Below are 57,383 nucleotides of genomic sequence, written 5' to 3'. Positions count from 1 at the left end.
GTCGGCGGACTCGGGCAACCCGGCCTCGGCGATCTCCTCCCAGAGCGGCACATCCCAGTCGAGTTGCAGGCCCAGCAGCACGCCGAACCCACCCTGCGCCAGCGCCTCGGGAGCGGCCGGCGGCAGCGCGGCCGGCGCCTCGCCCGCCACCAGGGCCAGCAGCGTCTGGCGGGCCTCGACGGGGGTCAGCGCGGCAATGGCCTCCGGCACGTACCAGTGCGGCAGCAGGTGCAGGGAGACCGCCTCCGGCAGCGCGCCGCAGGCCAGGAAGCTCTCCGCCAGCGCCGCCGGGTCGAGCAGCGCGTCGGGCGGGAGGGCCACGGGCAGCGACACCAGCCCGGCCCAGCCGGACGGGCCCACCGGCGCCGCCTCGGCCAGCGCCAGAAGCTCCAGCGAGAGATCCTCGGCCGCCTCCTCGCCATGGCGCTGCGCCACCTTGCGCACCGCCTGCTCCAGCACGCCGTCGCGCCCCTGGGCAATCAGCGCTTCGGCGCAGGCCTCGAAGGCGGCGCCATCCTCGCTGGCGAAGAGCCGCACCAGCCGGTCGGCCGGGGTGCCGGCACCCTTCTCCGGGCGCGATGGAGCCGGAGCCTCCACGCCGATCCGCCGCAGGGCCTCGGTGCCGTGCAGCAGTCGGCTGCGGTCGCGCCAGGCGGCAGGGCCACCGGCGCCGTCCTGCCACGCATCCCGCCAGCGCCGGGCGGCGGCCCGGTCGGCCTGCTGCACCAGCACCACCACGCCCTGCCGCAGCATCTCGGCGGCCACGGCGCGGTTGGCCTCCTGCAGCACCGCCAGCGGCACCTCGCCGCCGGGCCGCATCAGGTCCAGCGTCTCGGCATCCGGGTAGTGGGTCAGCACCACGGACCGCAGCTCCGGCGCCAGGTCGCGGGCCCTGGAGCGGGCCGTGGTCACGACCTCCCGCCAGGAATCATCGGCTGGTGCCATATTGCGGTCTCCGGAAATCTTCTTGTGGGTTGGCAGCCTTAACGCCGACAGCCCAGGCACACCATGGCTGCTGCGAATCATGGAGCCTGGGGAATCAGGGGGCCTGGGGTGGATCGTCATCCGGGTACCAAGGAATGCAGGCCGCGGCGCGGACCATCGCCTGCGAGACCTCCAGCCGTACAAGGCTGCCTCAATGCCAGGCTCGCTCCCAGGCAGACGATCCTCCATCCCCGCTCTGGGAAGCGCTCCTGGTCAGTGAGACGCTGGCGGGACAGTTCCATCTTCCGGCCATAGGCCTCTCGCCAAAGGAAGCCCAGTTCCGCCCGCTGCAGGGTTTCCGGTACGCCGGTGGACCGAGCGCGTGGCTGCCCTGCCGTGGCGTCCCCGTTCCAGCGGCAGCCGCGCGCCTTGAGGCGGTCCTTGGCCTCTCAAAAGGTGCCTCCACCGCCCAGATGCGCCAGGAGGTCTGGCGGGCGGCCCTCAGCAGGCGCGCAGCTCCGTCACGCCGGAAGTGGGGCAGCGGCCTTCAGGATCGCCAGCGTCGCGCGCAGTCATGCAGCGCCCTGTGCCCGCCGAAGAACAGCCGCAGCGCATGGCGAGATAGCCGAGCCGCGTACCCTCGAGCCTCCTGGCCGCCCAGCCCTCGGCGACAGAGCCGCTCGTACGGGATGCCGCTCCTGCTGCGGCTCCGGGGCGCGGTGCTGCCGTTGCTGCGCCATTCCCAGGGCGGCACCGGCGCGCTGGCGGTCAGGACCGACTGCCGCGCGACTTCAGCATGCGCCGTGCGATCGCCATGCGATGCACCTCCGTCGGGCCTTCATAGATCCGCATCAGCCGGACCTGCTGGTAGAAAAGCTGCAACGGCAGCTCACGGGTCATTCCCATGGCGCCGTGGCACTGCATGGCCTGGTCCAGCACCTCCTGCGCCGTCTCCGTGGCGAAGACCTTGATCATGGAGGCCTCGTGGCGCACATCCCCGCCGGCATCCAGTGTCCTCGCAGCGGCCTGCACCATCAGCCGCAGGGCGTGCACGCGGATTCCCGCATCGGCGATCCACCACTGGATGGCCTGGCGGTCCGCCAGCTTCACGCCGAAGGTCGCGCGGTTGTTGGCCTGGTCGATCATCATCTCCAGCGCGCGGCCGATGATGCCCACGCAGCGCGCGCCCACCTGCAGGCGGCGGATGTTCAGCCGCAGCTGCATCGGCGCGTAGCCGCGCCCGAGCTCGCCCAGCACCTGGCTCTCCGGCACACGGCAATCCTCGAAGACCAGCTCATAGGTCTTCTTGCCGCCGATCATCGCGATCTCGCGCTCGATGATGAAGCCCGGCGTGTCCTTCTCCACGATGAAGGCGGTGACGCCCTCCTCGCGCTTCCCCTCGCCGGTGCGCGCCATCAGGATGATGAAGTCGCAATAGGGCACGCGGCTGACCCAGATCTTGCGGCCGTTGATCACCCAGTCCGAGCCGTCCTTCACCGCGCGGGTGATCATGCCCGCCGGGTCGCCGCCCGCCCCGGGCTCGGAGATGGCGATGCAGGACTTCATGCGCCCCTCGGCATAGGGGACCATGTACTTCTCGCGCTGCTCCGGCGTCGCCACGGCCTTGAGCATGTGCAGGTTCGGGCTGTCCGGCGGGAACTCGAAGGGCGTGATGGTGCGGGAGACCTCCTCCTCCACCATCAGCCGGTCCAGCGCGGAGAGGTTCACGCCGCCCATCTCCTCCGGCACGTCGAGGCCCCAGAGACCGAGCTCCCGGCACTTCTCCAGCAGCGGCGCCTCCTCCTCCGGCAGCAGCCGGTAGCTGCCGGTCTCCGCCTCGCGCTTCAGCACGGCGGCTTCCAGCGGCATCAGCTCGCGCTCGACGAAGCGCTGGACGAGATCCTGCAGCATGCGGCTCTCGTCGTTCATCATCATGTCCATGGGCGTTCCTCGTTTCCCTGCGGCGCGCTCAGCCCGGCACGACCAGGCCATCGACGGCGACGGCGCCCTGGCCCTCAGAGCGCACGATGAGCGGGTTGATCTCCGCCTCGGCCACCATCTCCCGCGGCAGCGCGGCCAGCAGCGAGAGGGCGCGGATCGCCGCCGCCAGGGCCGGTACGTCGCCGCGCGGCAGGTTGCGGTAGCCCTCGATGGCGCGCAGCTCGGGGATGGCCGCGATCATCTCCTGTGCCGTCTCCAGCGAGACGGGCGCCAGCCGCACGGCGGTGCGGCGCGACAGCTCGGCGGTGACGCCGCCGAGGCCCAGCACCACCACGGGCCCCACCTCCGGGTCGTGCCGGTAGCCCAGGATCACCTCGGCGAGGCCCTGCTGCATCGGCGCCACCAGCACCCCCTCCAGCTTGGCAGCGGGAAAGGCCGCGCGGGCGCGTGCCAGGATCTCCGTCACGGCCGCCGCGATCTCCGGCCCGCGCAGGCCGAGCCGCACCAGCCCCGCATCGGTCTTGTGGGCGATGTCGGGCGAGACGATCTTCACCGCGGCCGGCCCCTCGATGCCGCGGGCCTCCGCCGCATCCGCCACGATCCGGCTGCCGGGGCCCTCGATGCCCAGCGCCGCGAAGACGGCGCAGGCCTCCGCCTCGTTCAGCCGGCGCGGGCCATAGCCCTGCAGCAGCGCCCGCGCGCCCGCCGCCGCCGGGTCCGGCGCCTCCAGGCCGCGCGGCGCGCGCCAGGAGAGGTAGGCGTTCAGCGCATCGGCGCAGGTCTCCGGCGTGCGGAAGCCGGCGACCCCGGCCGCGTCGCAGATCGCCAGCGCCGCATCGGCCTGCGGCGCGCAGAAGACGGCAAGCGGCTTGCTGCCGTCATAGACGGAGAGGATGTTCTCCTCCACCTGGGTGGGGCGCAGCCGCGCGGTGGAGCCGAGCACCGCCACCACGGCGTCGCAATGCTCGCCCGCCACGATCTCCTTCAGCACGGTGGTGTACTGCCCCTTGCCGCCGCCCATCGGCAGGTCGATCAGCGGCGAGTCCGACACCTCGATCCCCTGCCCCGCCAGCCGCGCCCGCATTGCCTCCGGCGGCGGCGCCACCTCGATGCCGAGAGAGCCCAGCCGGTCCACCACCATCGCGGCGCCGCCGCCCGTGCCGGTGAGCACGGCCACCCGGCGGCCCTTCGGCGGGCGCCGGCCCATCACCAGGCGCGGCAGCTCCACCAGCCCCTCCAGCGTGTCGACGCGCAGGATGCCGTTCTCGCGGAAGAAGGTGTCGGCCAGCTCGTCGCCGCCCACCATGGCGCCGGTGTGCGAGACGGCGATGCGCCGCCCGACCTCCGAGCGGCCGAGCTTGTAGGCGATCACCGGCTTGCCCAGCGCATGGGCGCGCCGCGCGGCGCGGGCCAGCGCCTCGGCGTCCCGCAGCGTCTCGAGGAACAGCAGCACCGCCTCGGTCGCCGCGTCCTCCACCATCAGCGATGCGATCTCGCCCACGCCAAGGTCGCATTCATTGCCGACAGAGACGAGCTTGGAGAAGGACAGGCCGCGCGTGCGGCAGCGCGAGAGCAGGGCGCCCATCATGCTGCCGCTCTGCGAGATCAGGCCGAGCGGCCCCGGCTCCAGCGGCTCCGCCTCGACGGCGGCGTTGTTGGTGATGGGCACGCCATCGGTGACATTGACGAGGCCGAGGCAGTTGGGCCCGACCAGCCGCACGCCGCCCTTGCGGGCCAGCGCCACCAGCCGCTCCTGACGTTGCCGCCCGGCCTCCCCCATCTCGGCGAAGCCGGCGCTGTAGATGGTGGCCACCCGCACGCCGCGCTCCGCGCAGCCGGCGATGGCCTGCTCCACCGCCGGCGGCGGCACCATGAGGAAGGCATGGTCCACCGGCCCCGGCACGTCCCGGATGTCCGGATAGGCCGTCTCGCCGAAGATCTCGCGCCGGCCGGGGTTCACCGGCAGGATGCGGCCGCGGTAGCCGGCCTTCTGCAGCACGCGCTGGGCGCGCGAGGTGTTCTTCGCCGGGTCCGCCGAGGCGCCGATCAGCGCGATGCTGCGCGGGCGGAACAGGGCATCGGCCAGCGTCTGGCCGGGGGCGTGCGGTGGGGCATCCGCCGCGAGAGTCTGGTCCATCATCGGGTTTCCCTCAGCGTCCCTGGAAATCCGGCAGGCGGCGCTCGGCCATGGCGCGGCGGCCCTCGGCGAAATCCTCCATCCGGCGCTGCCACACCTGCTGCTCGAACTCGCGCTCGATGGCCTGGTCGAACAGGTCGGGCAGGCCGCGGCGCAGCGTGGCGCGCACGCTCTGCACCGCCTGCGGCTGCGAGTGGCCGATCTCCTCGGCCAGCGCCTGCGCCGCGCCCAGCACCTCGGCCTGCGGCACCAGCTCGTCCAGCAGCCCGATCCGCAGCGCCTCGGCGCCGTCGATGCGGCGGCCGGTGTAGAACAGCAGCGCCGCCTTCTGCGCGCCGATCAGCCGCGGCAGGGTGGCCGAGAGGCCAAAGCCCGGGTGGAAGCCGAGCCGGGTGAAATTGGCGGCGAAGCGCGCCTCGGCGCAGCCGATGCGGAAATCCGCCACCACCGCGAGGCCAAGCCCGGCGCCGATGGCCGCGCCCTGGATGGCGGCGACGACCGGCTTGCGGCCGCGCAGCAGCCGCGCCGCCTGACGGTAGAGCGTCTCGCCCGGCGCGTCGCGCGGCGTGTCGAGGCCGCCGGAATCGCCGCCCGAGAAATCGGCGCCGGCGCAGAAATGCCGGCCGGCGCCCGCCAGCACCACGGCCCGCACGCCGTCATCGGCATCGAGGGCCGCCATCGCCTCGGCTAGGAGCACGACCAGCGCGCGGTCGATGTGGTTGTTGGGCGGGCGGCTGAAGGTGAGCGTCGCCACACGGCCCTGACGTTCGATGGCCAGCGGCGGGGCGTCGCCCGCCCTCCGCGGCATATCCCGCTCCATGCTTCTCTCCCTCGCCGGCCGTCGGGGCGCCCGGCGGGGCGCTTGCGGCGGGCTTTGGGTTCTTATAGTGTTGTACGTACAACATGACAATGGCCCATCGGGGCCGGATGGGAGACGCCCGCATGGACCTCGACACCCCCCTCGCCCCCGCCACAGCCAGCCGGCCCGGCACCGCCGGCCCTACGGCGCGCCTCGCCGGCTTCGCCGCCGGGCTGCGCTACGCCGCGATCGACGAGGCCGCGCGCCAGGCCGCGCGGCGCCACCTCATCGACACGCTCGGCGCCATGATCGCCGGCGCCGGGCAGGAGGCCACCACATCCGGACGCAACGCCATGCGGGCAGCGGGCGTGGGTGCCGGCATGGTGCCGGTGCCGGGCTTCGGCGAGTGCTACGACGCCCTCAGCGCCGCCTGGCTGGGCGGCACCAGCGCGCATGGGCTGGAGCTGGATGACGGCCACCGGCCGGGCTCGGTGCATCCCGGCGCGGTGGTGGTGCCGGCCTCGGTCAGCCTCGCCTTCCTGCGCCACTCGACCGGTGAAGAACTGCTGACCGCCATTGTCGCGGGCTACGAGGCCTGCTGCCGCATCGCCGCCGCCAGCCATCCGCGCGCCCGCTGGCGCGGCTTCCACAACACCGGCACCGCCGGCGTCTTCGGCGCGGCGGTCGCCGGCGCCTCCCTCATGCGGATGGACGCCGCGGCGGTGGAGAACGCCATCGGCACCGCCGCCTCCTATGCCGCCGGCCTGTTCACCTTCCTCGGCGGCGGCGACGTCAAGCGCACCCATCCCGGCCATGCGGCGCGCGAGGGGCTGATGGCGGCGCTGCTCACCGAGGCCGGGCTGCCCGCCCCGCGCGGCGCGCTGGAGATGAAGGAAGGCTTCTTCCACGCCTATGCGGGCGGTGACACCGGCGCCTTCGACGGCGCGGCGATCGACCTGATGAGCGCTGGCGGCCACCATCCGGACAGCCCCCTCGCGGTCGCCAACTGCTACATCAAGCCCTATGCCTGCTGCCGCCACATCCATCCCGGCATCGATGCCGTGCTCGCCATCCTGCGGGAGGAAGGGGTGACGGCGGAGGCGGTGGAGCGGGTCGAGATCGGCACCTACGCCATCGCCGCCACGCATGGCGCGGTGGGGTGGTCGGAGATGACCACGGCGCAGATGAGCTTCCCCTTCGTCATCGCCACGGCGCTGCGCGCGGGCCGCGTCAGCCTCGCCGATTTCAGCACCGCGCACCGGGCCGACCCGGAGACGCTGGCCCTCGCCGGGCGCGTCTCGGTGGTCGTCGACCCGTGCTGCGAGGCCGACTATCCGTCTAAGCGCAGCGCCCATGTGACCGTGACCACCCGGGACGGCCGCCGGCTGCACCGCTACGTGCCCGAGCCCTTCGGCGGCGCCCGCAACCGCCTCTCCGACGATGGGATCAGCGCGAAGTTCCTGGACCTCGCCGCCCCCGTGCTCGGCGCCGCGGCGGCGGAGGCCGTGCTCGGCCGGCTCTGGCGGATCGACCAGGCCGATGATGTCGCGCCCATCCTCGAGGCCGCCGCGCTGGCCGGGGGCGGCGGCCGCAGCGTCTAGCGCCCCGTTCGCGCGAAGGCGACGGCCGGGCGGAGGAGGCCGCCCTAGCCTTCGCCCTCCGGCGCGCCGAGGCGGAGCGCATAGGCGAAGCGGTCCGCGGCGGCGTGGTGGTTCTCGGTGGCCTCCAGCAGCCGGCCATCCGCCGCCAGGAAGCGCCGCCGGATATGCAGGCCGGGCGAGCCGGCCGGCACCGCCAGCAGCTCCGCCACAGGGGCCGGCAGGCTGATGGCGGTGATCTCCTGCAGCACCTCGGCCACCGCCACGCCCATCCGCTGCCCGATCAGCCGGTAGGCGGGTGTCGTCACCAGCTCGGGCAGCGTCGTCACGGCGGCGAACTCGGCCGCCACGTGCAGGTCCACCACGGAGATCGGCGGGCGGCTCCGGTCCTCCGGCCAGCGCAGGCCGCGCAGGTGCACCCAGCGGCTGCCAGCCTCGGCGCCGATCCGTGCGGCGTGGGCGGCATCCGCCGTCACCGTCTCGCGCGAGAGCAGTTCCAGCCGGGTGGGCGTCGCATAGCCCATCACGTCCGTGACGGAGCGCACCGCCAGCACGTAGTCGCTGCGCGGCTGGTCGGCGATGACGCGCGTGCCCACGCCCTGGGCGCCGGCGACAAGGCCCAGCTCGCGCAGCCGCCGCAGCGCCTGCCGGATGGTGGAGCGGCTGACGGCGAAGTGCTCGGCGAGTTCCTGCTCGGTCGGCAGCAGCGAGCCGACGGGCCGCCCCTTGTCCAGGATCTCCCCCGCCAGGGTGGCGGCCACGCTCGCATAGCGCGGCTGGGCGCTGGACAGCAGCTGGCTGACCGCGGGCGAGAGCGGGGCGGAGCGCGCCTCCCGGGCGGGAAGCGAGGGACGGATCGGGAGCTTGCTTCTCGACATGCTTGGTTGACTTGTCTCTCTAAGCCTAGATACGGTTGTTCGTACAAGAGCACAACAGGCCAGCATTGCCTGTTGAAGTGCCCTCAGCGGAGGATCTCCATGACAGTCTCCATCAGCCGCCGTGGCCTCGTCGGCGGCCTCTCCGGCCTCGCCCTTCCTGCCCTGTGGGTCCGGCCCGCCCAGGCGAAATGGCCGGACCGGCCGATCCGCCTGGTGGTTCCCTACACGCCGGGCGGCAGCAATGACGCGCTGGCCCGGCCGCTGGCCGAGGCGCTGCAGGGCACGCTGGGCAAGCCGGTCATCGTCGAGAACCGCCCGGGCGCCGGCAGCACGCTCGGCGCCGGCTTCGTCGCAAATTCGCCGCCCGACGGCTACACGTTTCTCCTCGCCTCGACCTCTTTCGCGACCAGTTCCACCTATCTCAAGACCCCCTACGACGCGCTGGAGAGCTTCGATCCCGTGGCGCGCATCTGCCTGGCCCCCATGCTGATCGTGACCAAGCCGAACGGCTTCCCGGACATGCGCACCCTGGTGGGGGCGGCGCGGGAGGGTGCCGGGCGGGTGCAATACGCCATGGCCGGCATGGGGGCGGTGGGCCACTTCACCATGGAGGCGTTCAACGCCGCCGCCGGGCTGAGCATGGAGCCGGTGCCCTATTCCGGGATCTCGCCCGCGCAGGCGGACCTGCTGGCGGGGCGGGTGGATATCATGGTGACGACGCTGGCCTCCATCAGCAACCTCGTCACCAGCAACCAGGTCCCCGTGCTCGCCTATACCAGCAGCGAGAGGATGAGCTACGCGCCGCAGATCCCGACGGTGAAGGAGGCGACCGGCATCGACTTCGCCGTGGATGTCTGGTGGGGCGTGCTGGCGCCGAAGGGGACCCCGGCTCCCATCCGGGAGGAGTTGCACGGTGCCATCAACCAGATCATCGGGACCGAGCGCTACACGAAGTTCCTGGCGCTCGAAGGAGCGAAGCCCATGCCGCAGAGCATGGCGGAGTTCGGCTCCTTCGTCGCGGCTGATATCGCCCGCTGGCGGAAGCTGGCGCAGGATGCGCGCATAAAGGCCAGTTGACGCAACTCAACATTTACGGCGCCTTGCAAAACCTGGACAGATGGCAGGGCCGCACAGATCTGAGTGGCAGGGCGAAGCCCCTGATCTCAGATGAACTCTGGCCGGTGATCGAGCCGCTGCTGCCGCCGGAGGGATTCCAAGCCACGAAGGGCGGACGACCGGCGGTACCCCCCCCGAGCCGCCTTGAGCGGCATCCTCTTTGTTCCCCGCTCGGCATATCGCGGGAGAGGGGCTGCGGATCTGGCATCACCTGCTGGCGGCGGCTGGCGGGGCTGGCAGGAGACTGGTGTGTGGGACCGGCTGCACCATGAGTTGCTGCTGCGGCGCTTGCGCCATGCGGACCGCATCGGCTGGAGCCGCGCAGCGCGTCCATTGCAGCCAAGAGGGAGCGCCGGAACAGGCCGCGAACCCGGTGGATCGCGGCCAGGCAGGCATCAAGCGCCACCTCGTCACCGGCCGGCGCCTGCCTGCTGCAGGAAACCCGGGCAACCCCCTCGCAGACCAGACAAGCTATACGCCACGAGCGCAGGATTGACATCGACCATGCCTTCGCCGCGCTCGCCTGCTTCCTTATCTGCTCCAAGGTACTGCAGGGCAGGTTTCGAAAAGCGATGTATGCCGCTGCGCAAGACAGTCAGTTTAAAATATGGCTGTCAGGCTAGAAATCGAAGGAAGCGGATACAATGAAAGTACGCGGGGACCCTACGGTGACGAAGTTACCGGTAGTGAGCCAGTAATTTTCTCCGAAGGCATTCTCCAGGTTGGCACGCAGCGTAACCGGCTTGTTGGAGATCTCCGTCGTATAGCGGGCGCCGAAATCCACGCGTGTCCAGCTGTCGAAGCGCAGCGTATTGGCGGTGTTCAGGTAGGCGCCCGAGGTGTAGATCAGGCGGCTGTTCAGGGCGAGGCCGGTCACCCCCGGCACGTCCCAGTCCAGGGCACCCGAGAAGGTCTTGTCCGGCACGCCTGCGGCGTCGTTGCCACGCTCGGCAGGGTTGGTGGGGTTGGTCAGCTCGGGCTTGAGGAAGGTCGCGCTGGCCAGGGCGCGCAACCCCGGCACGACCTCGCCATAGGCGGAGAGTTCCACGCCCCTGTTCCGCTGCTCGCCGTCATAGGCGAGATTGTTCTCGGGCGTGCGGATCGAGTTTGGCCGGGCGATCTGGAACACCGAGGCGACGGTGGTGATACGGCCCCAATCCACCTTCACGCCGGCCTCGTACTGCTCGGACTTGTAGGGGGCGAGGACCTCGCCGGTGTTATCGTAGCCAGCCCCGACGATGGTTCCGCGCGTCAGGCCCTGCGCGTAGTTCGCGTAGAGGGAGACGTTCTGCCAGGGCTTCACCACCAGCCCGAAGAGCGGTGTCGTCGCATCCGCGTCGTACCGGCTTGTCCGCGCCTGGGTTGCGGTGTTGTAGCTGTTGACCTCCACGTTCTGGAAGCGGACGCCGCCGGTCAGCAGCACCCGGTCGTTCAGGAAGGACAGGGTGTCGGCCACCGCGAGGCTCGAGAATTCCGTCAGTGACGCCCGCCGCGGATCGGTGCGCCGGGCGGTGATGGGCGGCAGCGGCGCCGGGTTGTAGATGTTGGAGGGATAGCCGGTGGAGGAGGGGATGTAGGCGTTGCCCGCCTCCTGCCGCAGGCCCGAATAGCCGATGTTGAGGGTGTGGCCGATGCCCAGCGTATTGAAGCGGACATTGGCGCCCACGGTGCCGCTCACGGTCTTGCTGTAGGAATCGTAGTAGGAATTGGTGAGCGGGAAGTTGCCGAGCGCATTGGCACCGCCGGGGCGGGAGTCGGGGAAGGTCTGCTCATTCCACCCGTCGCGGTAGCCGATAGCGGCATAGGCGGTCACCGAGTCCGTCACATCGTACTCGACCCGGGTGGCTATGGTGCTGTCCTGCTGGCGCAGGCTGGTGCCGGGATACCAATTGCTGCGCGCGTCCGGCGGAGACGGGATGTAGGCGATGGTGGGCAGCAGGGTGAGCTGCGGGCGGAAGTTCTTCGTGTCGTCACGCTGGAAGATGCCGTCGACAGACCAACGCAGCCGGTCGCCGCGGTAGTCCAGCCCCAACGCGGCGAGGCCGCTGCGCAGGTTGCCATCGTCGATCGAAGCCTCGCCATCGCGATACAGGCCGTTGAAGCGCACGCCCCACTCGTTGTTCGCCCCGTAGCGGCGGGCCACATCGGCCTGGATGCCGAAATTGCCGTCGCTCATGAAGGTCGGCGTCAGGCGGGTCAGGGGCTGATCGCCGGCACGCTTGGTGATGATGTTGATGCCGCCGCCGATGCTGCCGCCCGGCGAGATGCCGTTGATGAACGCGCCAGGCCCTCTGAGGAGCTCGATCCGCTCGATATACGCCGCCTGGGCGCGGTTGGAGGAGATCAGGCCGTACAGGCCGTTCAGGCCGACGTCCTGGCTGCCGACCTGGAAGCCGCGGATCGAGAAGGTATCGTCGAAGCCGTTGCTGCCGGTCGTGAGGCGGACGGAGGAATCATTGATCAGCGTATCGGCCGCGGTCCGGCCTTGCTGGTTCTCGATCAGTTCGGATGTGTAGCTGGTGGTGCTGAAGGGTGAGTCCAGCACGCTCCTGGCACCCAGCAGGCCCAGCGATCCACCTTGCGCGACCTGGCCACCCGCATATGGCGGCGGCAACGCCGCCGGTGCAGCGTCAGTCGTGACATTCAAGGTTGGCAGCGTGATCACGCCAGGTGTAGAGCCGGTCTCCGCTGCCGGTGACGCTACATCAGGATTTGCTGCCTGTTGCGCATAGGCAGCCGGGACAACGGAAAGGCCAAGGAGCACCACGGCTCCGGCTGCCTGCCTGATGAGCGCATCAGGGCGGGTTCCAAACGATACTCCAGCCAGATCGTTAGCCACATCGCTTTGGCGGCTGCCATGACGGACAACCAGCCATGTGCTGGTCTGGTGGTTGGTTGGACTCATCGAGGCAGCCTCATGGCAACGCATTCAAATGTTGATAATGATTATCATTAGCATGGTTGGGTTACATTGGACAAGCTTCTCAGGCGCAGTCCTTGCTGTTGGATTTCGACATTCGATGCGCTTTCCAAGCCGTCCTCGAAACGCGTTGAGGCAGATGAAGGAGCGGGCGCAGGCGGTGGAGGCATGATGGATGTCGAGCCTGCGCTCGCAGCGGATGACGAGGCGGCGGAGGCGGTTCGTCCAGGCAAAAGCCGCGCTCGTCTCCTGAACCAGGCGCCGTACAGCCGGGATCGGCGGCTAGAGGCTGTTATGGATCTGCGGGTGGGTCACGATCAGGCTGCGGGGCATGAGTGCCCGCAAGCCCTACCCCTCTGACGTTTCCGACGACGAATGGGCGTTGGTGGCGCCCTACCTGACATTGCTGTCTGAGGATGCCCAACAGCGTGAGCACAGCTTGCGCGAGGTGTTCAACGGCCTGCGCTACGTGGTGAAGACCGGCGCATCCCGGCGCTGGATGCCGAACGACCTGCCGCCCTGGGCTGCGGTGTACCAGCAGGCCCAGCGCTGATTGGCGGCAGATTGCTTCGAGGCTCTGGCCGAGGATCTGCGGACGGTGCTGCGCCTGGCGGCCGGGCGAAAGGCGCAGCCCAGCGCTGTCATTCTGGATAGTCGGACGCTGCGCTCCTCTCCCGAGAGCGGCGAGCGGGCGGGGTATGACGGCGCCAAACGCAAGAAGGGTTCCAAGCTGCGCCTGGCGGTCGGCACGCTGGGCCATCTGTTGGCTCTCCATGTCACGCCCACCAGCGCGGATGACCGCGCTGAGGTCGGGCGGCTGGCCCGGGCGGTGCAGGCCTCCACCGGGCAGAGCGTCGTGAAGTTGCCGGAGGCCAGGCGCGGCTTCGTGCTTCTGCCGCGGCGCTGGGTGGTCGAGCGGTCGTTTGCCTGGGCCAGCCGCTTTCGGCGGCTGGTAAAGGACTACGAGCGCTATGCCACCACTCTTGCCGATCTCCGCCTCGTCGCCTTCGCCTGCATCATCCTCAAGCAAGCCGCTCGACTGGCCGCAGGTCCATGACAGCCTCTATGTCGGTCAAGATAGGCAGGCAGAGTATGCTGAAGCTTCAGCGAGTAGTGTTGCTCCCGCAGCCGAACCGGACCGCACAACTTCAGCCAGGGCCGCGAAGCGGCCGGCATCCATGCTGAGCGTGGTAGCGATCCATACCACCCGGCCATCAGCCTGCTCCACGGTCTCAGTGCGCCAGCCGTCGTTGCCACTCACGGGAGCGCCGCCACGAGGTCCGAGCCAGAGGCCGAGGCGGCAGCCGCGGGGGCCAACATAGCCCGCATAGGTTCCGCCGCCAGTTGGCTCGATCCAGCTCAGCCGCAGTCCAGCGGCGGATAAATCGGGCAGGCCGGGAGCAGCACTGGCTGTATCCGCGGTTGCGGCTAAGAAGCGGCGATGGGCAGCCAGGGAGGATGTTTCCCGCCCCGGGAGCAGGACGAGACCAGCCGCAGCCAGCGAGAGGGCGATCAAGGTTCCGCCCACCAGCGCCGGCCTTCGCCAGAGCGGCTGCGCCGGTTCAACCGGCATGCCGGGCATCGGCAGGTTGGCGTCGATCGCCGTGGTCAATGCCCTCAGTCGCGCCAGATCCGCTAATCGGACGGTCAGTGATGGGTCATCGCGCAGGGCACGGGCCGTGTCCGAAGCCTCCGCCGGCGACAACTCGCCGTCCAGCAGGCCGTTCAGGCGCTCGTCCATGCCACTCAACCCGACTTCCTCCGCAGTGGCGCCGCCCTGTTCTCGCTCAGCGCCTCCAGCATGGCAGCGCGGCCCCTGGCCAGCCGGCTCATGACCGTGCCCTTGGGCAATCCGAGCGTCGCCGCGACTTCCAGATAGGAGAAGCCCGCGAGATCCACCAGGGCTACCACCTCGCGTTGCGCTTCTGGCAACCGGGCCAGCATCTGGGCAACCGCAACTTGCGCGAAGGCAGCGTCACCGCCGGTCCAGCCCTGGCCAGCCAGCGCCTCTTCCTCCACCCGGTGATCCTGTGCCACCCGGTTGCGCCGGACAACGTCCAGGAAGGCATTGCGCAGGATGCGGAACAGCCACACCCGCGCTTCCGCCTCCGTGCCGCGTGGTGGGCGGGCCGCGAGGGCGCGCGCCGCGGCCTCCTGCCACAGATCGCGGGCAAGGTCGGGGTCACCCGCCAGCGCCCGGGCGTATCGGTGCAGCGCCGTGCCATGGCGTGCGAGCAGGTCGCGCTGCTTGGACACGGCCGCAGGGTATCTGCAGCAGGCAGGGAATAAAACACCCTCCTCGCGCGTCCCTCTCTCAAGAGGCCGCCGCTTCGCGGCCCGGGGGAGGACAAGCGACCATGAAGACCGAGCGCAGCCTTGTGGAACTTTTTGCCAGCGATCCAGAACGTGCCGAGGCGCTGGCCTGGGGCCGGCGGGGCGCCCTGAAGGGCGTGTCCCTTGCCGCAGTGGGCATGGCCCTAGGCGCGGCAATGCCCTTCGGGACCCGGATGCCCAGCGGGCTGTTGCCCGCCGCCCTGGCACAGTCGGCCGGCGATACGCCGATCCTGCGGATGGACGGCAAGGCGGCGCTGATCCTGCTCGGCGAGCGGCCGCTGGTGGCCGAAACGCCCGAGATCATGCTCGACGACGATGTGACGCCGGCGGACAAGATGTTCATCCGCAACAACGGCCAGATTCCGGACCGCTTCGCCGCCGACCCGAAGACGTGGCGCTTCAGGCTCGATGGCGAGGTGAACAACCCCCTCGACCTCAGCCTCGGCGACCTTGAGTCCCGCTTCGAGGCGGTGACGATGCGGCTGCAGATGGAATGCGGTGGCAATGGCCGCGCCGCCTTCGTGCCGGAAACCCGCGGCAACCAGTGGAACAACGGCGCCATCAGCAATTGCGAGTGGACCGGTGTGCGGCTGCGCGACGTGATCCGCGCCGCAGGCCCCAAGGAGAGCGCCCGCTTCACCGGCCACTTCGGCGCCGACCCGCACCTGTCCGGTGCCACCGATCGTGCGGCCATCTCGCGCGGCATGCCGGTTGCCAAGGCGATGGAGGAGCACACGATCATCGCCACCCGCATGAACGGGCAGCCGATCCCGCAGATCCATGGCTATCCGCTGCGGCTGGTCGTGCCGGGCTGGCCGGGCTCTCTGTCCCAGAAGTGGCTGACACGGATTACCCTGCTGGCCGAGCCGCACCGGGGGCAGGGCATGGGCGGCACCTCCTACCGCCTGCCGGTGCGGCCGATCGTGCCGGGGTCGCAGAACGACGGCGCCACCTTCGCCGACATGACCTCGATGCCGGTACGCTCGGTGCTGACGAACCTGGCGCATGGAACGCGGCTTCCGGCCAACACCCGGCGTGTCGACCTGCGCGGCCATGCCTGGGCCGGCGATGACGAGGCGCGGGCGGTGCATGTGTCCGTCGATTTCGGCGCCACCTGGCACGAGATGGCGCTGTCGCCGCCGCCGAACCGCTACAGCTGGCAGCGCTGGGCCGGCGCGGTGGAGTTGCCCTCCGACGGCTATTTCGAGGTGTGGCACCGCGCCACGGATACCAAAGGCCGGATGCAGCCTCATGTGGCACCCAACTGGAACCCGCAGGGCTACGGCGCCAATGCCATCGGCCGTGCCGCCATCCTGGTGGGCTGAGACGCCGCCGTGACGATGAGCCGAATGGTTGCGGGCCTGCTGGTGCTGGTGGTGCTCGTCCTGGGCGGGCAGAAGGCCGGCTGGTGGGCCCAGCCCGAGACCCGTGCCCCCTATCCACCGACGCCGGCTGCCCTGGCCTTTGCCGAAATGCAGCGGGCAGAACAGGCGCGCGCGGCGGCGGCGGAGGCCGAGAACGCCCGTCTGGCGGCCGTGCAGACGCCCGCTGAAACCGAGGAGGTGCTGCCGGCCGGCCACGGCCGTGCCGAAACCTTCGCCAACTGCACCGCCTGCCATTCCACCGCGATCATCCGCCGCTCGGGGCTGACGCGGGAGCGGTGGGATGCGCTGATGGACTGGATGGTGGAGAAACAGAACATGACCCCGCTGGAGCCGGACATGCGGGTGCTGATTGTGGACTACCTCGCCAGCGCCTTTCCGGCCCGGCAATCCAATCCCCGGGCACGCAATCCGTTTCTGAGCAACTGACGACGCCTGGCTGTTCTGGCAGGCCGGATACCTTGCAAAGCCTCTCGCTGGCCTTAAACCGTGAGCCGGCTGACGAAAAGGGTAGGGGCATAAGGAGATCGCCCGGCAGCGGTCTCCTCACGGTCCTTCATCAAAGGCAACGCTTCGGAACGTCTCCAGCAGGGAGCCCACTGCTGGCAGTTCGACGTACTCGCGGCGGGCGACGAGCACGAGGTTCCGCCGGACCGGCGGATCGAGCGACAGCTCGTTGAGGCGATGATCTCGCCAACGTGCCATGGAGTGCTCGGGCAGGATCGCGATGCCGAGCCCGAGGTTGACCATGCCGAGGATCGCCTCGATGGAATCCAGCTCGAGGATGGCGTTTACCTTGACGTTTCTGGAATGGAGCGCCTCGTTCACGATCCGTCCTACGCCCATTGCCCCGCTGAACCGGATGAAGGGACGCTTCGCCAGCATGTCATCGACATCCGGCAGGACCAAATCGTCATGCGCGAAGAGCTTCAGCTCCTCCTGCCGGATCAGCTCGGTGGCCAAGCCGATATCCAGGCGATCCGGGGCGGTCACGACGGCGGCGTCGAGGCGTCCCTGGCCGACCTTGAACATGAGCTCAGCTGAAAGGCCGCTCTCCGCATGAATTGTCAGCCCCGGATGAACGTCCCGCAGCCGGAGCAGAACCCGGGGGAGGAGGTTCGCCGCGGCCGAGGGAACGACGCCGATGCGCAATGATCCGATCAGCTCTGAGGGTGCCGCGTGAACGGACGCCCTGAGCGCGTCGTACTGGTCGATCAGTGCCCTCGCGCGGTGGACCAGTGTCCAGCCGTGCCGGTTCAGCACCGGCGGTCGGGTGGTCCGGTCAAAGAGCGTGATCCGCCACTCCTCCTCCAAGGCCTTCATCTGCAGGCTCACTGCCGATTGCGTGATGAAGAGCCGCTCGGCCGCCGCGCTGAAGCCCCCGCTGTCGGCGATCATGGCAAGGGTTCTCAGATGCCGGATTCCCATAGCCTATCATGAGTTTAATTTATCTTAAGTGCAAAACCTTATCGCTTTACCTTGTGGTCGTGTGTGCCAATCTGGCCGAAATCCGCGATAACAAGGAAACGCTCCGATGCTGCTCAACCTGACGCCTGAGCAGGCACGCCTTCAGGGATTGGCCAGGGAAATTGCCGAGACCGTCGTGCGTGGCCGCGCTGCTGAGACCGATCGCGCCGAAGCTTATCCCTGGGACAATGTCCGGGCTCTCAACGAGGCCGGGCTGATCGGCTACACCATCCCCAAGGAATATGGCGGAGCAGGAGGCAGCTTCCTGGACGCCGTCCTCATCGTCGCGGAAATGGCGCGGGTCTGCGGCGTCACGGGCCGTATCGCCGTCGAGGCCAACATGGGCGCCATCTCCGCCGTGATGCGCTATGGCACGGAGGAGCAGAAGAGGCTGGCCGCCCGGATCGTGCTGGCCGGGGACAAGCCCGCGATCTGCATCACCGAGCCGGATGCCGGCTCCGCCGCGACGGAGATGACGACCTCCGCTGTTCAGCGTGGCAATGTCTACGTGCTGAACGGCAAGAAGCACTGGATCACCGGTGCGGGCGTCTCGAAGCTGCACCTCGTTTTCGCGCGCGTCTTCGACGAGGCCGGCCAGGAACAGGGTATCGGCGGCTTCCTGATCGTCCACGGCGACCCTGAGGTGCCGGACACCAGAGGCTTTCGGATCGGCAGGCGGGAGCCCACCATGGGCTTGCGCGGTATTCCCGAGAGCGAGGTGATCATGGAGGACGCCGAGGTCCCCGTGAGCATGGCATTGCAGCCACCCGGAGGTTGGCGCCGAGGCTTCGCCGAACTGATGAACGCCTATAACAGCCAGCGCGTCGGCGCCGGGACCGTGGCGCTCGGCCTCGCGCAAGGGGCCTTCGAACACGCCCTGGACTACGCCAAGTCGCGCCAGCAGTTCGGCCGCCCGATCGCTGAGTTCCAGGGCCTGCAATGGATGCTGGCGGACATGTCGGTGCAGCTCAATGCCGCCCGCCTGTCGCTCTACAACGCGGCCAACAGCGCCAACCCCTTTCCTGACCCCCTGCTGGCCGCGCAGGCCAAGGTGCTGGCCTCCGAGATGGCCATCAAGGTCACGAACGACGCGCTGCAGATCTTCGGCGCCCGGGGCTACTCGCGCAACCTGCCGCTAGAGCGCATGGTGCGGGACGCGCGTATGTTCACGATCGGCGGCGGCACGGCGCAGGTTCTGCGGACGCAGATCGCCGCCCGGCTCCTGGACCGCAAGCTGCCGCAGACACGGGATGGCTACCGGCGCGAAGCCCTGAAGGTCGCGGCCGAGTAGAGATCCCCAACCTGGCCTTGGTTGAGGTTCAGGGTCTATCCGCAAGGCCCGGGTTTTGGTCTTGGCTCAGAGAATGAAGACGCCGCCGCGGCGTGATGAAAGGCAGGAGGGGCGACGTGAAGGACGCTCAGGGTTACCCGCTCACGACATCCAGCCAGGATGCTGCGCTACTCTACGGCGTTGCCCAGCAGAACCTGCTCGAGTATCGCCTGGCCACGATGCAGTCGATCAAGGACACGATCCAGGCGGACCCCCACTTCGCGATGGCTCACTGCCTGCGCGGCTACCAGTTCATGATGTACGGTTCCTTCTCCGTCCTGAACAATGCGAAGTCGGCGCTGCGTGCGGCGGCTGCCGAAGCGGCCGGAGCGACAGAGCGTGAGCGGATGCACATTGAGGCGTTGCGCGCCTGGACGGAGGGCCGGACCGGCAAGGCCATCACGGTCTGGGAACAGCTCCTCAGCGCCTATCCGCTCGACATCGTCGCGCTGCGGATGCACCACTTCAACTGCTTCTGGACGGGACGCCAGCACTCGCTCCGTGGTGGTGCGGCCTCCGTGCTTGACCGCTGGCCGCAGGAGATGCCCGGCTACGGCAATGTGCTGGGGATGCTGGCCTTCGGCTATGAGGAGTGCGGCCAGTACCGCGAGGCCGAGAAGTTCGGCCGGCTGGCCGTGCAGCACAACCCGAACGACCTATGGGCCCTGCACGCCGTCGCGCATGTGCTGGAGATGGAGGACCGGCAGCAGGAAGGCATCGACTGGCTGACGCGGCCGGAGAACCACTGGTCCGACCGCAACCCCTTCAAGGGCCATCTCTGGTGGCACCTCGCCCTGTTCCACCTGGAGAGCGGGCATTATGAGCAGGTGCTCGATCTCTATGACCGTTCCGTGCGAAACGACGGCTCGACCTTCTACCTCGACATCCAGAACGCTGCCTCGCTGCTGGCACGGCTGGAACTGCTCGGGATCGATGTTGGGAGCCGATGGGCGCAGCTGGCAGATTTCGCCGAGCAGAGCATCGGTGACCATGGTCTGATCTTTACCGATCTGCATTACATGATGGCCCTCGCGAAGGAGCACCGCTTCGAGGCGGCCGAACGTCTCCTTGCCTCGATGGAAGACTTCGCCGCACAGGACTCGGGCGACAGCGCCGCAGTGGTGCGGGCGATCGGCCTGCCACTCTGCCGTGGTATCCTCCGCTTCGAGCAGGGCGACTACGCCGGTGCCGTCGACGAGTTCGCGCCCTTGCACAACAATGACGCGCCGATCGGCGCCAGCCACGCTCAGCGCGACATCATTGACCAGTACCTCATCGAGGCAACCCGGCGCGCGAGCAATCTGCCACGGACACGGATGCTGCTGGCGGAGCGGGTCGCGCTGCGGCCGCGGAACAAAGCGGCCGTTGAGCGGCACATGGATGTCACGCGTCAGATCTATAGGACTGCCTGACATGCGGGAGGCGCGAGGCAGGGCCCATGTCTTGGCCGGCTCAGACAAGCAGGAGGAGATCGCCCTGTGATCGAACTTGACGCCATGGCCGCGAGCGTGCCGGACGGTGCGCTGATCGCGATGCCGCCGGACAACTCCTTGCCCTCCGTCGCACTGGCCAAGGCACTGGTCCGACGCGGCGCGCGCGGGCTGCGCTGCTTGGCGTGCCGGTTTCTGGCTTCACGACCGACCTGCTTATCGGCGCGGAATGTGTAACGGAGGTGGAGACCAGCGCGGTATCACTCGGTGAGGCCGGCTTTGCGCCGCGCTTCACAGCGGCACTGAAGGCCGGCACCATCACCGTCCGGGACGCAACCTGCCCAGCGATCCACACCATGCTGCAGGCCTCCGGGAAGGGTGTACCCTTCATGCCCCTGCGCGGGGTGATCGGCAGCGATATCCTCGAACGGGCCTGCGAGGGCGACGAGCGGACTGGCGTGCAGCTCATGAGGCGCGCGCTGGAAGCACCGGCCCGGCAGATCGCCAAGAACTCGGCCGCGGATGGCGGCGTGGTGGTGGCGCGCATGCGGGCGGGCGAGGGGGCATCGGCTTCGACGCCGCGAGGAACGCGTATGCCGACCTGGTCGCCGCCGGCATCCTCGGCCCGACCAAGGTTGTGCGCGTGGCCCTGGAGAATGCCGTCTCCGTGGCCGGCCTGCTGCTGCTGACCGAGGCTACCATGACCGAGCTTCCGGAGAAGAAGCCCGCCGCCGAGGACGCCGCCCTGGCGCTGTGAGGACAAGGCCGGGCGACGATGCCGCCCGGCCCCGCAGTGGCCTCAGATCTGGGGATACAGCGAGTAGTCGTGCAGGGGGCTGATCTCCATCCTGTCCTCGACCCCCCGCACGCCTTCGACGCGCTCGGCGGCGACGCAGATTGCCCGCCGCGCCGCCTCCGACCGGCAATATCCCTCCAGGCGGACGATGCCGTTCTCGACGATCACGCTGGTCAGATGCTCGGTGGCCCAGCTGTGACGACGCATCTCCTCCACCACCGCCTGCTGGATGCGCTGGTCAGGCCCGGCGGTACCGACCCGGTCGCCCTCCGCGATGATCACGCGCAGCAGGTCCGCCCGGGACACGACCCCGACAAGGCGGCCGTCCCGCAGCACCGCGACCCGGCGCACGTTCCGCTTCTGGATCACTTCCACGGCTTCGCCGACGGCGGCGCTCTCGTCCACTGCGGCGACATTGGGCGACATGATGTCCCGGACATGCCGGCCATGTGTCCTGACGTACTGCGTGGCAGCGCGGTCGCGGTTGATCATCTGCCGGGCCAGCCAGCCGAGCCCCGCCTCCTCGCCCGCCGGCGCCAGGCGGCGGATCAGGTCGCCCTCGCTCACGACGCCGATGGGCGTCCCGGAGCCATCCACCACGAAGGCCGCGGAGATGTGGCGTTGCGCCAGCAGCTGCGCGACGGCTTCGATGGCCATGTCGGGCGGCACGACCACAGGGTCGCGGGTCATGATCGATTGCACTTGCATGAGACAGCCTCCTTCTCCTGCACGGTTTCCTCGGTGCAGCAGTATCAGGCCCGTGCTCCGGGGAACCTTGATCTGGAGCAGCTTCCGCGGGCCTTCGGTCGCGCCGGCCGGCTGATGTCCGTCAGGGCAGGGGCCGTGCCTCCGGTGCCAGTCTTCCACACCGGCAGCGCATCCCGGCAGGGTCAGGTGGAGCGAGGTCATGCAGGGTCATTATATGGAAAGGGGCCAGGGACGCCTCGCCCAGGATCTCCAGCAGCTCCGGCTGATGATCGAGGAGATGGGAAGCCGGGCGATCCGCCAGGTCAGCGATGCGAGCACCGCCCTTCTGCAGCACGACAACGGCCTCGCCGAGGAGGTGCTCCGGCGTGATGTGCAGCTCGACGCCCTGGAGCGCGACGTGGATGCCGCATGCATCCGCCTGCTGGCGCTGCAGCAGCCTCTCGCCGCGGATCTCCGCCTCATCGTCGCGGCCCTCAAGACGAGCCATGATCTCGAGCGGATCGGCGACTATGCGGCGAACATCGCAAAGCGCAGCCGGGCCCTGCGCCGGATACCCGATTGGCTGCACCGGGCGACGCTGGGCGAGATGGCCTGGCTGCTGCAGCGGAACATCAAGGAGGCTGTCCGGTCCCTGGTCGAAGCCGACGCAGCGGGAGCCTGGGCGGTGTGCCAGTCCGATGACGATGTGGACGCGCTCTACGACCTGGCCTCCCAGGCCGTTCTCGAGCAGATGTCGGCGGGGCGGTGCGAGCCCGACACCGGCACGCACCTGATGTATGTCATCAAGGGCCTCGAGCGCATCGGCGATCATGCCGTGAATGTTGCCGAGATGGCCTACTATGCCGTTCGCGGCGCCAGCGCTCCGGTGCAGCGCCCCAGGAGGTGAGGTCCGGCGCCGGTGGCAGGGCCGCCGGTGCGCATGGCGCGGGCGAGTTCCGCGCGCAGGACCTCATGCAGCAGCCCGCCGGCCGGCCCGCATGCGGCGAGCTCCGGGATGCCGGCGGCATCGCCCCCGACAGGCCGGTGGACTCCGCCAGGCAGGCCGCCATCAGGTGCGGCACCGGGACGTTGCCGCGCAGCCCTGCGGGCTTGGCCGCGGCGGCAGCCGCGGTTGCCGGGTGGAGCGCCGCGCATTGCGCGCAATGCTCGTCAGCCTGACGCAGATCATCGCTCCGGAGCACGGAGACTGTAACCAGGGGCCGTGGCGGGCAGCGAGATCCGCTGCCTCTGCCATGGGACACAGGAGGAATCATCATGTCCGACAACACGGTAAGCATCCCGAAGGCCGTGCAGCCGGTGCAGCCGCCTGCACCGGCGATGCCGGAACGCTTCTGGCAGCCGCTGGCGGGCCTGCGGGACGAGATGGACCGCGTCTTCGACAATCTCTGGCGCGGCTTCGGCGGCAGCCCGCTCCGCCGCGGCGAAATGATGCCACCCTGGCGCAACGACATGCCGTTCACCGCCGCCCTGCCCGCGGTGGACGTCACCGAGAGCGACAAGGATTTCCGCATCACCGCCGAGCTGCCGGGGCTGGGGCGGGATGACGTGGAGATCAGCCTGTCCGGCAACATGCTCACCATCAAGGGCGAGAAGAAGGAACAGCGGGACGAGAAGACGGCGAACCACTACCTGTCCGAGCGCCGCTTCGGCAGCTTCCGCCGCTCCTTCGAGCTGCCCCAGAGCGTGCGGCGCGACGGCATCGAGGCCAGCTTCGACAAGGGCGTGCTGTCGGTCATCCTGCCCAAGACGGCGGAAGCGGCGCAGCAGACGCGCAGGATCGAGGTCAAATCGGCCTCCTGAGGCTGTCGCCGGGGGAGCATGAGCGACACGCGTGATCCCGCCCCGGAATCGCCTGCCGCCATCGGCCTGCCGCTGGTACCGGCCCCGCCGCCATCGCGGGTCCGCCCGGGCCGCGATGGCGGCGGTGGCTGGGCCGTCATCACGCTGGCCGCCGGCCTCTCCCTGTGGCTGGTGCTGCGCGGGCTGCTCGGCGTGCCGATCGCCGGGTCCGTCGCGCTGTTCCTCACCGGGGTGGCGCTCTACCTGTTCTACGCCACGGCGGTCGGCCTGCTGTTCATCCTGATCGTGCAGCCCATGATCCTGCTCTCCGGCGGCAATACCCGTTGAGAGAGCATGCCGCGCGCCCTGCAGGCGGTGATGATCGTCTTTCCCTCCACCCACTTCGTGTCCTTCGCACAGGCCATCCTGTATCGCGGGGCGGGGCTGGACACGGCCTGGCCCGCCTTCGCGGCGGCGGCCGCGATCGGGCTGGCGGTGCTGGCGGCGGCCCTGCTGCGCTTCCGCGCCACCCTGGCCGCCGCCCTGTCATGAGCCGCGCGCCATCAGTGCGAGAGCAGCACCGGAATGGTCGAGCCATGCAGCAGGCTGCGGGTCACGCCGCCCAGCACCATCTCTCGCATGCGGCCATGGCCGTAGCCGCCCACCACCAGCAGCTCCGCGCCGAGATCGGCCGCAGCACTCAGCAGCACGTCCTCGACCTGCAGGTCGCCGCCGGCCATGGTGGTGGCGGCGGAGACGGTGGCCCCGTGCCGGGCCAGGTGGCGCGCGATGTCCTCGGTCTGCACCTGACAGCTTGCCTGCTCCTCCGCCCGGGCGAACACCGAGAGAACCTGCACCGCCTCCGCCGCCTGGATCAGCGGCAGGGCATCCCCGACCGCGCGCGCAGCCTCACGCCGCCCGTTCCAGCCCACCAGCACGCGCCGGGCCGTGAAATCGCGCGGCGGGCTCGGCGGCAGCAGCAGCACAGGCCGGCCCGCATCGAACATGACCTCCTCGGCCAGATCGGCCTCGATGCCGTTCCGGTCGGAGCGGCCGAGGATCGTGACATCGGCGTAGCGGGCGTGCTGCACCAGAACCGAATCCACCATCCCCTCCACGAGGCGCCATTCCGCCGGGATGTCCTCGCGCCGGGTGGCTTTCTCGAACTGGGTGTGGATCTGCTCCGCCCGCTCCTTGGCGGCCTGCTCGGCTTCCTCCAGGACGAGCCGCCATGTGGCCGGGCTGACATAGCCATCAGCGGCAGCCATCATGGGCCAGTCCAGGCTGTAGACGTGCAAGGCGGCCAGGTGCGCGCCGTGGTGCTTCGCCAGCGAGATGGCGGGGTCCAGGATGCGGGGGGCCACCTCCGGGCTCGGCAGATACACGAGAATGTCTTTCAGCGACATCGCTCCGCTCCAGGTTCAGGCAGCCGGCATGCCGCGGGCGGCCTGTGTTGCGACGAGGGTGGTGCCGGCCGGAGGAGCCGCCAGCGGCCGGGAATCTGGAGGATCGTGGAAGGCTGGGGCTGGCTGGCCCGCTGGCGGAAAGCCGGGAGGGGCTCGCCGCGCATCCTTCTCAGGCCGGGACGCCGCTCAGGTCGGCGACCTCGGTCAGCCTCTCGCGCTCGAGGATGTGCAGGGTGTGGTTGTCCTCGATGGCGATCATGCCGGACTTGCGCAGCGCCGTGAGGACGCGGCTGACCGTCTCCGCCGTGAGGCCGAGATAGTCGGCGATGTCGTAGCGCGACATCGGCAGGTCCACCGACGGGCGGCCGGGGCAGCTGCGGGCCGCCAGGTCGAGCAGGAAGTGCGCCACGCGCTCCGTGGCGCTCCGGCAGCCCAGCAGGATCGAGCGGTCCTGCGCCGCCGCCAGCTTCTCCAGCGTGAAGGCCTGCCAGGACTGCGCCGCCAGCGGCTCCTCGTCCATGTAGGCGTCGATGTCCTTGCGTGCGAAGGCGATCAGCACAACCTCGGTTATCGCCTCGGCCGAGAAGCGGTGCTCCTCCACGCCGTCGAGGCCGAAGACCTCGCCCGGCAGGGCGAACTGCGCGATGAAGCGCCGCGCATCCGGCAGCACGCGGCACACGCGCACGGCGCCCGAGACCACCTTGTAGAACTGCCGGATCTTGGAGCCCTCGGCGTAGATCTCGGCGCCGCGCAGCAGCCGGCCTGGCCGGCCGGGGATGGCCCGGTCGCTCCGCTCCGGAGCGACCGTGAAAGGGAAAGGCAAGCGCATGCCGGTCAGCGCAACGCTTTGCATGGATCGACTTCCTTCCGAAACGAGCGAGCGCAGTATCAGCGCCTTATCGTTTCGGTAACATTCCGGAAAATCACGTTCCGTAGAAGCACGTAGCGAAGTTCCGGCAAGTATTCACCTGCCGGCATTAAACTTTCTGGTTCATCCTGATCCGTGTCAGGGCAGGGCTGCCGCCGCAGGCTCAGGTTGCCGCTGGCTGGGCAGGACGCGGCAGGCACGGCGGCGCCCCCGGCTGCACCGACGATGACGGGACAGCATGCAGATGAGCCGGGAACCACCCCGCGAGCAGCCATGCCAGAGCGCAAGCGGGCAGGGCGACCCTCTGGCCGCCAAGCCCGGCCGCGTCCTCGTGCTCAGCGCCGATCCCGCGGCCCGGCGTGCCCTGATGCTGATGCTGGAATCGCACGGCTTCCTGGCCTACCCCTTCGCCAGCCTCGGCGCGCTGCTGCGGGTGGCCGACAGCCTGGGCGCGGAGAGTGCCGGATGGTGCTGCCTGCTGATGGCCGAGCGCCCCCAGGCGGACCGCATCGGCCTGCAGGTGCTGCTGCCGCTGCGGCGCGCCGGAAGGGTCATCCCGGCTGTCATCCTGACATGGCCCGTGGCGGCGCAGGTGGAGCCGCCGGCTGGCCATTCCCTGGTCTGGTATGCCGACCCTCTGGTGCCAGAGGATGTGCTGCGCTCCGTGCGTGCCGCCCTCGGGGACGCCGAGCCGGGCTGAGGCGCTGCGGCGCCGGCGTCACCGCCCATACTGCGCCAGCACGGCCAGGCGCACCGCCTCGGCAAAGCTGCCGACGCCGAGCCGGGCCATCAGCTTTATCCGGTAGACCTCGACGGTTCTCGGGCTGATCCCCAGCTCGAAGCCGATGACCTTGCTGGGCTTGCCTTCCATGGCCAGTTCCAGCACCTCGCGCTCGCGCGGCGACAGCGTGGCCACCCGCTCGGCGGCCCGGGCTATGTCCGTCCTCTGGCTGGCGTTCCTGGGCGGGTCGTCCAGGGTGCCGGGTTCGCCGGGCGGCCCGGCCATGGCGGTGCGGAGGGTGGAGAGCAGCACCTCGTCATCGAAGGGCTTCTCGATGAAATCGGATGCGCCTGCCTTCATCGCCCGCACCGCCGTCGCGATGTCGCCATGGGCGGTCATGACGACCACCGGATGGCGGAAGCCCTGCCTCCTCAGGTCGTGCAGCAGGTCGAGCCCGTCCTTCCCGGGCATGCGGATGTCGGTCAGCACGCATCCCCCTGCCGACCATTCGAGGGATGGCAGGCACTCGAGGAACTCCCCGGCCGAGGCGTAGGTGCGGGCGGGTGTTCCGGCCGCTTCCAGCAGGGTTGCCACGGCCCAGGAGACATCCTCATCGTCGTCGATCACATGCACCATGGGCTGACCTGGGCGAGGGCCGGGTGCTGCCGCCGCTGTCATGGCTTCTCCTCCTGCAGCAGCCTGGCGTCCGATGGCACCAGCAGCGGCAGGGTGAAGCGGAACACCGCGCCCCCGCCGGGGTTCGGCTCGCTCCACAGCCGGCCGTCATGCGCTTCCACGATCGAGCGGCAGATGGACAGGCCAACCCCCATGCCGCCGCGCTTGGTGGTCACGAAAGGCTCGAACAGCCGGGCTTCCACGGCGGGGGAAAGGCCCGGCCCGGTGTCGCGCACCGCGACCTCCAGCATCCCGGCGCCGCGGCGCGTGGCGTTGATCGTCAGCCGGCACGGCTGGCCGCCTGCCTCGCTCATCGCTTCCACCGCGTTGCGGATCAGGTTCAGCACCACCTGCTGGATCTGCACCCGGTCCACCAGAACCGGCGGAAGGTCCTGGTCGAGCTGGATGGAAATCTCCACGCCATGATGGGCGACGCCCAGCAGCGCCAGCTCCCTGGCCTCGCCGATGATATCGGGCAGCAGGACGGGTTCCCTCTCGACTTCGCCCTTCATCACGAAGTCGCGCAGCCTCTGCACGATCTGCCCGGCGCGGAGCGACTGGCTGGCGGCGCGCTGCAAGGCTTCCAGCACGCGCGGCGGCAGCATCGCATGGCCGGGCGAGGCTTCCAGCAGGCGCAGCGCGGCCCTGGTGGAACTGGCGATCGCGGTCAGCGGCTGGTTGAGCTCATGCGCCAGGGCGGAGGCCATCTCGCCCGCCACGCTGAGGCGGGAGACGTGCAGCAGCTCCGTCTGCAGGTCGTTCAGGCGCCGCTGCGCTGCCTCGTCCTGGCTCAGGTCGCGGAGGAAGCCCGTGAACAGGTGGCCTTCCTTGGTCCTGACCTCGCCGACCGTCAATTCCATCGGGAACACCGAGCCATCGCGGCGCTGGCCATGCACCCGCCGGCCGATGCCGATGATGCGGCGCTCCCCCGTCCGCAGGTAGTGCGACAAGTAGCCGGCGTGCCGCGACCGGTCGGGCTCCGGCATGAGAACCGACACCTCCTGGCCCAGGACCTCCACCGCCTGCCACCCGAACAGGTGCTCCGCCGTGGCGCTGAAGGACACGATGCGGCCGCTCTCGTCGATCACCACCATCGCATCCGGTACCGTGGCCAGGATGGAGCGGAGCTGGCCCTCGCTTTCCTCCAGCGCCCAGCGGATGCGGCTCAGCTCCGTGACGTTGGTCCAGGAGGCATAGACCAGGTTCTCGCCGTCGATCTCCACCGGCTCGACGCGCACCAGCATGTCAAGCCTGTCGCCCGCGCGGTTGCGGAAGCGTGTCCTGACCTCGTCGCCCTTCGCCCCGAGCTGCGTGGCCGCGATGGCCAGGCTGCGCCCGGCGGTGCCGGCCATCTCCAGATCCGCGATCCGCAACGTGGTGAATTCCGCCATGCTGTAGCCGAGTTCGAGGCAGGCACGCTGGTTGGCCCGCAGCACGCGCAATGAGCCGGGCTCCAGCAGGGCGATGCTGACCGGCGCGGCATCCAGCAGCGCGCGCGAACGCCGCTCCGCCTTGCGCAACTCCTCATCCGCGCGCAGCCGCCGGCGCACAACCGCGACATGCTGCGCGATGGTGGCCAGGAACGCGACGTCCTCCTCCTGGAAGCGCTCCCGCGCGTGGCTGGCGAAGGCGAGCGCGCCCAGAACATCCTCCCCGGCCAGCAGCGGAAAGCAGACATAGGCCTGGATGCCTGGCGGAGCGGCGGCCTGTTCCTGCGCCGCCGCCGGATCCGGCTGCGCCGTCCAATGCACCGGCGCGCGGCTCCGCGCCACGGCATCGCAGATCGCCGGGCCGGAGGGCAGGAGGCTGAAGGCCGCGACCTGGCCGGGATCCGGGCCGATGCCCGCCGCCAGCCGCCACGCCTGGGCTTCCGGCAGGTAGCTGAACACCGCATCCACGCCCAGATCCGCCGAGAGCGTGGCGAAGAGCCCCCGCAGAACCTGCTCCGGATCGCCTGCGCCCAGCAGGTTCGCCGCCGCTTCGGACAACAGCGCCAGGCGGCGCGACCGCTCGCGCAGCGCGGTCTCGGCGCGCCGCTGCGGCGTGACGTCGACCACCGATTCCATCACCACGAGCGGCACCCCGTCGCTGCCGCGGCGCAGCGTCTTGCGCACGGCGATGCTGCGCGCTTCCCCGCTCCGCGTGTGCTGCACCAGCTCGCCCGACCACTCGCCCGATGCCAGCAGGGCCTGCTGGATCTGCGACACCGGAACGGGAAACACCGTGCGCAGAAGCTCGTGCAGCGGGTAGCCGACCGCTTCCGACGCCCTCCAGCCGAAGATCCGCTCGCAGCCGGCCGACCAGTAGGCGACCACGCCCTCCGGCGTGCGCGACATGAAGGCGCCGAGATCCAGCGTCTCCAGTGTGAGGCGAAGGTTTCTTTCGCTCTCCCGCAGGCTCTGCCGCGCCTTTTCTTCCGCCGTGCAGTCCCGGACGATGAGGACCTGCATCCTCTGGCGCCGGTAGGCAACCGGCGAGCCCTGGAACTCGGCCGGGAAGGTCGATCCATCGGCCCGCAGCCCCCGGCCGCGGTGAGGCCTGCCATCGCCGCAGGAGGCGCTGCGCGGTGCATCCTCGCGGAATTCGGGCGCCACGAAGTCCAGGGTCTCGCGGCCGATCACCTCCTGCAGCGAGGCATAGCCGAACATGCGCCAGAACGCCGCGTTCGCGTCCACGATGCGGCCGAGGTGGTGGATGGCAACGCCCTCGCGCGTCGCGTCGGAGAGGGTGCGGTAGCGCTCCTCGCTCTCCCCCAGGGCGATCTTCGCCTTGCGCTGCAGCAGGTGATCCGGCATCCCGGCCGTGCCGGACCGGCCGCCGCGCCGGAAGGCCCGCCCCAGCAGCGTGCCCAAGGCGGCCAGGCCCGGAACACGCGGGGCCGTGCGCCCGGCAGTGCCGCGATCCTGCGTGGCGGGGCCAGGAGAGCGCGCCGGCGCAGGGGCCGCCGGACCAGCCCGAGGCCCGCCGCGCATCCATGCTCCCAGGCGGCCTGAAAATATCATGGTGCTGCGCCCGTTGCTGCGTCTCCGGTAAGCACGTGCCGATCATCTTCAGCACCTTGCAGGCATGCTGTCCACAAAGGCGTGCCCTCCGCGCCGGGCCGCAGAAACCGAGATCCGGGACTCCGTCCCGGAGGTGATCCAGATCAGTGCCGTTGCAGCGCGCGGCGCGGCAGCCTGCGGTGCCACCAATGGGGTGGCACCATGTGACAGGAGCAGGTCATGCCCCCCGATGATCAGGTTACCTCCGCGGGCCCCGATGCCAAGGCTCCTCCCTTCGGGTGGAGCGATGGTGCGGCCTGGCCGGATGCCATGCTGAACGTCCCATGGCAGACGTCCTACCGGACGATGCTGGAAGCGCAGAAGATCATGGGCGAAGCGTTCATTCGCGAGCTCGACGTGCTGGGCGCGGCGCAGACCGGCTACGGCAAGGGGCTGGAGGATATGCTGTCCTGCCGGCGTCCCCAGGATCTGCCGGCGGCCTATGCCTCGTTGATGACGGTGCTGCTCGAAGCCATGGCGCGCCATGCCGAGGTCAGCGCCGCCTATGCCAGCCGCCTCCGGCAGTGCTGCGGCACTCTGGCCGAGACAAGGGCGCGCAACTAGGCCCTGTCCTGGCCGCCCTCGGCGCCGCGTTCTTCGCGTGGAATCCTGGCATCTGCGCCGCCCTGTGAGCGGTCCGGTTGTGAGTTCTGGCTGAACCGCAACCGAGAATGCCTCACTGCTGCCCTTGCCGCACCAGCCAGCCAACCGAACCGGGCATGAGGGATGACGAACGGGCGCTGCCCCCCTGCGCGGCCGTCTCTCCGGCAGGCCGTGATGCGGGGGGCAGTGCCATGCCCGTGCTCCGCCAGGCCGACCCTCGCCTCCGTGGTGCCGGGCGCCTGTTCCGGTACCGATCCGGACCGAGGGAGCATCCTGATCTGTCGCAGTGTTCGAGCGGCGCGCACGGTGCAGCGTGCCGTCGCTGTTCCGGAAACGACGATGAGCGCTTCATCCAGGCCTGCCTCTCCGCCTTCCCCGGCCGGTGCGGCGTGGGCGACGGCGTGCGGCGCGGCACGGGCGGCCACGGCCGGATCACCGGCCGGGCGGGCCGGGAACACCTGTTTCCAGGAAAGCGGCTTTTCAGCCGGCACAACAGGAGATGACCTCATGGACAAGAATGAGCGACCAGAGACCTCGCATGAGCGGATCCTTCGCAGCCCGAACTTCCAGGCGCTCGTGCGTCAACGCTCGGGCTTGGCCTGGATCCTCTCGGCGCTCATGCTCGGGCTCTACTTCGGCTTCATCGTTCTTGTCGCCTTCGCCAAGGAGCTGATGGCGGTGCGGATCGGCGGCAGCGTCGTGACCCTTGGCATCCTCCTCGGCCTGGGCGTCATCGTCGCGGCCTTCGTGCTGACGGGCATCTACGTCGTCCGTGCGAACAGCCGGTTCGACGAGCTGACCCGCAGCCTGCAGGACGAGGTGCTGTCATGATGCCCCGCAGGATGCTTCCGCCCCTCCTGGCGGCCCTCCTCCTCTGTGCCGCCCCGGCAGCGGCATGGGCGCAGGGCGCGGCGGCTGCGGCCGGCCGTGGGTTGAACTGGCCCGCCATCGTCATGTTCTCCATCTTCGTGCTCTCGACGCTCGGGATCACCTATCGGGCCGCCAGGCAGACCAGGTCGGCGGCGGATTTCTACGCGGCCGGCGGCGGCATCACCGGATTCCAGAACGGCCTCGCGATCGCGGGCGACTACATGTCCGCCGCCTCCTTCCTCGGCATCTCCGGCCTTGTCTTCGCGAGCGGCTTCGACGGGCTGATCTACTCGATCGGCTTCCTGGCCGGCTGGCCGATCATCATGTTCCTGATAGCCGAGCGGCTGCGCAACCTGGGCAGCTTCACCTTCTCCGACGTGGCGTCCTTCCGGCTCGAACAGACGCCCATCCGCATCCTCTCGGCGACCGGGACGATCGTCGTCGTCGCCTTCTACCTGATCGCCCAGATGGTGGGCGCCGGAAAGCTGATCGAGCTGCTCTTCGGCATGAAGTACCTCTACGCCGTCTTCATCGTCGGCATCCTGATGATCGTCTATGTCGCCTTCGGAGGGATGAAGGCCACGACCTGGGTCCAGATCATCAAGGCCTGCCTGCTGCTGGGCGGCGCGACCTTCATGGCCCTGGCCGTGCTGTGGCGCTACGGCTTCAGCCCGGCGGCAATGTTCGCCGATGCGGTCGCCATGCATCCGCGGCAGCAATCCATCATGGCGCCGGGCAACTTCGTGGCGGACCCGGTCTCGACCTTGTCGCTCGGCCTCGCGCTGATGTTCGGCACGGCAGGGCTGCCGCACATCCTCATGCGCTTCTTCACCGTGTCAGACGCCCAGGCGGCGCGCAAGTCGGTGTTCTACGCGACCGGTCTGATCGGCTACTTCTACATCCTGACATTCATCATCGGATTCGGCGCCATCACCTTCCTGATGAACGATGCGGCCTATTTCCGGACCGGGCCCGGCGGCGGCTACAACCGCATCACCGACCTCATCGGCGGCACCAACATGGCGGCCATCCATCTGGCGGATGCCGTTGGCGGCTCGCTCTTCATGGGGTTCATCTCCGCCGTCGCCTTCGCCACCATCCTCGCGGTGGTGGCGGGCCTGACGCTCGCCGGCGCATCGGCCGTGAGCCACGATCTCTACGCCTCCGTCATCGCCCGCGGCCGGGCCAATGAGCAGCGGGAGGTCCGGATCTCGAAGGGGACAGCGATCGTGATCGGCCTGGTCGCGATCTTCCTCGGCTACGTCTTCGAGAACCAGAACGTGGCGTTCATGGTGGGGCTGGCCTTCTCGGTTGCCGCCAGCTGCAACTTCCCCGTCCTGCTCATGTCCATCTTCTGGCGCGGGACCACCACCCAGGGCGCCTTCATCGGCGGCTTCCTCGGGCTGATCAGCGCGGTCCTGATGGTCGTGTTCAGCCGCGCCGTGTGGGTGAACACCTTCGGCTACGCCGCGCCGCTTTTCCCCTACGACAACCCGGCGCTGTTCTCCATGGCCATCGCCTTCGCCGGGATCTGGCTGTTTTCCAAGATGGACAGCGGCGAGCGGGCCCGGCGGGAGCAGGCCGCGTTCAACATGCAGTATGTGCGGTCGGAGACCGGGCTCGGAGCGGCAGGCGCCAGCGTGCATTGACGCCAACCCGGCGCCGCCGTCCGCCGGAACACAGCCCAGGCCACAGGCGGCCCGGGCCCTGGGAATGCAGCAGCGGGGGAGCAATGCAGGTGGCCGAGAGCTTCGATGCCGGCAATCCGCCCTTCGACCGCCTGACCCAGCAGGAGGTCGAGGACATCAGGGCGGGCGCCGATATCGGCTATTTCGCGCCGGGTGATGTCATCGTGGCCGCGGGCAAGCCATCCGGGCAGCTCCACGTCATCATCAAGGGCGTGGTGGAGGTTCGGCAGGACGGTGCCATGACAGCCCTCCTGCGCGCGGGCGACAGTTTCGACTCGCGCGCCCTGGTGCATGGCGCGGCCGGGGAGGACTTCATCGCCGCGGAAGAGACGCTGTGCCATCTGGTCCCCCGCCCTGCCGTCACGAGGCTGGTCAGCCGCAATGCGGGCTTCGCCGCCTTCTTCTATGCTGAGGTCTCGCGCAAGCTCGATGCTCTGGCCGGGGCGCGCCGGCCGGATGGATTCGAATCTGTGCTGCGCGCGCGCGTGCGCGACGCCCAGCGCGGGGATTCGAACGTCATCGACGGCGGCGAGACGATCGAGGCAGCAGGCCACCGCATGAGGAGGGTCAATGCGAACGCCCTCTTCGTCCGCGATGGGGACCGCACCGGGGTCGTGACGGGCATGAACCTCTCGAAGGCGGTCGTCCTGCGGCGCCTGCCGCTCGAAACCCCCGTCCGCGATGTCACGCATTTCGATGTCGTCTCCATAGAGGCCGGGGATTTCCTTTACGAGGCCATCCTGCTGATGACACGGCACGACAAGCGGCGCCTCGCGGTGCGGCGGGAAGGCCGCTATGTCGGCTTTCTCGAGGACATCGATATCCTGGGCCTGGTCGCCGGCAACTCGCAGCTGATCCCGGGCCGGATTGACCGCGCCCGCGGCGTGGAGGACCTCACGGTGGCCGCGCGCGACATCCAGGCGCAGGTCCTGCGGCTGCACGGGCAAGGCGTGCGGATCGAGGCGATCGCCGAGATCACCTCCGACCTCAACCGCCGGCTGCTCGCGCGCCTCTTCGAACTGGTCGCCCCGCCATCGGTGCAGAGCGGGGGATGCCTGCTGCTGATGGGTTCCGAAGGCCGTGGCGAGCAGACCCTCCGGACGGACCAGGATAACGGCCTTCTCCTGGCAACGCCGGTGCCGGAGCCGGATCTGGCCGCGTTCCGGGAGGCCTTCACCCGGGCGCTGGACGATTTCGGCTTCCCGCGCTGCCCGGGTGGGGTGATGGTCCGCAACCCCTTGTGGTCGCAGACCCTCGACGGCTTCCAGCGCCAGCTCAGGGGCTGGATTGTGGACCGCAGCCCCGAGGCGGCGATGAACCTGGCCATCTTCTGGGACGCGGCCGCCGTATCCGGCCGCGGCGAGCTGCTCGAGCAGGCGCGGATGACCCTGTTGACCGCCCTGCGAGGGGAGGGGGCCCTGCTCGCCCATTTCGCCCAGCTGGTGGACACCTTCGCGGAGCCGCAGGTCGGGCTGCTCGGCTCGCTTCTCGCCTCGGTCGGCATGAATTCCGACGAGGTCGATATCAAGCGCGCCGGCATCTTCCCGCTGGTTCACGGCGTGCGCACCCTGGCCATCGGCCGCGGCATCGCCGCCCAGCCCACGGCACTCCGGATCGCGGCGCTGGTCGAGGCAGGGGCGCTGGATGCGGCTCTGGGGCGTGAGCTGGTGGGGGCGCTCCGGGTTTTCATGGAGTTCCGGCTGCGCGCCCAGCTCGAGGCCGCGCGGCGCGGCACGCCGGGGCCCGATGCGGCCGTGCGGCTGGGCCTGCTGACCAGCGCCGACCGCGACATCCTGCGCGACGCCCTGCGGATCGTGCGGCAGTTCCGCGAGGTGATCCGCAGCCACTACAATCTGCGAGGCCATTGAGGATGCGGAGAGCCGGGCCGTGAGCATCCTGCAGGCCGTGCGGCGGCGCTGGTTGCGGGCACGGCTCGCCGACCCGGCCTATGGCTTCCTGTTCGATCCCTGGCCGGAGGACGAGGTGGTCTCGCTCGACCTGGAGACGACCGGGCTGGATATCCGGCGCGACGAGATTGTCGCGCTGGCGGCGATACGGCTCCGCGGCAACCGCATCCTGCTGAGCGAACGGTTCGAGGCCGTGGTGCGGCCGGCGGTGATGCCGCCGCCCGCCGCGATCAAGGTGCACAGGCTGCGCCACCAGGACATCAGCACGGGCCCGGGCATGCAGGACCTGCTGCCGGACCTGCTGCGCTTCATCGGCAGCCGGCCGCTCCTCGGCTACTACATCGATTTCGACGCCGGCATGCTCGACCGGTATGTGCGGGACCGGCTCCGCACCAGCCTGCCGAACCGCCGGATCGAGGTCTCCCGTCTCTACCACGACCGCAAATATGGTGGCGCGCCGCCGGGCACGGTGCTGGACCTCCGCTTCGCCACGATCCTCCGGGACCTCGGCATTCCCAACCTCGGATTGCACGACGCGGGGACCGACGCGCTCATGGCCGCGATGATGTACCTCCAGCTGCGCGACCTCCAGCGCCGTGGCGTCCGCCTCCGGCGCGGCCCGCGAAGCGGCATGGGTGAGATGCCGACCGGTGCCTGACCGTGGCGGAGCCGCCCGGCCGTCACGGCCCCGGCCCTGCCCCTCCTGATCGAGGTCAGGGCGGCGCCCTGCGGCCCGGTGCAGGACGGCGCCCATGATACGTGAGGGCAGGCCATGGCCGGAAGCGGGATGATCCTTTGGTTCGACCAGGTGGGGCTGGGTGATACCGCCAGGGTCGGCGGCAAGAACGCCTCGCTCGGTGAGCTGTACGGGCGGCTGACGCCGGCCGGGCTGCGCGTGCCGAACGGCTTCTGCGTCACCGCCGATGCCTACCGCGCCGCCCTGGATGCGGCCTCTGCCTGGCCCGCGCTGCACCGCGCGCTGGACGGGCTGGATGTCACGGATATCCCCGCCCTGGCCCGCCGTGCCGCCGAGGCGCGCCGCATCGTCTACGAGGCCACCGGCCACGCGCCGCTGCGGGCCGCGATCATCGGCGCCTATCGCCGCCTGCGGCAGGAATCCGGTGCCGAGCCGGCCCTGGCCGTGCGTAGCTCCGCCACGGCGGAGGATCTGCCGGATGCCAGCTTCGCCGGCCAGCACGAGAGCTTCCTGAACATCCGCGGAGAGGAAGCGCTGGTGGAGGCCTGCCGCCGCTGCTGCGCCTCGCTCTTCACCGACCGCGCGGTGGTCTACCGCGCCAACAACGGCTTCGACCATTTCAAGGTCGCGCTCTCCGTCGGCGTGATGCGGATGGTCCGCGCGGATCTCGCCGCCAGCGGCGTGATCTTCACGCTCGACACGGAATCCGGCTTCCGCGACGTGGTCTATGTCACCGGCTCCTACGGGCTTGGCGAGAACGTCGTGCAGGGCAAGGTGGACCCCGACGAGTTCCATGTGCACAAGCCGACCTTCCGCACCGGCTACAGGGCCGTGCTGCGGCGCGCGCTCGGGCGCAAGCAGACCCGGCTGGTCTATGCCGGGCCCGGCGCGGCGGAGCCGACGATCGACCTGCCGACGCCGGAGGCGGAACGGGACCGCTTCTGCATCAGCGACGAGGAGGTGCTCTCCCTGGCCGAGGCGGCCCTGATCATCGAGGCGCATTACTCGGCCGCCGCCGGCCATCCCGTGCCGATGGACATCGAATGGGCCAAGGACGGCCTGGACGGCCAGCTCTACATCCTGCAGGCGCGGCCGGAGACGGTGGCCTCGCGCCGCGGGGCGCAGGCCGTGGAGAGCTTCAGCCTCACCGGCACGGCCCCGGTCCTGGTGACCGGCAAGGCGGTGGGCGAGCGCATCGCCACGGGCCGGGTGCGCCGGGTGGGCGGCGCGGCGGATCTCGCTGCCTTCCGGCCGGGCGAGGTGCTGGTGGCCGAGGCGACCAGCCCGGACTGGGAGCCGGTGATGAAGACGGCGGCCGCCATCGTCACGGAGCGCGGCGGCCGCACCTGCCATGCGGCGATCGTGGCGCGCGAGCTGGGCGTGCCGGCCGTGGTCGGCGCGGCGGGAGCGCTCGGCGCCCTGGCCGATGGCGCCGAGGTGACGGTGTGCTGCGCCAGGGGCGAGGCCGGCGAGGTGTTGCAGGGTGCCGTGCCCTTCGTGGTGAGCCGCATCGCCGCCGATGTCGCCGTCCTGCCGCGCACGAAGATCATGCTGAACCTGGCCAACCCGGCGCTGGCCTTCCGCTCGGCCATGCTGCCCAGCGCCGGCGTCGGGCTCGCGCGCATGGAGTTCATCGTCAGCGAGCAGATCGGCGTGCACCCGATGGCCTGCGTGCAGCCGGACAGGGTCGCCTCCCTGCCCGAGCGGCAGGCCATCGCGCGGCTGGCGCGGCACCACGCCTCGGCCGAGGCGTTCTTCGTGCAGACCCTGGCCGAGGGCGTCGGCACCATCGCCGCCGCCTTCCACCCCCGGCCGGTGATCCTGCGGCTGTCGGACTTCAAGACCAACGAATACGGCCGGCTCCTCGGCGGCAGCGGCTTCGAGCCGGCGGAGGAGAACCCGATGCTGGGCTTCCGCGGAGCCGCCCGCTACGCCCACCCGGCCTATGCGCCGGGCTTCGCCCTGGAGTGCCGCGCCATCCGCCAGGTGCGGGAGCGGATGGGGCTGGCCAATCTGCGGGTCATGGTGCCCTTCTGCCGCCGGCTGGAGGAGGCGGAGCGCGTGCTGGCCGAGATGGCGCGGCACGGGCTGAAGCGCGGCGAGGCGGGGCTGGAAGTGTACATGATGTGCGAGATCCCGAACAACGTGATCCTGATCGACCGCTTCGCGGCGTTGTTCGACGGCTTCTCGATCGGTTCCAACGACCTGACGCAGCTGACGCTCGGCGTGGACCGCGATTCGGCCACCGTGGCCTTCGACTTCGACGAGCGCGACCCGGGGGTGCTGGAGATGCTGCGCCAGGCCGTGAGCGGTGCGCGGCGCAACCGCCGCCATGTCGGCATCTGCGGCGAGGCCCCGGCCAACTACCCGGAGATCGCCGCCTATCTCGTCGCGCTGGGCATCGAGGCCATCAGCGTCACGCCCGCCAGCCTGCTGCGGACCATCGCCGTGGTGCGGGAGGCCGAGCAGCGCCAGGAGGCATCTGGCGCGCAGGAGCCCGTGCTGGCAGGCTGACTGATCCGGCGGCGTGGCCTGCCCTGATCCGCGTCAGGGCCGGGGGGGGCGCCCGGTTTGCCATGCACGGCCAAGGACAGGGCGATGGGACGGCAGGGACGGCAGCATCTCCGGCTGGGCTGGGCATTGCTGGGCCTGGCTGCCGGAACGGTGCTCTGGATGCGCGGCGCCGGTGTGGCCGCTGGCTGGGTCTGGAGCGCCGCGGCGCTGCCGGTGGCCCTGCATGTGGCGGCCGGCCTGTGGCGCAGCCTGCGCGGCGGCCGGCCGGGCGTGGACGTGATCGCCCTGGCCGCCGTGCTGGCCGCGGTGGCAACGGGGGAGGCGGCCACGGCGGCGGTGATCGCCGTGATGGTGGCGGGCGGCGAGGCGCTGGAGGCCTGGGCCGGCGCACGCGCGGGCTCGGCGCTGGCGGACCTGCTGGCCCGCACGCCACGCCGGGCGCAGCGGCTGGAAGGCGAGCGGCTGGAGGACATCCCCGTCGCCGCCATCCGGCCCGGCGACCTGCTGCTGGTGCGCCCCGGCGACACCGTGCCGGCCGACGGCCTGCTGGCGGATGGCGCCGCGACGCTGGACCTGCGCGCCCTGACCGGCGAATCCCTGCCCGTCGCGCTGGCGCGGGGCGCGGCGGTGCAGAGCGGGGCGGTCAATGCCGGCCCGGCCTTCCGCCTGCGCGCCAGCCACGACGCCGCCGGCAGCACCTATGCCGCCATCATCCGCCTGACTGAGGCCGCGACGGCCAGCCGGGCGCCGCTGACGCGGCTTGCGGACCGCTGGGCCGTGGCCTTCGTCCTGTTGACGGCGCTGGTGGCCGGCGGCGCCTGGCTGGCCACCGGCGACCCGCTGCGCGCCCTGGCGGTGCTGGTGGTGGCCACGCCCTGCCCGCTGATCCTGGCCGCGCCGGTGGCCCTGATGGCCGGCATCGGCCGCGCGGCGCGGCGCGGCATCATCGTCAAGGATGCCGGCGCGCTGGAGCAGCTGGCCGGGGTCCGCACGGTGGTGTTCGACAAGACCGGCACGCTGACGCCGGGCCGCCCGGCCCTGGCGACCGTGGATGCCGAGCCGGCGCTGGGCCGCGCCGGCGCGCTGCGGCTGGCGGCCTCTCTGGCCCAGGGATCGGCCCACCCGGTTTCCACCGCCCTGCGGGACGCGGCGCTGGAGCAGGGCATGGCGCTGGCGCCGCCGGAGGCGGTGCGGGAGACGTCGGGCGGCGGCCTGCGCGGGGTGGTGGAGGGCAGGACGGTGCTGCTCGGCGGCGAGGCCTATCTGCGCGACGCCGGCCTGGCGCCGGCGCCGGGCTTCGGGCCGGATGCCGCCCTGGCGGGGCTGGGCGGCCTGGTCGCCTGGCTCGGCGTGGATGGCCAGGTGGCGGCCGCCTTCGTGCTGAGCGACACGCCGCGGCCCGAGGCGGCGCGCGCCGTGCGGCAGCTCCGCGCCCTGGGGCTGCGCCGGCTGGTGCTGTTGTCCGGCGACCGGCAGGCGGCGGCGCTGGCGGTCGGGCGGGCGCTGCGGCTGGACGCGGTGCTGGCCGAGCAGTCGCCCGCCAACAAGATCGAGGCCTTGCGGGCGGAGGCCGCCGCGGCACCGACCGCCATGGTGGGCGACGGCGTGAACGATGCCCCCGCCCTCGCCGCGGCCCAGGTCGGCATCGCCATGGGTGCGGCCGGCACCGCCGCGGCGGCCGAGGCGGCGGGCATCGTGCTGCTGGTGGACCGCGTGGACCGTGTCGCGGAGGCCATCGCCATCGCGCGGCGGTCGCGCGGCATCGCGCTGCGGGCCATCGGCCTGGGCATGGGCGCCTCGGTCGCGGCGATGCTGCCGGCCGCCGCGGGGCTGCTGCCGCCGCTGCAGGGCGCGCTGCTGCAGGAAGGGATCGACGTGCTGGCCATTCTCTTTGCCCTGACGGCGCTGCGGCCGGGGCGGGCGGAGCGCCGGCCGGCGGCGCTGCCCGCCCTGGCCGGGCTGGCGGAGCGCATGGCGGAACACGCCGCCTTGCGTTCCCTGGCCGAGATGATCCGCGCCACGGCGGAGCGGATGCGCGCGGAGCAGGCGGAGCCCGCCACCCTCGCCGCGCTGCTCCGCCAGTTGCAGGAGCAGTTGCTGCCGCACCAGCAGACCGAGGAGCGCATGCTCTACCCGGCCGCGGCGCAGCGCCTGGGCAGCGAGGCGATGACGGCGCTGGTCCGGATGCATGCCGAGATCGAGATCCTGACCGGCCGCATCGCCACGGCGCTGCGGCTGGCGGAGGAGGGGGTTCCCTGGCCGGCGCTGATCCCCTCCCTGCGCCGTACGCTCTTCGCGCTGGAGGCGCTGCTGCAGCTGCACCTGGTGGCCGAGGAGGATGTGCTTGCCGGGCTGGAGGATGACGGGGAGGCGGCGGCGCGCCCGGGCCCTGCCGCCCTGCCCGTGCCGGCCGTGGCGCGCTAGGGCAGACCGCGGCCGGCCTGGCTGGCCTGACAGGGTGGCGATGCCCTGGCCACGCAGCCCGGCGGCCAAGCCCCGGCGCAGGGGCAGAGGCGGGCCGGGGGGCGGGTCATGGCGTGAGCACCAGCGCGCCCTCGACCTCGCCCCGGCGCAGCCGCTTCAGCGCGGCTCCGGCCGCCTCGAGCGGCAGGGTCTCCACGGCCGTCCGGACCGGGATGCGGGGGGCGAGCGCCAGGAACGCCTCGCCGTCGCGCCGCGTCAGGTTGGCGACCGATCGCAGGCAGCGCTCCTGCCACAGGATGCCGTAGGGGAAGGCCGGGATGTCGCTCATGTGGATGCCGGCGCAGACCACCGTGCCCCCGCGGTCCACCGCGCGCAGCGCCGCCGGAACCAGGGCGCCCACCGGCGCGAACAGGATCGCCGCATCCAGCGGCTGCGGCGCAGGCGCGTCGGACGGCCCTACCCAGGCCGCGCCGAGTTGCCGGGCGAATTGCGCGCTGGCCGCGTCGCCGGGGCGCACGAAGGCGAAGACCTCCCGCCCCTCATGCCGCGCCACCTGCGCCACGATATGCGCCGCCGCACCGAAGCCGTAGATGCCGAGGCGGGCGGCATCCCCCGCCATCCGCAGGGCGCGGTAGCCGATCAGCCCGGCGCAGAGCAGCGGCGCGGCCTCCGCATCGCCATACCCCTCCGGCAGGGCAAGGCAGAAGGCCTCCTCCGCCAGGCAAAGCTCGGCATAGCCGCCATCCCGCTGGTAGCCGGTGAAGCGCGCCTCCGGGCACAGATTCTCCCGCCCGTCGCGGCAGAAGCGGCAGGTGCCGCAGGCGAAGCCCAGCCAGGGAACGCCGACGCGCTGGCCCATGGCGAAGCGCGTGGCGCCCGCACCCCGCGCCACGACGCGGCCGACGATCTCATGCCCCGGCACCACGCCGGGCCTGGGGTTGGCCAGCTCGCCATCCACCAGGTGCAAGTCGGTCCGGCAGACCGCGCAGGCGGCCACGCGCAGCACCACCTGCCCTGGGCCGGGCTGCGGGTCGGGGAGGGCGGCACAGCGCAGCGGCGCCCCTGGCCGTACGAACTGCATCGCGCGCATGGCCGGTCATTCCGCCCGGCGCCTGGCGGCACGCCAGCGGGACGTCTCCGGCGCGGCCGGGCGGCGGTCGCCCGGGTGATCCCCCCGGTGATCCCCTCGGTCGCTTCCTGGGCGGGGCACCGCGGGCAGGCGGCCGAGCAGCCGCTCCACGAGGCCGCGGCGCAACGCGTGCAGCCAGTCCTGCTCCCGTGTCGCCATCCGCCGCGCCCATGCTGCTCGCTGCATCGCCTTGCCCTCATCTGCTTGCCGGACCGGTCAAGCAGATCCCCGGGCGCGCCGGAATGATCTGGATCAGGCCGCCGCCCATTCAGCGCAGCACCTCGAAGAACCGGCTCTCCTCGTTGAGGCGGGCATGTTCCATGGCCCGGAAGTCGTAGCGCGACACGATGCCCATCACCCGCCCATCCTGGCAGATCGGCAGGTGGCGGAAGCCGCCGTCATTCAGCAGGCGCAGCGCGTCGATCGCCGTCTGCTCGGGCAGAAGCGTCACCGGGTCAGGGGTCATGACGAGGCGAAGCGGCGTGTTGCGGGCGTCGTAGCCCTCCGCCAGGCAGCGTATGGCGTCGCGGCCGGTGAAGATGCCGGCCAGGCGATTGTCCTCTCCCACCACCAGCACGGCGCCGACGCGGCGGCGATGCATGGCCGCGCAGGCCGCGGCCACGCTGTCGCCAGGGCTCAGGGTCAACGGGTGCTGGTTCCGGATGATCTCGGCCGTTGTACGGTCCTGCATGGCGCCTTCTCCGCGATCGGCGGGCCAGCATCCGCCATGGCGCAGTGCCCGATGCTGATGCAGGTCAGGGCCTGACCGGGCCGGGCGCGTGATGCGCGGGCAGGGCCTGGCGGGCGGATCCACGCCTCCGGGCCGGGAGGCGCGAGCGATGTACTTCCTGGGTCTGGCGGTGGATTTCGACGGCACCATCGCGCATGACGGCGTGGTGCGGCCGGAGACGATGGCCGCCCTGCGGCGGCTGAAGGAAACCGGCCGCCGCATCCTGCTGGTGACGGGGCGGGAGGTGGCGGCGATCCTCCCGCTGCTGCCGGACGCCGCGCTGTTCGACCGCATCGTGGCCGAGAACGGCGCTGTCCTCTACGACCCCCTGGCCCGCACGGAGCGGCTGCTGGCGCCGCCGCCGCCCGCGCAGCTGCTGCGCCTGCTGCGGGAGCGGAAGGTGGAGCCGATCTCGGCCGGTCATTGCATCCTGGCGACGTGGGAGCCGCACCAGGCCACGGTGCTGGAAGCCATCCACGATTGCGGCCTCGAGCTGCAGATCTCCTTCAACAAGGGCGCGGTGATGGTGCTGCCCTCCGGCGTGAACAAGGCCACGGGGCTGAGAGCCGCGCTCGACGAGCTGCAGATATCGATGGTCAACGTCATCGGCGCGGGCGACGCCGAGAACGACCATGCCTTCCTGCGCGCCTGCGGCTGCTCGGCGGCGGTGGGCAATGCCCTGCCGGTGGTGCGCCGCGACGCGGACCTGCCGCTGGCCGGGCTGAATGGCGACGGCATCGTGGAGCTGGTGGCGCGCATCATCGAGGAAGACGTGGCCCTGGCGCCAGACGGGAAGCACGGGCCCTGGCTGGGGCGGGACCGCGCCGGGCGGCCGGTCCACCTGCGCCCCGGCCAGGGCAGCACGCTGGTGGTTGGGCCGTCGGGGGCGGGCAAGTCCGCCTTTGCCACGGCGCTGACCGAGCGGATCGTCGAGCGCCAGCTGGAGTTCTGCGTCATCGACCCGGAGGGCGACTACCTGGAGCTGGAGAATGCCGTGCGGCTCGGCAGCCTGGACGCGCCGCCGCATGCCACCGAGGCGCTACGGCTGGTGTCCCAGGCCGGCGTCAACGTCGTCGTGAACACCCAGGCCATGACGCTGCAGGAGCGCCAGTCGCTGTTCACCGGCCTGCTGCACCAGACCGCGCATCTGCGTGCCCGCACCGGGCGCCCGCACTGGCTGCTTCTCGACGAGGCGCATGAGCTGCTGCCGGCGGGCCCGCCGCGCGGACCGGCATTGCTGGACCAGGACCTGTCGGCCACCGTGCTGATCACCTACAGGCCCGCCTCGCTCAGCCGGGAGGCGCTGCAGACCGTCCGGCTGGTCCTGGCGCTCGGCCCGGCGCCGGAGGCCATGATCCGCGAGGCCGCCGGCCTGCTGGGCTGCGCGCCGCCCAGCGCCCCTGCCACCGGGGGCTGCGAGGCGCTGTGCTGGCGGCCCGGAGCAGACGCAGCCCCGGTCCCGGTGACACTCGAGCCGCCGCACCAGGATCACCGCCGGCATGCCGGCAAGTACGCGGTGGGCGATGTCGGCGACGGCCGCAGCTTCTACTTCCACGACCTCCGGCGGGGGCGCTTCATCAAGGCGAACAACCTGCACGCCTTTCTCGACCTCGCCTGCGGGATCGACGATGATTGCTGGGAGCGGCATCTGCGCGCCGGCGATTTCTCCGCCTGGTTCCTGCACGTCATCAAGGATCGCGGCCTTGCCGAGGAGGCCGCGCAGGTGGAGCAGGACAGGACGCTCGGCGCCGCCGACAGCCGCAGGCTGATCCGCAAGGCGATCTGGCGCCGCTATGCCGCGCCGAGCCAGTGCCCGTGACCGCGGCAGCCCGCGGCGCAGCCTGCCGGATGGCGCACGGGAGGGGCGGAGGGGCCGCCTGATCTGCATCAGGGTGGAGCCGGCACGGCCTGCCAATCTCCCGGCAACGGAGAGGCCGGTCACGGGCTGCCAGGCCCGGGACTGCGGCCTCTGCGACCCTGAGGAGGAGGCAAGCCGTGCCTTTCATCGCGTCCGACATCATGAGCCATCCGCCGATCACCGCGCGCCCGGAGCACTCGGTCGCGGAGGTCGCGGCCCTGCTGGCCGAGCGGCGGATCAGCGCGGTTCCGGTCTGTGCCGCGGACGGCTCGCTGCTCGGCATCATCAGCGAGTTGGACATCATCAGGCCCTTCCGGGAAACTGCCCGTCAGCGCAACGAATGGTGGCTGGGACGGCTGGCGGAAGGCGAGGCCCTGTCCCAGGAATTCCTGGATTTCGTCCGGCGCGACAACCGTTCCGCCGCGGACGCCATGCAGAAGCACGTCATCACCGCCGGACACGATGCGACCTTGCCACAGCTCGCGGAGCTGATGTCCGCCCACAACCTCAAGCGCATCCCGATCGTGGAGCAGGGCAGGGTCGTCGGCATCGTCAGCCGGTCGGACCTCGTCTCGGCCATCGCCCGCAGCCCCGCCATGCTGGTCTGAGGGCGCCGCCGGGCCTCAGCTCATGTGGACGTAGCGGCCGGGCGCGGGCTCCACCGGGTCAGGCCCCGTTCCGGCGCGCCCATCGGCGGCGGCGGCACCCGCTCGCCGGAGCCGGCGGCGGTCATCCAGCCGCGCCAGGCATCCCACCACGAGCCTTCGCGCCGGGGCGCGATGTGGTCCCGCATGGTGCCGAGGGCAAAGATCGGCACCGCGATATCGCGCAGCGCGATCACCCGCTCCTCCACCGCGAAGATGCCCTTCAGAGTGAGTTTTAAAAGGCGCTGTCATCCAACGGACCAGCGCCGACAGACCGATTCCGAGGTCCTCGGCGATCTCGCATTGGCTCCGCCCGCTCGTCCGGACTGCCTCGTCCTCAAATGCCTTCGTGAACCGCCTCTGCTGCTTCATGGGGTTCCTCTGGCCTCATCAGGAACCCTCCACTTTTTTGAAGCAAGTCCCGTATTGCTTCGGCTGGCACAGTGCTGGAGCTTATCGCACCGGTAGCAGCAAAGGCACCAGCGCTAAGCTCACCAGCATCACCAGCACGGTGAAGGGCACACCAATGCGCAGGAAATCGCCAAAGCTATAGCGGCCCGGCCCCATGACCAGCATGTTCACCGGCGAAGACACGGGCGTCATGAAGGCGGCCGAAGCGGCCAGGGCAACGATCATGGCGAAGGGATAGGGCGAAAAACCCAGTTCCCGCGCCGCAGCGATAGCGACAGGCGCCATCAACACGGCCGTCGCGGTGTTGGATATGAAAAGGCTGGTCAAGGCCGTCGCCGCGAATAGGCTGGCGAGCAAAGCATAAGATCCTGCGCCCCCCACCAGCCTGATTAGCCCGTCGGCCGCCATAGCGATGCCGCCGGTTTTCTGCAGGGCCAAGGAAAAGGGTAGCATGCCGGCAATCAAGACGATGGTCTGCCAGTGGATGGCGCGGTAGGCATTGTCCAGGTCGATGCAGCGGAAGCCCACCATCATCAGGCAGCCGATCAATGCGGCCTGCACATGTGGCAGCGCGCCTGTGACCATCAGCACAACGACTACACCCAGGCTGAGCAAGGCCTGTGGCGCACGGTCAGAGGCAGGGGGCAGTTCCTCCAGATCCTCCGGCTGGTTGAGTAGCAGGAAGCTCCGCTTTCCGCGTTGGGAGCGGCGCAACTCCTTCCAGGGGCCCACCAGCAGCAGCGTGTCTCCGGCCTGCAGCTTCTCCTCAAGCAATCCCTCGGCCGGTGTAATCAAGCCACGGCGCAGCCCTACCACCGTTAATCCGTAAGTGGACCGAAAATCGGCTTCCAGCACTGATCTGCCGCAGAGTGGCGAGTCAGGAGGAATGATGACTTCGGCTATTCCAATGGGACGTGGTCTGCTGACAGGATCAAGATCGCCGAGCGGCAGAGGTTGGAGGGCCAGCCGGGAAGCAAGTGCCTGCAGACGCTCCTCTGGCCCAGCGAAATGCGCGATCAGCGCATCACCTAAGCGCAGTACAGTCTCTCCGCCCGCACTCAGATAGGTTGAGGTAAAGCGCTGTGGGTGCTCAACGGCCATGACATTCAGCCCATGCGTGGCGTGCAGACGCAACACCTCGAGGCTTTGCCCGGCCAGGGGCGAGCCAGGGCCGATACGGAGGCGGTACACGCACCTAGCCAGTCCATAATCTCCGACAAGTTGCGCCAGGGTCAGCCGGCCGTGGGAGACCGCTTCCTCCGGCTCCACATTCTTCAACCAGCGGCGCGCCACAATCATATAGCCGATGCCGAGCAGCAGGATCGGCAAGCCGAATGGCGTGAAGCTGAAGAAGCCGAAGCCAGCATGGCCGTTCCGCAGCAACTCACTGTTCACAACCAGATTGGGTGGTGTTCCTACCAATGTCATCATGCCGCTGATCAAGGCGGCGAAGCTCAGCGGCATCATCATCTGGCGCGGCGGGATGCGCAATCGCAGGGCAATACGCATTACGATCGGGATGAAGATGGCGACCACCCCGGTGGAACTCATCACCGAGCCTAGTGTCGCGACGACCAGCATCAACATGGCAATAAGCCTGCTGCTGCCGCTACCGGCACGAGATGCGAGCCAATCTCCCATGCTGCTGGCGACACCGGTTCGGACCAGTCCCTCGCCGATCACAAAAAGAGCGGCAATCAGCACGACGCTGGCATCGCTGAAACTGGCGAGTGCTTCCTGAACAGTGAGGATGCCCGTCAACGGCAGAGCAACAAGCACGGACAATGCCACTGCATCCATACGCGGGCGGCCCAAAGCAAACATGACAATCACGGCGCTCAGCAGCCCAAGTACGACAGCTAAGTCAAAGGACATAACCGCGCTCCGGCAGATGATGCTATCCCTCTAATAGCCACAGAAAACCCTTATCTCCAGAGGCTGTTATGGACCTGCAGCCAGTCGAGCGGCTTGCTTGAGCATGATGCAGGCGAAAGCGACGAGGTGGAGATCGGCAAGGGTGCTGGCGTAGCGCTCATAATCCTTCGCCATGCGGCGGAAACGGGTGGACAACTCGGAATACCCCTCGCGATACAGCCTGCGCGCGCAGGATCGTCGCTTCAGGTTGTCACACATTCCTGCTGACATGGCTGGTCCACCCATTGGGCGCGGCCGGTGCCGCTCTTCAGCAGGGGTGTGGAGTCATATGAGCGCAGTTCGGGTGCTGAGCCACGCCGATGGTGCGTAGGAACAGCGCCACACGGTGCTTCTGGGCAGCAAAGATTGTTCGATGCCCGAGCGGATCCGGGCGCGTGACGCATTGGCCTTCGCCTGCTGTTCGGAAAATGGGCGTCTCGGCCGCCTGCGGAACAGGATGCGCTCGCTCCAGCCGCGCCGCTTCAACACGTCCGGATTGCGCTTGGTGCGGTAAGCCGTGTCCGCCCAGACGCGTCTGGCGGTGTTCTCGGGGTCAAGCAGGCCAGCAAAGCTGCGGCTGTCGTGCTGGGCCGCAGCAGTGACCGTCCAGCGGCGGATCAGCCCGTGCCGCCGGTCGATGCCGATGTGGTTTTTGTACCCGAAATCGGGCACGGCGATCTGGATGGCCTGGCGCTGATTGCCCTCGGGCTTGGGTTTGGCTTTGTCGCGCTTGAGCGTCCACCGCACATCCCGGTCCTTCTGTGCCGGCTTGGTTGGATGAATCCTGCTTCAGATGCGGTCGCGAGCCTGCTGTCAGCGCAGAAACTGTCGAAAGCGCCTCAAGGACAGGGCGAAGAGCGTCGCGCCGATGGCCAACATAGCAAGGAACTGCGGCCATACGACATCCAGGCCCGCCCCTCGGAACAGAACAGCCTGCGCCAACATGACAAAATGTGTGTTTGGGGCAGCCAGCATGATCGTCTGGATGATCTCCGGCATGCTCTCACGTGGCGAGGTGCCGCCGGACAGTACTTGCATCGGCAGCAAGACCAGCATCAACAGCAGGCCGAACTGCGGCATCGATCCGGCCACCGTGGCAAGGAAGATTCCAAGTGACGTCGTTGCAAAGAGCTGCAGAGCTCCTCCCGCCAGGAATAGTGCGACGGAGCCGTGGATAGGAACCGCAAGAAGCCCTTGCACGACAAAGACCATGGACAAGGCTGTGGCGATGAGCACCACAAGACCCATGGACCAGATCTTGCTGAGCATGATCTCGGTGGCTGTCACGGGCATGACCAGCAGATGCTCGATCGTGCCATGTTCCCGCTCCCGGATCAGTGCCGCGCCGGTCAGGATGATCGACAGCATCGTGACAGAGGAGATGACATTGGTGATGGCGCCGAACCAGCCTTTGTTAAATTCTTGGTTGAACCGTGACCGTAGAACGAGCTCCACCGGAACTGTGGCGCCGCCACGATAGCCAGCCAGGAACTCCGCAACTTCGCTCGTGGTAATGGACTGGACGTAGCCGCCCCCCGAAAACGCCTGCGTCATCCGCGTGGCATCGATATTGAGCAGGATGGTGGGTGAGTGTCCAGCCAGGAGATCACGCTGGAAGTTGGGCGGAATGTCCAAGGCGAAGGTGTCGAGACCTGCATCCATGCGGCGATCCATCTCCGGTTGCGAGATGATGCGAGGCACGGCGAAGTACGGTGGATTGAAAGCGGTGATGATCCGCGAGGAAACCGGCGACTGGTCTTCGTCCACAACAGCGATAGCCGCCTGATTCAACGTTTCCGGCATCGCCTTCGAAGCGGTGTAGATCGAGAGCGTGAAGGCATAGACGATCAGCACCAGCAGCATCGGGTCCCGGGCGAGGCCCCGCAGTTCCTTGATGCCCAGCTGGAGGATGTTCCTGCCCCGCACTGTCAGTCCGCCTGCTTCTTGAGAAGCAGGGTACCCAGCAGAAGCAGAACAGGAATAGCGATCAGCAGCGGCACGAAGTTGGCCCAGAGATCTCCAAAATCCAGTGCCTTGGAGAAGGTCCCCCGCGATATCGTCACGAAATAGGTCGTGGGATAGATCCGGCCGATCAGCGCTCCAGCGCCCTGCAGGGATGAGACGGGATCGATGATGCCTGAATACTGCACGGCGGGAATCAGGGTTAGCAGGGCGGTCCCGAAAATGGCCGCGATCTGGCTGCTCATGAAGGCCGAGATCACCAACCCTATCCCGGTCGTAGCGGTCACGTAGAGGAAGGCCGCGGCCGTGAAGGTGAGCAGGCTGCCGGTGAAAGGAACACGGAAGACAAAGATAGCGAAGGCGGTCAGCATGACAAAATTGAACATCGCCAGGGCAATGTAGGGGATCTGCTTACCCAGCAAGAATTCCAGCCGCGTGACGGGCGTCACGTAGAAATTGATGATCGAGCCCAGCTCCTTCTCCCGAACGACGCTGAGAACAGCCAGCATGGCAGGAATCATCATAAGAAGCAGCGGAATGACAGCCGGCACCATGGCCACGATGCTCTGGATATCGGGATTGTAGCGGTAGCGGACGGCCAGCTGGAAGCTGCCCGCGATGGCTGCATCACCGTAGTTCTGCCGGGCCTTCTGGGTCAGCCAGTCCTGATGCATGCCCTGGACATAGCCGCGCACCGTTTCCGCCCTAGCCGGCATCGCGCCGTCGATCCAGGCCCCGATCTCGATGGTCCTGCCGCGGGATACATCGCGAGCGAATCCCGGGGGAATCTCAATCGCCAGGTTCAGTTCGCCATTGCGCATCCGCCGGTCAAGATCGGCGTAATCGGCGATGGGCGGTTTTTCGGTGAAGTAGCGAGATCCGGCGATTTGCAGCGTATAGTCGCGGCTCACCGTCGTATCGTCACGATCAAGCACGGCGAAGGACAGGTTGCCGACATCCATGTTAATGCCATAGCCGATCACGAACATCAGAATCACGCTGCCGAGAAGTGCCAAGGTCGCCCGGATGGGATCACGCCGCAGCTCCAGGGATTCCCGTTGCGTAAAGGCGAAGACCCGGCGCAGGTCGAAAAAGCGGTTCCACCTGGTAACCGGGGCAGATCGAGCCGGCCTTGGGGAGATGGCCTGGACGGGTATGGCTTCCGGCTCCACGGCTTCACCACCTGCAAAATCCCGAATTGCATCCTCCAGATAGCCGATGAAGGCTTCTTCCAGCGTCGCCGCGCCGCGCGCCTCCATAATCACGCCAGGCTTCTCGCTGATCAGCACCTTTCCCGCGTGCATGAGCGAGATGCGGTCGCAGAGCTGCGCCTCGTTCATGAAATGGGTGGAGACAAAGATCGTGACATGATCCTGGCGGGACAGATCGGAAAGGATGCGCCAGAAGCTGTCGCGCGCGATCGGATCCACGCCGGATGTCGGCTCGTCAAGGATCAGGATTTCCGGCGAATGGACCATCGCCACGGCGAGCGAAAGCCGTTGACGTATACCGAGGGGCAAGGATTCCGGCCAGGCGTCCAGCACCTCGCCAAGGCCGAAGCGGGAAACCATCTCCTCGATCCGGGCAGGAATCGATGCTGGCTCCATGCTGAAGAGCCGCGCGTGCAGCTCGAGATTCTGTCGCACCGTCAGTTCGGTGTAGAGCGAGAAGGCTTGCGACATATAGCCCACGCGGCGGCGAACCGCCATGTCGCCGGGATCGACCTCCTTACCAAAGAGGCGTGCTCGGCCTTCACTGGGGACCAGAAGGCCGGTGAGCATCTTCATGGTGGTGGTTTTGCCGCAGCCATTGGAACCGAGGAAGCCGAAGATCTCTCCCTTGCCGATGCGGAAGACTACGTCATCGACCGCGGTGAAATCGCCGAACCGCATCGTCAGATGCTCGGCCTCGATAGCGGCCTCGTCTTCCGCATCACGCCTTGGCGGGATGACAACGTCCTTGTGCCCCCGTCGCCCTTCTTCCGGCAGCAGCGCAATGAATGCCGCGTCCAGAGTTGTCGCCCCGGTCTGGCGGCGCAGCTCCTCGGGCGTTCCGGTCGCGAGCACCTGGCCCGCATCCATTGCCACCAGCCAGTCGAAGCGCTCTGCCTCCTCCATATAGGCGGTCGCGACGATGACGCTCATGCCGGGCCGGTCCTGGCGGATATCGTCGATCAGTTCCCAGAACTGCCGGCGCGACAGAGGATCCACGCCGGTCGTCGGTTCGTCCAGGATCAGCAGATCCGGGTCATGAATGAGCGCGCAGCAGAGGCCAAGCTTCTGCTTCATGCCTCCGGAGAGCTTGCCAGCTGGCCGGTTTGCAAAGGGAGACAGGCCGGTGCTGCGCAGCAGATCAGCAATCCGCCTTGCACGTTCCTGCCTGTCATGACCGAACAGCCGGCCGAAAAAGTCGACATTCTCGAAGACGGACAGGGTGGGGTAGAGATTCCTGCCCAGACCCTGCGGCATATAGGCGATCCGGGCATAGATGCTTTCCCGATGCGCCCTGTCAGCGATGTTGCCCCCCAGAACTTCGACCTGGCCCTGCTGAACGGCGCGGGCGCCTGAGATCAGGGACAGCAGACTCGATTTGCCGACGCCATCGGGCCCGATCAACCCGACCATGATGCCCGCTGGAAGGTCCAGGTCGATCCCTTCCAGGGCCAGTGTCTTGCCGTAGCGCAGGGAGACAGCCTTGATCCGCGCCACGGCTGGGCGGCCACCAGGTTCCTCGCCGAAAAATCCTGGGCCAGTCATTGCACCAACGGGCCGCTCAGGCTTGCCGGCCATTCGACCTCTGGGTTGAGCCGGACATAAGCCATGCCGGGCAGCCCGGTCTTTACCTGGCGAATATGCTGTTCAAGCAGTTCGGGCGCGATCTGCGCCCGGATGCGGAACATCAGCTTCTGCCGCTCTTCAGCCGTTTCCACCGTCTTTGGAGTGAACTGGGCGACATCGGCCACGAAGCTTGCCTTGGCGGGAATGACGTACCGGGGCGCCGCATCCAGCACAAGGCGAACCTCCGTCCCGATCTCAACGCGCCCCGCCTCACCGGTTGGCAAGAAGAAGGTCATGTAGACATCGCCCAGATCGACGAGATTGAGTACCCGGCCACCGGCCGCGAGCACCTCCCCAGGCTCGGCGATGCGATACTGAACACGTCCAGCCCGCGGCGCGATCAGGGTGCTGTCATTGATATCCGCCACGATGCTCTCGATGCTTGCTTTCGCAGCATCGACAGATGACTCTGCATCGACCACCTGTGCCCTGGCAGCGCTGATGGCCGCATCAGAGGCAGCCAGCTGCGCCCGAGCGGCGCCGACCGCAGCCCGGGCTCCCTCGTGGGCGGCGCGGTTGTCATCCAGCGTTTGGATCGAGACGGTACTGCTTGTCGCCAGTCGCTCGGACCGCGCCAGCCGCTTGGTCGCAGCATCGAGCTCCGCCTGCCGCTGTGCAACAACGGCAACAGCTGCCATCTTCTCCGCCTCGCGCTGCGCCACAAGGCTCTGCGCCGTTCCAATGGCGATATTCGCGCGCCGAAGCTGAGCCTCGGCTTCCCGTTTCCGGGCTTCGAGCTGCGCGGTGTCCATGTGGGCAAGTACCTGGCCTACCTCGACGAAGTCACCTTCCCGGACCAGGATGTCCCGAACCCGCCCCGCTGCCTTGGTCGAGATATCAATCTCGGTTGCCTCGATACGCCCGTTTCCGCTGGCGAATCCCTCCGGAAGGCCGCTGCCGCTGAGCTGCTTCCAGGCATAAGAGCCTGCAACAGCGATGAGCAGGGCAAGAGCTATGAGAAGCAGTCGTTTGCGACGCGCTCTCATCGCCATCTGAACTTGGGTCCGTCGTCCAGTCGGTCAGGCAATGGAATGCTCATCGCGACCCTTTTTGCGGGGGTTCGAACAGCTTTCTAAACCGAATAGAATCCTGAAGCCTGTGAGCCAGGCCTCCAATTCTGTGCTGATGTTGCCGCCTGTGGGTCAACAACAGCAAGTCGCTTTACTGTGTTCTGGCTGCCTGATCGCGGAGCATCGTCGGAATCGCTGCTGTAGGCACTTGATCGGCGCCACAAGTCATGATCGCCAGCCTCATCGGCTCCCGATGATGTCCCGCGATCAGGCACCTCCCGGATCGGCTGAGATCAATTTAGGGTTGCAACGCTCAGCCACGCCTCAGCGCCCGCTCGTACTCTCCCCGGAAAGCCTTAAGGGATGAAGCCAGTACCGTCGCCGCTCCATCCACCAGCCCGCAGCGGCCACTCCCTGGGAGAAGCTCTGCCAGGTTCTCCAGCGCCTGCAGGTCACCGGGCCGCCCTGCCCCTGCCTCGACCCGCTCCAGGATGCGCGATACCTGGTGCGTGCCGATCTTGCAGGGCGGGCACTGGCCGCAGGAATTGGCCGCGAAGAAGGCGACGTATTCCGCCGTCTTGCGCAGGATGCTGGTGCCTTCCCCCACCACGATCATCGCCCCTGTGCCGAGGCGGGAGCCACGCTTCCGCAGGTTGTCGAAATCCAGCGGCACATCGAGATCGTCCGCCGTCAGCAGGGTGTTGGAGGGGCCGCCGGTGAAGACCGCCTTGAAGGACTTGCCGCCCAGCATGCCGCCGCCCTGCTCGAAAACAAGGCTGTGGAGCGAGGTGCCCATAGGCAGTTCGTGCAGCCCTGGGCGCAGCACGTCGCCGGAGAGCGAGAAGAGCTTGGTGCCGGGTGCACCGCCAAGGCCGAGGCCACGATACCATTCCGGCCCATGACGCAGGATCTGCCCGGCATGGGCCAGGGTTTCGACATTGTTCACCAGCGTCGGCGCGCTGTTCACGCCCTTTTCCGCCGGATAGGGTGGCTTCAGCGTAGGGAAGGGAAAGCCGCCCATGACGCTGGCCACCGCCGCCGTCTCCTCGCCCCCGACATAGAGGCCGGAGCCAGTGATGACGAGGAGATGCAGCTCCTCCCCGATAGCCTCAGAGAGCCGTGCGAAGAGCGGATGTGCCTCCCATTGCGTCACCGCCTCCCGCAGCACCCGTACCGCGGCCGCCTCGCGCGGGTTGACGTAGAGGACGACATTGGCGGCCTTCACTGCCAGCGCCGCGACCAGCGCTCCCTCGATCACCTGATGCGGGGTGCGGGAAAGCAGGAAGCGGTCCTTGAAGGTGCCCGGCTCGTCCTCGTTGCCGTTGCAGACCACCCATTTGCCAGGGCCGGGCTGTGCCGCCACGGCGGACCATTTGCGGTGGGTGGGAAAGCCCGCACCGCCCAGGCCACGCAGGCCGGCGGCCTCGATGGTCGGGATGATGCCGGCAGGATCGGCCAGGGCGTTCTCCAGCCCGGCGGCGGCGCCCGCCGCCATCCAGGCGGCGAGATCGGCGCCGACGCAGATGCGCTCGTCGGTCAGGACCTTCATGCCGCCTTCCCCCGCTCGGTGGCCATGTTGAAATTCCCATAGGGTGGAAAGATCATTGGCGCCTTGAGGGTTAACGGCAGGTCCTGGGCGATCAGGGCGCGGCGCCAGTCCGCCAGATGGTTCAGCCCAATGTTGCGCGGGCGCTCTACCCGCGCATCGGTGGCAGCGGCGTGCCCGGCTCGGCGGCCGAAGGCCACCAGTTCCAGCAGGGCATTGCCCATCATGCGGTTACGGCCATGCAGCCCGCCTGTCACCTCGCCGGCGCAGAGCAGGCCGGGCACGCCGCTCCAGCCATCCGGGTCGATGGCGACGCCGCCATTCTGGTAATGCAGCGTCGGGTGGATCAGGAAGGGTTCAGCCGCCGCGTCGAAGCCGGCGCGCTGCGCCAGGTGGGCGAGCGTCGTCAGGCTCCTGCCGAGAATGCCGGGCTTCTCCCGCTCCAGGCCCGGCGTGTCGAGGAAGACGCCGGCACGGTCGCCGCGGAGAATGCCACGCCCCTCGGCGATCTCCCGCAGGATGGCGGCGGCCACCACGTCGCGCGTGCTCAGCTCATCGACGAAGCGCTCGCCCAGCCCGTTGACCAGGGCGGCGCCGGAGGCGCGGGCGGATTCGCTGACCAGTTGCCCCTCCATATGCGGCGGCCAGGCAATGCCAGTGGGATGATACTGGAAGCTGTCCACCTCACGCAGCGCGGCACCGAGGCGATAGGCCAGCACCACCCCATCCGCCGTGGCGCCATAGTGGTTGGAGGTAGGAAAACCGGCGATATGCAGCCGCCCGGCGCCACCCGTGGCCAGCACCGTGGCGCCGGCCCGGGCCAGCACGGTGCGGCCCTGGGCGAGGTCGTGCAACGCGGCACCGGCGCAGCGTCCGCGGTCGTCGGTCAGCAGTTCCAGCGCTGGGTGGCGGTCCAGCAGGGTGATGCCTGGTTGCAGCAGTACGGCCTCGCGCAGCGCCCGCATCATCTCGAGGCCGGTGAAGTCGCGGTAGGAGAGCAGCCGCGCGGCCGTGGCGCCGCCCGGCTTCCGGCGCAGCAGGCTGCCGCCCATGCGCTCGCTGCCCTCGGCGAGGTCGAAGCTCATGCCCTCCTGGATCAGCCAGCGGATCACGCCCGGGCCGTCGGAAGCCAGCGCCGCCACCAACGCCTTGTCGGCCATGAAATGACCGGCGCGCAGCGTGTCCTCGAAGTGGCGCTGCAGGCTGTCCTCATCCCCGATGGCGGCCTGGATTCCGCCCTCGGCCATCACCGTGTTGCTGTCGCCCAGGCGCAGCTTGGTGGCCAGGATCACCCGGGCCCCGGCTCGTGCCGCGGTGAGCGCGGCGACACAGCCCGCGCCGCCGCCGCCGATCACCAGCACATCCGCGTCCAGCAAGGGTGCTCCGGCGATGTCCACATCCTCGACCAGCGAGTCGGATTGCAGCAGCGCGGCCAGTTCCACCCGGCAGGGCAAGCCGGCGCTGGCACCGACACGGAGCGGCACAATGGCGCCGGGTCGGTGGTCGGGATGAAAGCAGTCCAGCAGCTCGGGTACCGGCAAGGCCAGGGCCCGCGCCGGGGCTGGCTGCCTGGCGCGCCAGGCAGCCAGGGCCTCGGCATGGGGGATGCCGCCGCTCATGACTGCACCGGCGGATTGGCGCCGGGCGCATCCGGGTCGATGGGCTGCCGCCCCTGCTCGATCTCGCGCAACCGGCGGATCAGGTCGGCGGGACGCAGCGTGAGCGAGGCAGCCATGCGCCGCACGAACTGGCCCAGATGCGCCGGGTCGATATGCTCGGGGCAGGCGGCGACACAGAGGTTGCACATCACGCATTGATCGAAGAGTGCCGCCGCGGTGAAGGCCTCGCCTGCCGCGGAGAGGTTCACCATGCGCTGCACCTCGATGCCCTTGGGGCAGGCCCGGTCGCAGCCACTGCAATGGCGGCAGTTCTTGGCCTCTGGGAAGACGGCATCGATCTGGTCTAGCGCCGTCCAGCTATCGGTTAGCGCGTGGAGATCGTAGGCGTGCGGGCGCCGTGCCGGGAAGTGATCCAAAAAGGAGACCTGCATCCCCTCCTCTGCCTGCGTCTCGCAGGCCAGTGCGGTACCGGCCAAGCGCTCGCCCTGCCGCCGCACCAGGACACGGCAGGCGCCACAGACGCCCTGGCCCATGCAGCCGACATTCTCCGTCAATGGCTGGCCGGCCGCCATCCAGGCCTGCAGCAGGGATGCTCCGACTTCCGCCAGCAGAGGCTGTCCCTCAAAGACAAGGCTTATCTTTGCTTCTGTGTCGATCTTGCTTCCGCTCAAAAGAGCCTCCTCGACTACATGCCGCACAAAGCCACACGGTGCGCCACCGATGCAGGGCTCACTGAGGAAAGCCGCTTCCGGGTGGGGCTACGATCCGCC

General features: G+C 69.2%; 46 protein-coding genes and 4 pseudogenes (1 of these 50 running past the window's edge). 23 read left to right on the top strand and 27 right to left on the bottom strand.

The genetic code is table 11. The annotated features are described in order from the left end of the window. The 4 genes from ACZJYS_RS03920 to ACZJYS_RS03905 form a co-directional block, all read right to left on the bottom strand. Window positions 1–945, bottom strand: partial view of a hypothetical protein gene (locus ACZJYS_RS03920; RefSeq protein WP_493175931.1) — the 5' portion only. The gene continues 411 nt to the left of window position 1, outside the view; the window shows 945 of its 1,356 coding nt (coding positions 1–945); it begins with the start codon at window positions 943–945; its stop codon lies beyond the left edge, outside the window. Between the two features lie 747 nt (window positions 946–1,692). After that, window positions 1,693–2,865, bottom strand: coding sequence for an acyl-CoA dehydrogenase family protein (locus ACZJYS_RS03915; RefSeq protein ID WP_379651729.1), 1,173 nt, complete (start codon window positions 2,863–2,865; stop codon window positions 1,693–1,695). A 28-nt stretch (window positions 2,866–2,893) separates the two neighbouring features. Continuing rightward, a complete protein-coding gene (locus ACZJYS_RS03910; protein WP_493175929.1) occupies window positions 2,894–5,002 on the bottom strand; it encodes an acetate--CoA ligase family protein in 2,109 nt (702 codons plus the stop codon). A 13-nt stretch (window positions 5,003–5,015) separates the two neighbouring features. Further along, window positions 5,016–5,822: an enoyl-CoA hydratase/isomerase family protein gene (locus tag ACZJYS_RS03905; RefSeq protein ID WP_379637438.1), complete on the bottom strand. Its 807-nt coding sequence runs from the start codon at window positions 5,820–5,822 to the stop codon at window positions 5,016–5,018. Between the two features lie 122 nt (window positions 5,823–5,944). Between ACZJYS_RS03905 and ACZJYS_RS03900 the strand changes: the two genes are divergently transcribed. Beyond that, the gene (locus tag ACZJYS_RS03900) at window positions 5,945–7,402 is read left to right on the top strand and encodes an MmgE/PrpD family protein (RefSeq protein ID WP_493175926.1); all 1,458 of its coding nucleotides are present in this window, start codon (window positions 5,945–5,947) and stop codon (window positions 7,400–7,402) included. Window positions 7,403–7,446: 44 nt separating this feature from the next. Here the strand turns inward: ACZJYS_RS03900 and ACZJYS_RS03895 are convergent, their stop codons facing one another. Continuing rightward, a complete protein-coding gene (locus ACZJYS_RS03895) occupies window positions 7,447–8,277 on the bottom strand; it encodes a GntR family transcriptional regulator (protein ID WP_109518742.1) in 831 nt (276 codons plus the stop codon). Window positions 8,278–8,376: 99 nt separating this feature from the next. Between ACZJYS_RS03895 and ACZJYS_RS03890 the strand changes: the two genes are divergently transcribed. Together ACZJYS_RS03890 and ACZJYS_RS03885 are read left to right on the top strand one after the other, a co-directional pair. Next, the gene (locus ACZJYS_RS03890; RefSeq protein WP_493175924.1) at window positions 8,377–9,354 is read left to right on the top strand and encodes a Bug family tripartite tricarboxylate transporter substrate binding protein; all 978 of its coding nucleotides are present in this window, start codon (window positions 8,377–8,379) and stop codon (window positions 9,352–9,354) included. A gap of 59 nt (window positions 9,355–9,413) precedes the next feature. Continuing rightward, a pseudogene (locus tag ACZJYS_RS03885) lies at window positions 9,414–9,817 on the top strand (transposase); the annotation flags it as partial. 195 nt (window positions 9,818–10,012) lie between these two features. On the opposite strand, the gene ACZJYS_RS03880 reads toward ACZJYS_RS03885, so the two are convergent. Then, the gene (locus ACZJYS_RS03880) at window positions 10,013–12,298 is read right to left on the bottom strand and encodes a TonB-dependent receptor (RefSeq protein ID WP_493175922.1); all 2,286 of its coding nucleotides are present in this window, start codon (window positions 12,296–12,298) and stop codon (window positions 10,013–10,015) included. Between the two features lie 346 nt (window positions 12,299–12,644). Here ACZJYS_RS03880 and ACZJYS_RS03875 point away from each other — a divergent pair. Next, window positions 12,645–13,370 (top strand): annotated as a pseudogene (locus ACZJYS_RS03875) (transposase). Between the two features lie 15 nt (window positions 13,371–13,385). Here the strand turns inward: ACZJYS_RS03875 and ACZJYS_RS03870 are convergent. Both ACZJYS_RS03870 and ACZJYS_RS03865 read right to left on the bottom strand, forming a co-directional pair. Continuing rightward, a complete protein-coding gene (locus ACZJYS_RS03870; protein WP_493175920.1) occupies window positions 13,386–14,054 on the bottom strand; it encodes an anti-sigma factor family protein in 669 nt (222 codons plus the stop codon). A 5-nt stretch (window positions 14,055–14,059) separates the two neighbouring features. Next, a complete protein-coding gene (locus tag ACZJYS_RS03865; protein ID WP_181378255.1) occupies window positions 14,060–14,569 on the bottom strand; it encodes an RNA polymerase sigma factor in 510 nt (169 codons plus the stop codon). Between the two features lie 233 nt (window positions 14,570–14,802). Here ACZJYS_RS03865 and ACZJYS_RS03860 point away from each other — a divergent pair, with 233 nt between their 5' ends. Both ACZJYS_RS03860 and ACZJYS_RS03855 read left to right on the top strand, forming a co-directional pair. Further along, a complete protein-coding gene (locus ACZJYS_RS03860) occupies window positions 14,803–15,972 on the top strand; it encodes a sulfite oxidase (RefSeq protein WP_493175919.1) in 1,170 nt (389 codons plus the stop codon). Window positions 15,973–15,981: 9 nt separating this feature from the next. Continuing rightward, window positions 15,982–16,458, top strand: a complete 477-nt coding sequence (locus tag ACZJYS_RS03855) for a hypothetical protein (protein ID WP_146201953.1) — start codon at window positions 15,982–15,984, stop codon at window positions 16,456–16,458. Window positions 16,459–16,575: 117 nt separating this feature from the next. On the opposite strand, the gene ACZJYS_RS03850 is transcribed toward ACZJYS_RS03855, so the two are convergent. Next, entirely contained in the window at window positions 16,576–17,457 is an 882-nt protein-coding gene (locus ACZJYS_RS03850; protein ID WP_109518747.1) for a LysR family transcriptional regulator, read from the bottom strand. Between the two features lie 106 nt (window positions 17,458–17,563). On the opposite strand from ACZJYS_RS03850, the gene acdA reads away from it, so the two are divergent. The 3 genes from acdA (at window position 17,564) to ACZJYS_RS03835 (ending at window position 20,493) form a co-directional block, all read left to right on the top strand. Continuing rightward, window positions 17,564–18,787, top strand: coding sequence for a 3-sulfinopropanoyl-CoA desulfinase (gene acdA, locus ACZJYS_RS03845; protein ID WP_493175917.1), 1,224 nt, complete (start codon window positions 17,564–17,566; stop codon window positions 18,785–18,787). Window positions 18,788–18,903: 116 nt separating this feature from the next. After that, entirely contained in the window at window positions 18,904–20,238 is a 1,335-nt protein-coding gene (locus ACZJYS_RS03840; RefSeq protein WP_379637419.1) for a tetratricopeptide repeat protein, read from the top strand. Window positions 20,239–20,304: 66 nt separating this feature from the next. Beyond that, window positions 20,305–20,493, top strand: coding sequence for a hypothetical protein (locus tag ACZJYS_RS03835; RefSeq protein WP_493175914.1), 189 nt, complete (start codon window positions 20,305–20,307; stop codon window positions 20,491–20,493). A 562-nt stretch (window positions 20,494–21,055) separates the two neighbouring features. On the opposite strand, the gene ACZJYS_RS03830 is transcribed toward ACZJYS_RS03835, so the two are convergent. Further along, on the bottom strand, window positions 21,056–21,760 hold the full coding sequence (locus ACZJYS_RS03830; RefSeq protein ID WP_493175911.1) for a CBS domain-containing protein: 705 nt from the start codon (window positions 21,758–21,760) through the stop codon (window positions 21,056–21,058). A gap of 199 nt (window positions 21,761–21,959) precedes the next feature. Here ACZJYS_RS03830 and phoU point away from each other — a divergent pair, with 199 nt between their 5' ends. The 4 genes from phoU (at window position 21,960) to ACZJYS_RS03810 (ending at window position 24,091) form a co-directional block, all read left to right on the top strand. Further along, on the top strand, window positions 21,960–22,646 hold the full coding sequence (phoU, locus tag ACZJYS_RS03825) for a phosphate signaling complex protein PhoU (protein WP_493175909.1): 687 nt from the start codon (window positions 21,960–21,962) through the stop codon (window positions 22,644–22,646). A gap of 368 nt (window positions 22,647–23,014) precedes the next feature. Further along, window positions 23,015–23,560, top strand: coding sequence for an Hsp20/alpha crystallin family protein (locus tag ACZJYS_RS03820; protein ID WP_493175907.1), 546 nt, complete (start codon window positions 23,015–23,017; stop codon window positions 23,558–23,560). Window positions 23,561–23,578: 18 nt separating this feature from the next. Further along, window positions 23,579–23,887: a hypothetical protein gene (locus tag ACZJYS_RS03815; protein WP_493175905.1), complete on the top strand. Its 309-nt coding sequence runs from the start codon at window positions 23,579–23,581 to the stop codon at window positions 23,885–23,887. A 6-nt stretch (window positions 23,888–23,893) separates the two neighbouring features. Further along, the gene (locus ACZJYS_RS03810; RefSeq protein ID WP_493175903.1) at window positions 23,894–24,091 is read left to right on the top strand and encodes a hypothetical protein; all 198 of its coding nucleotides are present in this window, start codon (window positions 23,894–23,896) and stop codon (window positions 24,089–24,091) included. An 11-nt stretch (window positions 24,092–24,102) separates the two neighbouring features. Here the strand turns inward: ACZJYS_RS03810 and ACZJYS_RS03805 are convergent, their stop codons facing one another. Both ACZJYS_RS03805 and ACZJYS_RS03800 read right to left on the bottom strand, forming a co-directional pair. Continuing rightward, window positions 24,103–24,945, bottom strand: coding sequence for a universal stress protein (locus ACZJYS_RS03805; protein ID WP_109518754.1), 843 nt, complete (start codon window positions 24,943–24,945; stop codon window positions 24,103–24,105). A gap of 169 nt (window positions 24,946–25,114) precedes the next feature. Further along, entirely contained in the window at window positions 25,115–25,798 is a 684-nt protein-coding gene (locus tag ACZJYS_RS03800) for a helix-turn-helix domain-containing protein (protein ID WP_493175900.1), read from the bottom strand. Between the two features lie 259 nt (window positions 25,799–26,057). On the opposite strand from ACZJYS_RS03800, the gene ACZJYS_RS03795 reads away from it, so the two are divergent. Beyond that, complete coding sequence (locus tag ACZJYS_RS03795; RefSeq protein ID WP_146201955.1) at window positions 26,058–26,513, top strand: response regulator transcription factor; 456 nt, start codon at window positions 26,058–26,060, stop codon at window positions 26,511–26,513. Window positions 26,514–26,531: 18 nt separating this feature from the next. Here ACZJYS_RS03795 and ACZJYS_RS03790 read toward each other — a convergent pair whose 3' ends face one another. Further along, on the bottom strand, window positions 26,532–27,170 hold the full coding sequence (locus tag ACZJYS_RS03790; RefSeq protein WP_379651737.1) for a response regulator transcription factor: 639 nt from the start codon (window positions 27,168–27,170) through the stop codon (window positions 26,532–26,534). Window positions 27,171–27,208: 38 nt separating this feature from the next. Further along, entirely contained in the window at window positions 27,209–30,004 is a 2,796-nt protein-coding gene (locus tag ACZJYS_RS03785; protein WP_493175898.1) for a PAS domain S-box protein, read from the bottom strand. Window positions 30,005–30,430: 426 nt separating this feature from the next. On the opposite strand from ACZJYS_RS03785, the gene ACZJYS_RS03780 reads away from it, so the two are divergent. The 7 genes from ACZJYS_RS03780 to ACZJYS_RS03750 all read left to right on the top strand — a co-directional run bounded on the left by ACZJYS_RS03780 (window position 30,431) and on the right by ACZJYS_RS03750 (window position 40,953). Beyond that, the gene (locus ACZJYS_RS03780) at window positions 30,431–30,814 is read left to right on the top strand and encodes a hypothetical protein (RefSeq protein ID WP_146201956.1); all 384 of its coding nucleotides are present in this window, start codon (window positions 30,431–30,433) and stop codon (window positions 30,812–30,814) included. A gap of 546 nt (window positions 30,815–31,360) precedes the next feature. Then, on the top strand, window positions 31,361–31,684 hold the full coding sequence (locus ACZJYS_RS03775) for a DUF485 domain-containing protein (RefSeq protein WP_493175897.1): 324 nt from the start codon (window positions 31,361–31,363) through the stop codon (window positions 31,682–31,684). An 11-nt stretch (window positions 31,685–31,695) separates the two neighbouring features. Beyond that, a complete protein-coding gene (locus tag ACZJYS_RS03770; protein ID WP_493175895.1) occupies window positions 31,696–33,372 on the top strand; it encodes a cation acetate symporter in 1,677 nt (558 codons plus the stop codon). 89 nt (window positions 33,373–33,461) lie between these two features. Next, window positions 33,462–35,279, top strand: coding sequence for a DUF294 nucleotidyltransferase-like domain-containing protein (locus ACZJYS_RS03765; protein WP_493175893.1), 1,818 nt, complete (start codon window positions 33,462–33,464; stop codon window positions 35,277–35,279). A gap of 19 nt (window positions 35,280–35,298) precedes the next feature. After that, window positions 35,299–35,976 carry a 3'-5' exonuclease gene (locus tag ACZJYS_RS03760; RefSeq protein ID WP_493175891.1) on the top strand — a complete coding sequence of 226 codons (678 nt, stop codon included), beginning with the start codon at window positions 35,299–35,301 and terminating at the stop codon, window positions 35,974–35,976. Between the two features lie 129 nt (window positions 35,977–36,105). Next, window positions 36,106–38,529: a phosphoenolpyruvate synthase gene (ppsA, locus tag ACZJYS_RS03755; RefSeq protein ID WP_493175889.1), complete on the top strand. Its 2,424-nt coding sequence runs from the start codon at window positions 36,106–36,108 to the stop codon at window positions 38,527–38,529. An 84-nt stretch (window positions 38,530–38,613) separates the two neighbouring features. Then, window positions 38,614–40,953, top strand: a complete 2,340-nt coding sequence (locus tag ACZJYS_RS03750; protein ID WP_493175887.1) for a heavy metal translocating P-type ATPase — start codon at window positions 38,614–38,616, stop codon at window positions 40,951–40,953. A 106-nt stretch (window positions 40,954–41,059) separates the two neighbouring features. On the opposite strand, the gene ACZJYS_RS03745 is transcribed toward ACZJYS_RS03750, so the two are convergent. After that, the gene (locus ACZJYS_RS03745) at window positions 41,060–42,043 is read right to left on the bottom strand and encodes a zinc-dependent alcohol dehydrogenase family protein (RefSeq protein ID WP_493175885.1); all 984 of its coding nucleotides are present in this window, start codon (window positions 42,041–42,043) and stop codon (window positions 41,060–41,062) included. A gap of 307 nt (window positions 42,044–42,350) precedes the next feature. Next, entirely contained in the window at window positions 42,351–42,773 is a 423-nt protein-coding gene (locus tag ACZJYS_RS03740) for a CBS domain-containing protein (RefSeq protein ID WP_379651744.1), read from the bottom strand. A 148-nt stretch (window positions 42,774–42,921) separates the two neighbouring features. Here ACZJYS_RS03740 and ACZJYS_RS03735 point away from each other — a divergent pair, with 148 nt between their 5' ends. Then, the gene (locus ACZJYS_RS03735; protein WP_493175883.1) at window positions 42,922–44,631 is read left to right on the top strand and encodes an HAD hydrolase family protein; all 1,710 of its coding nucleotides are present in this window, start codon (window positions 42,922–42,924) and stop codon (window positions 44,629–44,631) included. 176 nt (window positions 44,632–44,807) lie between these two features. Beyond that, window positions 44,808–45,278 carry a CBS domain-containing protein gene (locus ACZJYS_RS03730; protein ID WP_493175881.1) on the top strand — a complete coding sequence of 157 codons (471 nt, stop codon included), beginning with the start codon at window positions 44,808–44,810 and terminating at the stop codon, window positions 45,276–45,278. Window positions 45,279–45,298: 20 nt separating this feature from the next. Here ACZJYS_RS03730 and ACZJYS_RS03725 read toward each other — a convergent pair whose 3' ends face one another. The 11 genes and pseudogenes from ACZJYS_RS03725 to ACZJYS_RS03675 all read right to left on the bottom strand — a co-directional run bounded on the left by ACZJYS_RS03725 (window position 45,299) and on the right by ACZJYS_RS03675 (window position 57,284). Then, window positions 45,299–45,511: a hypothetical protein gene (locus tag ACZJYS_RS03725; protein WP_493175939.1), complete on the bottom strand. Its 213-nt coding sequence runs from the start codon at window positions 45,509–45,511 to the stop codon at window positions 45,299–45,301. A gap of 52 nt (window positions 45,512–45,563) precedes the next feature. Beyond that, window positions 45,564–45,686, bottom strand: a pseudogene (locus ACZJYS_RS03720) (transposase); the annotation flags it as partial. A gap of 81 nt (window positions 45,687–45,767) precedes the next feature. Further along, window positions 45,768–47,600 (bottom strand): SLC13 family permease, encoded by a 1,833-nt coding sequence (locus tag ACZJYS_RS03715; protein ID WP_493175879.1) that lies wholly within the window; start codon window positions 47,598–47,600, stop codon window positions 45,768–45,770. A gap of 66 nt (window positions 47,601–47,666) precedes the next feature. Continuing rightward, window positions 47,667–47,792 (bottom strand): annotated as a pseudogene (locus ACZJYS_RS03710) (IS5/IS1182 family transposase); the annotation flags it as partial. Window positions 47,793–47,924: 132 nt separating this feature from the next. Beyond that, on the bottom strand, window positions 47,925–48,386 hold the full coding sequence (locus ACZJYS_RS03705) for a transposase (protein WP_493175878.1): 462 nt from the start codon (window positions 48,384–48,386) through the stop codon (window positions 47,925–47,927). 66 nt (window positions 48,387–48,452) lie between these two features. Next, entirely contained in the window at window positions 48,453–49,565 is a 1,113-nt protein-coding gene (locus tag ACZJYS_RS03700; protein WP_493175876.1) for an ABC transporter permease, read from the bottom strand. A gap of 2 nt (window positions 49,566–49,567) precedes the next feature. After that, window positions 49,568–52,357, bottom strand: coding sequence for a ribosome-associated ATPase/putative transporter RbbA (gene rbbA, locus ACZJYS_RS03695; RefSeq protein ID WP_493175937.1), 2,790 nt, complete (start codon window positions 52,355–52,357; stop codon window positions 49,568–49,570). Beyond that, complete coding sequence (locus ACZJYS_RS03690) at window positions 52,354–53,430, bottom strand: HlyD family secretion protein (protein WP_493175875.1); 1,077 nt, start codon at window positions 53,428–53,430, stop codon at window positions 52,354–52,356. The genes rbbA and ACZJYS_RS03690 overlap by 4 nt, the downstream gene beginning before the upstream one ends. 331 nt (window positions 53,431–53,761) lie before the next feature. Continuing rightward, on the bottom strand, window positions 53,762–54,997 hold the full coding sequence (locus ACZJYS_RS03685) for an NADH-ubiquinone oxidoreductase-F iron-sulfur binding region domain-containing protein (RefSeq protein ID WP_109519370.1): 1,236 nt from the start codon (window positions 54,995–54,997) through the stop codon (window positions 53,762–53,764). Then, window positions 54,994–56,613, bottom strand: coding sequence for an FAD-binding protein (locus tag ACZJYS_RS03680; RefSeq protein ID WP_493175874.1), 1,620 nt, complete (start codon window positions 56,611–56,613; stop codon window positions 54,994–54,996). The genes ACZJYS_RS03685 and ACZJYS_RS03680 overlap by 4 nt, the downstream gene beginning before the upstream one ends. After that, a complete protein-coding gene (locus ACZJYS_RS03675) occupies window positions 56,610–57,284 on the bottom strand; it encodes a 4Fe-4S dicluster domain-containing protein (RefSeq protein ID WP_493175873.1) in 675 nt (224 codons plus the stop codon). The genes ACZJYS_RS03680 and ACZJYS_RS03675 overlap by 4 nt, the downstream gene beginning before the upstream one ends. Window positions 57,285–57,383 lie beyond the last annotated feature (99 nt).

It is taken from the genome of Roseomonas sp. TS2 (genome assembly GCF_058833935.1).
The sequence above is the reverse complement of the archived record's forward strand: the minus strand, read 5'-3'. Positions and strand labels throughout refer to the sequence as shown.

Excerpts from the sequence above, each read along its gene's own strand:
- phoU (WP_493175909.1), top strand. The coding sequence starts at position 21,960 with ATGCAGGGTCATTATATGGAAAGGGGCCAGGGACGCCTCGCCCAGGAT.
- rbbA (WP_493175937.1), bottom strand. The coding sequence starts at position 52,357 with ATGACTGGCCCAGGATTTTTCGGCGAGGAACCTGGTGGCCGCCCAGCC.
- ACZJYS_RS03880 (WP_493175922.1), bottom strand. The coding sequence starts at position 12,298 with ATGAGTCCAACCAACCACCAGACCAGCACATGGCTGGTTGTCCGTCAT.
- ACZJYS_RS03685 (WP_109519370.1), bottom strand. The coding sequence starts at position 54,997 with ATGAAGGTCCTGACCGACGAGCGCATCTGCGTCGGCGCCGATCTCGCC.
- ACZJYS_RS03745 (WP_493175885.1), bottom strand. The coding sequence starts at position 42,043 with ATGCGCGCGATGCAGTTCGTACGGCCAGGGGCGCCGCTGCGCTGTGCC.
- ACZJYS_RS03890 (WP_493175924.1), top strand. The coding sequence starts at position 8,377 with ATGACAGTCTCCATCAGCCGCCGTGGCCTCGTCGGCGGCCTCTCCGGC.
- ACZJYS_RS03750 (WP_493175887.1), top strand. The coding sequence starts at position 38,614 with ATGGGACGGCAGGGACGGCAGCATCTCCGGCTGGGCTGGGCATTGCTG.
- ACZJYS_RS03715 (WP_493175879.1), bottom strand. The coding sequence starts at position 47,600 with ATGTCCTTTGACTTAGCTGTCGTACTTGGGCTGCTGAGCGCCGTGATT.
- ACZJYS_RS03860 (WP_493175919.1), top strand. The coding sequence starts at position 14,803 with ATGCCCTTCGGGACCCGGATGCCCAGCGGGCTGTTGCCCGCCGCCCTG.
- ACZJYS_RS03690 (WP_493175875.1), bottom strand. The coding sequence starts at position 53,430 with ATGGCGATGAGAGCGCGTCGCAAACGACTGCTTCTCATAGCTCTTGCC.
- ACZJYS_RS03820 (WP_493175907.1), top strand. The coding sequence starts at position 23,015 with ATGTCCGACAACACGGTAAGCATCCCGAAGGCCGTGCAGCCGGTGCAG.
- ACZJYS_RS03790 (WP_379651737.1), bottom strand. The coding sequence starts at position 27,170 with ATGGTGCATGTGATCGACGACGATGAGGATGTCTCCTGGGCCGTGGCA.
- ACZJYS_RS03770 (WP_493175895.1), top strand. The coding sequence starts at position 31,696 with ATGCTTCCGCCCCTCCTGGCGGCCCTCCTCCTCTGTGCCGCCCCGGCA.
- ACZJYS_RS03905 (WP_379637438.1), bottom strand. The coding sequence starts at position 5,822 with ATGGAGCGGGATATGCCGCGGAGGGCGGGCGACGCCCCGCCGCTGGCC.
- ACZJYS_RS03870 (WP_493175920.1), bottom strand. The coding sequence starts at position 14,054 with ATGGACGAGCGCCTGAACGGCCTGCTGGACGGCGAGTTGTCGCCGGCG.
- ACZJYS_RS03830 (WP_493175911.1), bottom strand. The coding sequence starts at position 21,760 with ATGCAAGTGCAATCGATCATGACCCGCGACCCTGTGGTCGTGCCGCCC.
- ACZJYS_RS03910 (WP_493175929.1), bottom strand. The coding sequence starts at position 5,002 with ATGGACCAGACTCTCGCGGCGGATGCCCCACCGCACGCCCCCGGCCAG.
- ACZJYS_RS03805 (WP_109518754.1), bottom strand. The coding sequence starts at position 24,945 with ATGTCGCTGAAAGACATTCTCGTGTATCTGCCGAGCCCGGAGGTGGCC.
- ACZJYS_RS03895 (WP_109518742.1), bottom strand. The coding sequence starts at position 8,277 with ATGTCGAGAAGCAAGCTCCCGATCCGTCCCTCGCTTCCCGCCCGGGAG.
- ACZJYS_RS03735 (WP_493175883.1), top strand. The coding sequence starts at position 42,922 with ATGTACTTCCTGGGTCTGGCGGTGGATTTCGACGGCACCATCGCGCAT.
- ppsA (WP_493175889.1), top strand. The coding sequence starts at position 36,106 with ATGATCCTTTGGTTCGACCAGGTGGGGCTGGGTGATACCGCCAGGGTC.
- ACZJYS_RS03850 (WP_109518747.1), bottom strand. The coding sequence starts at position 17,457 with ATGGGAATCCGGCATCTGAGAACCCTTGCCATGATCGCCGACAGCGGG.
- ACZJYS_RS03780 (WP_146201956.1), top strand. The coding sequence starts at position 30,431 with ATGCCCCCCGATGATCAGGTTACCTCCGCGGGCCCCGATGCCAAGGCT.
- acdA (WP_493175917.1), top strand. The coding sequence starts at position 17,564 with ATGCTGCTCAACCTGACGCCTGAGCAGGCACGCCTTCAGGGATTGGCC.
- ACZJYS_RS03680 (WP_493175874.1), bottom strand. The coding sequence starts at position 56,613 with ATGAGCGGCGGCATCCCCCATGCCGAGGCCCTGGCTGCCTGGCGCGCC.
- ACZJYS_RS03915 (WP_379651729.1), bottom strand. The coding sequence starts at position 2,865 with ATGGACATGATGATGAACGACGAGAGCCGCATGCTGCAGGATCTCGTC.
- ACZJYS_RS03795 (WP_146201955.1), top strand. The coding sequence starts at position 26,058 with ATGAGCCGGGAACCACCCCGCGAGCAGCCATGCCAGAGCGCAAGCGGG.
- ACZJYS_RS03740 (WP_379651744.1), bottom strand. The coding sequence starts at position 42,773 with ATGCAGGACCGTACAACGGCCGAGATCATCCGGAACCAGCACCCGTTG.
- ACZJYS_RS03810 (WP_493175903.1), top strand. The coding sequence starts at position 23,894 with ATGCCGCGCGCCCTGCAGGCGGTGATGATCGTCTTTCCCTCCACCCAC.
- ACZJYS_RS03815 (WP_493175905.1), top strand. The coding sequence starts at position 23,579 with ATGAGCGACACGCGTGATCCCGCCCCGGAATCGCCTGCCGCCATCGGC.
- ACZJYS_RS03785 (WP_493175898.1), bottom strand. The coding sequence starts at position 30,004 with ATGCCGGATCACCTGCTGCAGCGCAAGGCGAAGATCGCCCTGGGGGAG.
- ACZJYS_RS03900 (WP_493175926.1), top strand. The coding sequence starts at position 5,945 with ATGGACCTCGACACCCCCCTCGCCCCCGCCACAGCCAGCCGGCCCGGC.
- ACZJYS_RS03775 (WP_493175897.1), top strand. The coding sequence starts at position 31,361 with ATGGACAAGAATGAGCGACCAGAGACCTCGCATGAGCGGATCCTTCGC.
- ACZJYS_RS03800 (WP_493175900.1), bottom strand. The coding sequence starts at position 25,798 with ATGCAAAGCGTTGCGCTGACCGGCATGCGCTTGCCTTTCCCTTTCACG.